General features: G+C 40.2%; 47 protein-coding genes, 1 other RNA gene, 3 pseudogenes and 1 riboswitch (2 of these 52 cut by a window edge). Of the genes and pseudogenes, 44 read left to right on the top strand and 7 right to left on the bottom strand.

What is annotated here, in order from left to right; translation table 11 throughout:
• The 3 genes from EO111_RS01025 to EO111_RS01015 all read left to right on the top strand — a co-directional run.
• A protein-coding gene (locus EO111_RS01025) for an aconitate hydratase (RefSeq protein ID WP_127010233.1) crosses the window boundary here: on the top strand, positions 1-1,630 show its 3' portion. It extends 305 nt beyond the left edge of the window; only the last 1,630 of its 1,935 coding nucleotides appear in the window; the start codon falls outside the window, past its left edge; it ends in the stop codon at positions 1,628-1,630.
• 89 nt (positions 1,631-1,719) lie between these two features.
• Positions 1,720-2,874, top strand: a complete 1,155-nt coding sequence (locus EO111_RS01020; protein ID WP_240642208.1) for a 2-methylaconitate cis-trans isomerase PrpF family protein — start codon at positions 1,720-1,722, stop codon at positions 2,872-2,874.
• Between the two features lie 223 nt (positions 2,875-3,097).
• Positions 3,098-3,814, top strand: a complete 717-nt coding sequence (locus EO111_RS01015) for a gamma-glutamyl-gamma-aminobutyrate hydrolase family protein (RefSeq protein ID WP_127010231.1) — start codon at positions 3,098-3,100, stop codon at positions 3,812-3,814.
• 298 nt (positions 3,815-4,112) lie between these two features.
• Here EO111_RS01015 and EO111_RS01010 read toward each other — a convergent pair whose 3' ends face one another.
• Positions 4,113-5,009: a LysR family transcriptional regulator gene (locus tag EO111_RS01010; RefSeq protein WP_127010230.1), complete on the bottom strand. Its 897-nt coding sequence runs from the start codon at positions 5,007-5,009 to the stop codon at positions 4,113-4,115.
• A gap of 331 nt (positions 5,010-5,340) precedes the next feature.
• Between EO111_RS01010 and EO111_RS01005 the strand changes: the two genes are divergently transcribed.
• Positions 5,341-6,729, top strand: a complete 1,389-nt coding sequence (locus EO111_RS01005) for a cation:dicarboxylate symporter family transporter (protein ID WP_127010229.1) — start codon at positions 5,341-5,343, stop codon at positions 6,727-6,729.
• A gap of 278 nt (positions 6,730-7,007) precedes the next feature.
• On the opposite strand, the gene EO111_RS01000 is transcribed toward EO111_RS01005, so the two are convergent.
• Together EO111_RS01000 and rbr are read right to left on the bottom strand one after the other, a co-directional pair.
• Complete coding sequence (locus tag EO111_RS01000) at positions 7,008-7,499, bottom strand: hypothetical protein (RefSeq protein WP_127010228.1); 492 nt, start codon at positions 7,497-7,499, stop codon at positions 7,008-7,010.
• 476 nt (positions 7,500-7,975) lie between these two features.
• Positions 7,976-8,524, bottom strand: a complete 549-nt coding sequence (gene rbr / locus EO111_RS00995) for a rubrerythrin (protein ID WP_009352954.1) — start codon at positions 8,522-8,524, stop codon at positions 7,976-7,978.
• 519 nt (positions 8,525-9,043) lie between these two features.
• Between rbr and EO111_RS00990 the strand changes: the two genes are divergently transcribed.
• From EO111_RS00990 to EO111_RS00970, 5 genes and pseudogenes are all read left to right on the top strand, one after another.
• Positions 9,044-9,250: a DUF951 domain-containing protein gene (locus EO111_RS00990; protein WP_009352829.1), complete on the top strand. Its 207-nt coding sequence runs from the start codon at positions 9,044-9,046 to the stop codon at positions 9,248-9,250.
• Positions 9,251-9,295: 45 nt separating this feature from the next.
• Positions 9,296-10,324 (top strand): selenide, water dikinase SelD, encoded by a 1,029-nt coding sequence (gene selD, locus EO111_RS00985; RefSeq protein ID WP_126940570.1) that lies wholly within the window; start codon positions 9,296-9,298, stop codon positions 10,322-10,324.
• Positions 10,314-10,517: pseudogene (locus tag EO111_RS08435) on the top strand (sulfurtransferase TusA family protein); the annotation flags it as partial. The gene selD and the pseudogene EO111_RS08435, both read left to right, overlap by 11 nt.
• A 333-nt stretch (positions 10,518-10,850) precedes the next feature.
• A pseudogene (gene yedF, locus EO111_RS08430) lies at positions 10,851-11,186 on the top strand (sulfurtransferase-like selenium metabolism protein YedF); the annotation flags it as partial.
• A 58-nt stretch (positions 11,187-11,244) separates the two neighbouring features.
• Positions 11,245-11,559 carry a DUF3343 domain-containing protein gene (locus EO111_RS00970; protein ID WP_127010227.1) on the top strand — a complete coding sequence of 105 codons (315 nt, stop codon included), beginning with the start codon at positions 11,245-11,247 and terminating at the stop codon, positions 11,557-11,559.
• 70 nt (positions 11,560-11,629) lie between these two features.
• Here EO111_RS00970 and ychF read toward each other — a convergent pair whose 3' ends face one another.
• From ychF to EO111_RS00950, 4 genes are all read right to left on the bottom strand, one after another.
• The gene (gene ychF / locus EO111_RS00965; protein ID WP_062400993.1) at positions 11,630-12,736 is read right to left on the bottom strand and encodes a redox-regulated ATPase YchF; all 1,107 of its coding nucleotides are present in this window, start codon (positions 12,734-12,736) and stop codon (positions 11,630-11,632) included.
• A 324-nt stretch (positions 12,737-13,060) separates the two neighbouring features.
• Positions 13,061-14,035 (bottom strand): diaminopimelate dehydrogenase, encoded by a 975-nt coding sequence (locus tag EO111_RS00960; RefSeq protein WP_009352856.1) that lies wholly within the window; start codon positions 14,033-14,035, stop codon positions 13,061-13,063.
• 164 nt (positions 14,036-14,199) lie between these two features.
• Positions 14,200-15,429, bottom strand: coding sequence for an LL-diaminopimelate aminotransferase (locus EO111_RS00955; RefSeq protein ID WP_062400991.1), 1,230 nt, complete (start codon positions 15,427-15,429; stop codon positions 14,200-14,202).
• 250 nt (positions 15,430-15,679) lie between these two features.
• The gene (locus EO111_RS00950) at positions 15,680-17,020 is read right to left on the bottom strand and encodes an MATE family efflux transporter (protein ID WP_127010226.1); all 1,341 of its coding nucleotides are present in this window, start codon (positions 17,018-17,020) and stop codon (positions 15,680-15,682) included.
• Between the two features lie 257 nt (positions 17,021-17,277).
• On the opposite strand from EO111_RS00950, the gene EO111_RS00945 reads away from it, so the two are divergent.
• From EO111_RS00945 to rpoD, 35 genes and pseudogenes are all read left to right on the top strand, one after another.
• A complete protein-coding gene (locus tag EO111_RS00945) occupies positions 17,278-18,084 on the top strand; it encodes an ADP-ribosylglycohydrolase family protein (RefSeq protein ID WP_164723786.1) in 807 nt (268 codons plus the stop codon).
• Positions 18,085-18,509: 425 nt separating this feature from the next.
• Positions 18,510-18,679, bottom strand: a riboswitch (cobalamin riboswitch).
• A gap of 211 nt (positions 18,680-18,890) precedes the next feature.
• Positions 18,891-20,390, top strand: coding sequence for a threonine synthase (gene thrC, locus EO111_RS00940; RefSeq protein WP_127010224.1), 1,500 nt, complete (start codon positions 18,891-18,893; stop codon positions 20,388-20,390).
• Positions 20,391-20,397: 7 nt separating this feature from the next.
• Complete coding sequence (locus tag EO111_RS00935) at positions 20,398-21,255, top strand: DMT family transporter (protein WP_009352991.1); 858 nt, start codon at positions 20,398-20,400, stop codon at positions 21,253-21,255.
• 23 nt (positions 21,256-21,278) lie between these two features.
• Positions 21,279-22,694: a decarboxylating NADP(+)-dependent phosphogluconate dehydrogenase gene (gene gnd, locus EO111_RS00930; RefSeq protein WP_127010223.1), complete on the top strand. Its 1,416-nt coding sequence runs from the start codon at positions 21,279-21,281 to the stop codon at positions 22,692-22,694.
• Positions 22,695-22,869: 175 nt separating this feature from the next.
• Positions 22,870-23,544: a metal-dependent hydrolase gene (locus EO111_RS00925; protein WP_062400982.1), complete on the top strand. Its 675-nt coding sequence runs from the start codon at positions 22,870-22,872 to the stop codon at positions 23,542-23,544.
• Positions 23,545-23,783: 239 nt separating this feature from the next.
• Positions 23,784-24,254, top strand: coding sequence for a cyclic pyranopterin monophosphate synthase MoaC (gene moaC, locus EO111_RS00920; RefSeq protein ID WP_062400980.1), 471 nt, complete (start codon positions 23,784-23,786; stop codon positions 24,252-24,254).
• Positions 24,255-24,269: 15 nt separating this feature from the next.
• Complete coding sequence (gene trmL, locus EO111_RS00915) at positions 24,270-24,758, top strand: tRNA (uridine(34)/cytosine(34)/5-carboxymethylaminomethyluridine(34)-2'-O)-methyltransferase TrmL (protein ID WP_009352837.1); 489 nt, start codon at positions 24,270-24,272, stop codon at positions 24,756-24,758.
• A 192-nt stretch (positions 24,759-24,950) separates the two neighbouring features.
• On the top strand, positions 24,951-25,301 hold the full coding sequence (locus EO111_RS00910; protein ID WP_009352993.1) for a YlbF family regulator: 351 nt from the start codon (positions 24,951-24,953) through the stop codon (positions 25,299-25,301).
• A 1-nt stretch (position 25,302) separates the two neighbouring features.
• Positions 25,303-26,205 (top strand): annotated as a pseudogene (gene murB, locus EO111_RS08370) (UDP-N-acetylmuramate dehydrogenase); the annotation flags it as partial.
• 12 nt (positions 26,206-26,217) lie between these two features.
• Positions 26,218-26,745, top strand: coding sequence for an N-acetyltransferase (locus EO111_RS08365; protein ID WP_240629340.1), 528 nt, complete (start codon positions 26,218-26,220; stop codon positions 26,743-26,745).
• Between the two features lie 125 nt (positions 26,746-26,870).
• Positions 26,871-27,311 (top strand): 50S ribosomal protein L13, encoded by a 441-nt coding sequence (gene rplM / locus EO111_RS00900; RefSeq protein WP_009352918.1) that lies wholly within the window; start codon positions 26,871-26,873, stop codon positions 27,309-27,311.
• 21 nt (positions 27,312-27,332) lie between these two features.
• On the top strand, positions 27,333-27,725 hold the full coding sequence (gene rpsI / locus EO111_RS00895; protein WP_009352806.1) for a 30S ribosomal protein S9: 393 nt from the start codon (positions 27,333-27,335) through the stop codon (positions 27,723-27,725).
• A 91-nt stretch (positions 27,726-27,816) separates the two neighbouring features.
• Positions 27,817-29,217 (top strand): DASS family sodium-coupled anion symporter, encoded by a 1,401-nt coding sequence (locus EO111_RS00890; protein ID WP_126940562.1) that lies wholly within the window; start codon positions 27,817-27,819, stop codon positions 29,215-29,217.
• A gap of 439 nt (positions 29,218-29,656) precedes the next feature.
• Positions 29,657-31,663 carry a single-stranded-DNA-specific exonuclease RecJ gene (gene recJ / locus EO111_RS00885; RefSeq protein WP_127010221.1) on the top strand — a complete coding sequence of 669 codons (2,007 nt, stop codon included), beginning with the start codon at positions 29,657-29,659 and terminating at the stop codon, positions 31,661-31,663.
• Between the two features lie 65 nt (positions 31,664-31,728).
• On the top strand, positions 31,729-33,888 hold the full coding sequence (locus tag EO111_RS00880) for a bifunctional (p)ppGpp synthetase/guanosine-3',5'-bis(diphosphate) 3'-pyrophosphohydrolase (RefSeq protein WP_369813337.1): 2,160 nt from the start codon (positions 31,729-31,731) through the stop codon (positions 33,886-33,888).
• The gene (gene dtd, locus EO111_RS00875) at positions 33,885-34,334 is read left to right on the top strand and encodes a D-aminoacyl-tRNA deacylase (RefSeq protein WP_127010220.1); all 450 of its coding nucleotides are present in this window, start codon (positions 33,885-33,887) and stop codon (positions 34,332-34,334) included. The genes EO111_RS00880 and dtd overlap by 4 nt, the downstream gene beginning before the upstream one ends.
• Before the next feature lie 12 nt (positions 34,335-34,346).
• Positions 34,347-34,970, top strand: a complete 624-nt coding sequence (locus EO111_RS00870) for an MBL fold metallo-hydrolase (RefSeq protein WP_127010219.1) — start codon at positions 34,347-34,349, stop codon at positions 34,968-34,970.
• An 8-nt stretch (positions 34,971-34,978) separates the two neighbouring features.
• Positions 34,979-36,049 (top strand): AI-2E family transporter, encoded by a 1,071-nt coding sequence (locus tag EO111_RS00865; RefSeq protein WP_126940559.1) that lies wholly within the window; start codon positions 34,979-34,981, stop codon positions 36,047-36,049.
• On the top strand, positions 36,042-36,533 hold the full coding sequence (locus EO111_RS00860) for a Fur family transcriptional regulator (RefSeq protein ID WP_009352981.1): 492 nt from the start codon (positions 36,042-36,044) through the stop codon (positions 36,531-36,533). Before EO111_RS00865 ends, EO111_RS00860 begins: the two co-directional genes overlap by 8 nt.
• Positions 36,534-36,555: 22 nt before the next feature.
• A complete protein-coding gene (gene hemZ / locus EO111_RS00855) occupies positions 36,556-38,148 on the top strand; it encodes a coproporphyrinogen dehydrogenase HemZ (protein WP_127010334.1) in 1,593 nt (530 codons plus the stop codon).
• Complete coding sequence (gene hisS, locus EO111_RS00850) at positions 38,148-39,422, top strand: histidine--tRNA ligase (RefSeq protein ID WP_009352959.1); 1,275 nt, start codon at positions 38,148-38,150, stop codon at positions 39,420-39,422. The genes hemZ and hisS overlap by 1 nt, the downstream gene beginning before the upstream one ends.
• 1 nt (position 39,423) lies before the next feature.
• A complete protein-coding gene (gene aspS, locus EO111_RS00845) occupies positions 39,424-41,220 on the top strand; it encodes an aspartate--tRNA ligase (protein ID WP_127010218.1) in 1,797 nt (598 codons plus the stop codon).
• Between the two features lie 98 nt (positions 41,221-41,318).
• Positions 41,319-41,491: non-coding RNA, 6S RNA (gene ssrS, locus EO111_RS00840), on the top strand.
• A 281-nt stretch (positions 41,492-41,772) separates the two neighbouring features.
• Positions 41,773-43,071, top strand: a complete 1,299-nt coding sequence (locus tag EO111_RS00835; protein WP_127010217.1) for a replication-associated recombination protein A — start codon at positions 41,773-41,775, stop codon at positions 43,069-43,071.
• Positions 43,072-43,186: 115 nt separating this feature from the next.
• A complete protein-coding gene (locus tag EO111_RS00830; RefSeq protein ID WP_127010216.1) occupies positions 43,187-45,913 on the top strand; it encodes a DNA translocase FtsK in 2,727 nt (908 codons plus the stop codon).
• 53 nt (positions 45,914-45,966) lie between these two features.
• Positions 45,967-46,413, top strand: a complete 447-nt coding sequence (locus tag EO111_RS00825) for a helix-turn-helix transcriptional regulator (protein ID WP_062400958.1) — start codon at positions 45,967-45,969, stop codon at positions 46,411-46,413.
• A gap of 18 nt (positions 46,414-46,431) precedes the next feature.
• Positions 46,432-48,393 carry a YgiQ family radical SAM protein gene (locus EO111_RS00820; protein ID WP_127010215.1) on the top strand — a complete coding sequence of 654 codons (1,962 nt, stop codon included), beginning with the start codon at positions 46,432-46,434 and terminating at the stop codon, positions 48,391-48,393.
• A gap of 30 nt (positions 48,394-48,423) precedes the next feature.
• Positions 48,424-49,467 (top strand): ABC transporter substrate-binding protein, encoded by a 1,044-nt coding sequence (locus tag EO111_RS00815; RefSeq protein ID WP_127010214.1) that lies wholly within the window; start codon positions 48,424-48,426, stop codon positions 49,465-49,467.
• Entirely contained in the window at positions 49,464-50,804 is a 1,341-nt protein-coding gene (gene rimO / locus EO111_RS00810) for a 30S ribosomal protein S12 methylthiotransferase RimO (RefSeq protein WP_127010213.1), read from the top strand. Before EO111_RS00815 ends, rimO begins: the two co-directional genes overlap by 4 nt.
• Positions 50,805-50,816: 12 nt before the next feature.
• The gene (locus EO111_RS00805) at positions 50,817-52,052 is read left to right on the top strand and encodes a competence/damage-inducible protein A (RefSeq protein WP_127010212.1); all 1,236 of its coding nucleotides are present in this window, start codon (positions 50,817-50,819) and stop codon (positions 52,050-52,052) included.
• Positions 52,053-52,056: 4 nt separating this feature from the next.
• Complete coding sequence (gene recA, locus EO111_RS00800) at positions 52,057-53,166, top strand: recombinase RecA (protein ID WP_369813334.1); 1,110 nt, start codon at positions 52,057-52,059, stop codon at positions 53,164-53,166.
• The gene (locus EO111_RS00795; protein ID WP_127010211.1) at positions 53,166-53,669 is read left to right on the top strand and encodes a regulatory protein RecX; all 504 of its coding nucleotides are present in this window, start codon (positions 53,166-53,168) and stop codon (positions 53,667-53,669) included. Before recA ends, EO111_RS00795 begins: the two co-directional genes overlap by 1 nt.
• 106 nt (positions 53,670-53,775) lie before the next feature.
• A complete protein-coding gene (gene rny / locus EO111_RS00790) occupies positions 53,776-55,359 on the top strand; it encodes a ribonuclease Y (protein WP_369813333.1) in 1,584 nt (527 codons plus the stop codon).
• A 205-nt stretch (positions 55,360-55,564) separates the two neighbouring features.
• Positions 55,565-57,328, top strand: a complete 1,764-nt coding sequence (gene dnaG, locus EO111_RS00785; RefSeq protein ID WP_127010210.1) for a DNA primase — start codon at positions 55,565-55,567, stop codon at positions 57,326-57,328.
• 21 nt (positions 57,329-57,349) lie between these two features.
• Positions 57,350-57,671: the start of an RNA polymerase sigma factor RpoD gene (rpoD, locus tag EO111_RS00780; RefSeq protein ID WP_127010209.1), read on the top strand. It continues 911 nt past the right edge of the window; the window shows 322 of its 1,233 coding nt (coding positions 1-322); its start codon is at positions 57,350-57,352; its stop codon lies off the right edge, out of view.

The raw sequence follows: 57,671 nt of genomic DNA, 5'->3' as shown, positions 1-57,671 counted from the left end.
AGTACATTTAGAACGATTTGCTAGACCAGGTCAAACCTTAGTAGGTGCAGATAGTCATACTCCAACTGCTGGAGGTTTAGGGATGTTTGCTGTCGGTGTTGGGGGTATGGATGTGGCGGCATCTATGGCAGGAAAGCCATTCCATTTAACTTGTCCTAAAGTTACGAATATTAAATTAAATGGGCGTTTACAACCTTGGTGTGCAGCAAAAGATATCGTGTTAAAAGTATTAAGTATTTTAACCACTAAAGGAAATGTAGGAACAGCCATCGAGTATACAGGTGAAGGTGTGGCATCTTTAACAGTACCAGAGAGAGCAACAATCACGAATATGGGTGCAGAAATGGGAATCACTACATCCATTTTCCCAAGTGATGCAAAAACAAAAGAGTTTTTACGCGCTCAAGGTCGTGAAGATGTATGGGTGGAATTACAGGCAGATAAAGATGCACAGTATGATGAAGTCATTGAAATTGATCTAAATGCATTAGTGCCTATGATTGCATGTCCACACTCTCCAGATAATGTAAAAACAGTAGCAGAATTAAAAGATGTTGCCGTAGATCAAGTGTTAGTGGGAAGCTGTACCAATTCCAGTTATCGAGACTTAATGATCGTAGCAGCAATGTTGAAAGGACGTAAAATTCATCCAGATGTGAGTTTTGGGGTTGCTCCTGGATCCAAGCAAGCATTAGCTATGATTACAAAAAATGGAGCCTTAGCAGATATACTTGCTTCCGGAGCACGTCTGTTTGAAAGTGCTTGTGGATTCTGTGTAGGTTGTGGACAAGCACCACGAACAAAATCTATTTCATTGCGTACGAATAACCGTAACTATGAGGGTCGTAGTGGGACTAAAGATGCCTTAGTACATTTAGTTTCAGTAGAAACAGCGGTAGCCTCTGCTTTAACGGGAACGATTACAGATCCTCGTGAAATAGGAATAGAAGTACCAACAATTGAGCTCCCTGAGGTGTATGAAATTGATGATTCCTTGATTGTTGCTCCAAGCTGTGATGTGAACCAATCTATTTTACGTGGTCCTAATATTGGCGAACCTCCTAGTAATAGTGCCTTACCAGAAACAATTTCTGCTAAAGTAGCTATAAAAGTAGAGGATAAAATTACTACAGATCATATTATGCCAGCTGGACCATATTTGAAATTTAGATCGAATGTACCTAAATATAGTCAATATGTATTTAGCCCTGTAAAACCAGATTTTGCAGAAGAATGTAAAGAAAATGTTGAGCATGGATACTATAATGTGATTGTAGCTCGTGAAAGTTATGGACAAGGATCTTCTCGTGAACATGCCGCGCTTTGCCCAATGTATTTAGGAGTAAAAGCAGTGATTGCAAAATCTATTGAACGGATTCATATGGATAATCTTGTTAACTTTGGTATTTTGCCTTTATTATTTGAAAATGATGCAGATTATGAGAGTATTCAAGAAGGTGATGAATTATTCTATCATTGTGATGATGCTTCCTTTGCAGCTGGTGTATTTACCGTAGAGAATAAAACAAAATCTACTATTTATACATTAAGAACACCATTAAATGAACGACAATTAGAAATTGTTCGAGCAGGAGGTAAATTGAACTTCTTGCGTAATGGTGGACAATAATTAGTAATAATAGTTAATAGATACAGTAAGAGATGGCACAGTGTAGACTGTGTCATCCTCTATATTCGAGGTGAATGATGAAAGAATATATGAAATTACCCGTATTATATATGCGTGGGGGAACTAGTAAAGGAGCTTATTTATATGCTCCAGACTTGCCTAGAGATCAAGTAGAACGGGATGCAATGATTCTATCCCTCTATGGGAGTCCAGATATACGTCAAATTGATGGGATTGGAGGAGCAGACCCTTTAACGAGTAAACTGGCTATTGTGGGACCTGCTTCGGTGGAAGGATGTGATGTAGATTATACATTTGCTTACGTAGGTATCGATACGGCAGTTGTCGATTATGAAGGTAATTGTGGTAATATTTCATCTGGAGTTGGTATTTTTGCTATGTTACGTGGTTTGGTAGAACCAGTAGAGCCAATAACTGTAGTTCGCATACATAATACGAATACCCATAAAATCATAGAAGCTCATATACCTGTACAAGATGGATTACCAGTGGTAACAGGAGACTTTGCCATCGATGGAGTTCCTGGTACAGGGGCACAAATCATGCTTTACTTTCAATCCCCTAGTGGGTCTAAAACTGGGAAATTACTGCCTACAGGCAATGTGCGAGATACCATTACTTTGGAAGTAGGCAATGCGCATACGGCGAAGAACAATCAAAGGATAGACGTAAGTTTTGTGGACTCTGCCACACCAGGTGTATTTGTGAAAGCAGAAGATTTAGGGTATACAGGAACAGAAATGCCAAGTGACATTGAAACAGATAAAGAGGGGCTATTGGCTATATTAGAAGATATTCGTAAGACTGCCGCTGTCAGAATGGGATTAGTTACATCAAAAGATAGTGCTAGTCCAGCCATTCCAAAGGTATGTATGGTGGGAACGTCTTGTACGTATACAGATATACAGGGCCGTGTCATTGAGGGCGCATCGATCGATATAGTGGCGCGCACAAAAGCATTACAAGTGATTCATAAGGCTTATGCAGTGACAGGAGGCATTGCCACAGCCACAGCAGCCCTCATTCCAGGAACGGTTGTCAATGATGTGGTCAGTGAAGAGGCTAAGCGTACGAAAACCGTTACTTTGGGTCATCCAAGTGGGACTTTTACATTTACTATTGATATAGATACAGAGAGTTTATGTGTTACCAAAGCAGGTGTAGCTAGAACGGCTAGACCTATAATGGATGGCATTGCCTATGTTAAGGTGGGTAAATACTAGTAGAATGCAGTAGAAAATTTACTGTAACAGATATACCATGATATACAGAGGAAAACCTATTATATTGTATGTTCTTTTCTTTAAATCTATTTTTATAGTATGTTAGGAATCATAAAATACATCTATTTTTGTGAATAGATATATGTACACCTTGTAATGAAGGATAAATTCCTTTATTATATAGCTATATATTATAGTATATAAGTAAGGAGAGGTAATATACATGAAACAACCATTAATCGGCATTTCAGGTTCTCATATGATTGACCAAGGAGGTCCATTCCCAGGGTATAAACGATCCTATGTAAATGATGATTATGTGCAATCCGTATTAGAAGCAGGTGGTATTCCTGTGATTATTCCATTCCAAGAAGATGAAGCTGTATTGAAAGCTTTGGTGGAGCGCATTGATGGGTTACTTTTATCTGGCGGTCATGATATTGCCCCACAATTCTATGGCGAAGAGCCAGAACGTGGGTTAGGTGAAATTTGGCCAGAACGCGATATTTTTGATATGCGTCTATTAGCCTTTGCGAAAGAACGGAACATTCCTATTATGGGTATTTGCCGTGGTCATCAAATCATCAACGTAGCTCACAAAGGTTCTTTGTATCAAGATTTACCTGCCTTTGCTACGATTAAGCATGCCCAAAGCCAAACAGCAGGATTACCAACTCATTCCATGGTGATTGAAAAGGACTCCCAATTATTTGCTATGGTAGGTGCAGAAGAAGTGATGGTGAATTCCCATCATCACCAAGTCGTGAAAGAAGTTGGCGAAGGCTTGCGTGTGGTAGGACGTGCGAAAGATACTGTAGTAGAAGCAATGGAAGGCACTGACTATCCATATCTACGTACGTATCAATTCCATCCAGAAATGATGCGTCATACAGAGTTAAATAAAGTAATTTTTGAAGATTTTGTAGCCGCTGCTAAGTAATATGTAAAGAGTTAATTTTGCTCTCAAATGGCGTAGCTTGTGTAAGGAAATTGATATACCATGTAATTTACATATTGAAAGGGTCCTTAGGGACCCTTTTTTGTATTGTGTATTAGTCGGATTGTTGTAGATACCCTGTACTATAAAATACTTAGATAAAGGCATCAATAGTGCGGAATATATGAATATAAAATAAATAGAGGAACATTGATACGCAATGATCAATGTTCCTCTATGCACTGTAAAGTGTTGTAGTGTTTTTGTTCACATGGATATAAAATGCATAGCCTCGTAGCTACTATTCTTCTGAATGCGCTTTGTAGAATTCTAAAAACTGTTGTGCCACCATGGACAAAGGTTGTCCTTTGATGGTAATAAACGCTTTATAGAATGTGTTGGTCAGTTCTGTTAACTTAATGCGAGTCATATCTGGATGAGATACGGTTTCCTGTCCATCCATAGGAATAATGGCTATGGTACGTCCAGATTGAGCCCATTCAATGGCAGAACTCTTTGTGGTAGTTACAGAAATAACATTGAGAGAAGAGAAGTCATTGTGATGAGCTTGCATCAACATACGTACAGAACCACCAGACAAGCTAAGAGGACATTTGGCAATATCATTCCAAGAAATACTTTCTAGGTCACGGTCTGTCCAAAATAAATCTTTTCGGAACAGAGCATATAAGTCCTCCGTTTGCGTATAGAGAACATCAAATTTGTTGGTATCTACCATTTGCTCGTTGCATAGACCAATTTCAGCGCTACCATTTAATAAGGATTCTGTAACATCTGTCATTAATCCTTCATAGATTTCATAACGCACCACAGGGTATTGGCGGGAAAAGAAATGCAAATATTGCTGAATTAAGGCGGTAGACCTTGAGGCAGAGGAGGCGATACGAAGAGTGCCTTCTACCTCAGAACTAAGACGCTTTACATCAGCGTAGGTAGACTCCTCAATGGAACACAATTGTTGTGCTTTTTCATAGAAAATGCGACCGGCTTCGGTGAGGTGAAAGCTAGCTCCACGTTGGCCACGCTTGATAACTAATAGGGGGGTACCAAATTCTGCTTCTAAGTACTTGAGTTGCTTACTTAAAGCTGGTTGCGTAATGTGCAGTATCTCTGCTGCTTGCGTCATATTCCCCGTTTGTACTAAGATGATAAAATTATAATAGTAAGATGTATCCATGGTATCCTCCTAAACATACGTAGTCAGATGTCATGTTAGTTCGTTTCTATTCATGGGCGCACATCATCGTACAATAGATCTCTTATTGTTAACCTTTACTATTCTATTGTACTATAAATTTTATAATTCGTCTCCTATATTTGTTAACTAATGCTGTTAATTATGGTCTAGTTTATGATTATAACTCATGGATATAAACCTATATAAAAAGTAGGAATATTGACGTGCTATATTGAGAATGATATAATTGGGTCATATTGTTGCCTGTACAGTGCAGGGAATCAAGAAGTAATTGGACTATAGTTAGGTCTGGAAAGGAAGGGGAATTTGTATGGATATGCCATTTTTTACACAATTTCTCATGATTAGCGATCTCATGACAGTAGGAATACTTGTGTTATTCCTTATTGCGTTGGGATACGTGTATTTTCTTCAAAAAAGAAATATTCAATTCGGCACATTGGTAATGATTGCCACTGTAGTAGGTGCTGTGTTAGGGGTTGCGGTGCAATTGATTGCAGGATTCCCTAAAAACCCAATGGACGTGGTGTTTATTAAGGAAAGCACGAAGTGGTTCTCTCTTATTGGGGGAGGATTTATTGATTTAATCCGTATGCTTGTCATTCCTGTGGTATTTATTTCCATTGTTCATGTTATCTTACATATGGATACGAATGCGAACTTAAAACGCCTTGTATCCTCCACAGGTGTAGTAGCTTTAATCATGGTAGGTATTGCTGCTATTATAGGTTTAGTACTAGGTACTGTAACAGGATTAGGAGAAGGTACCTTAGCAGTGGCTGGTGATTCTAAAATGCGAGAGGTAAAACCTGTTGTAGATACATTGCGTGCCTTGATACCAGCAAATCCTATTAATGCAATGGCGCAAACTAATGTTATTGCTGTTGTTGTATTTGGCGTTATTATTGGTGGTGTTGCTAGACTTGTGAAACAACATGGTGCCAGTGATTTAGAAGTAGTCACAAAATTATTTGATGAAGTGCACACAGTTATCTTCTGGGTAGCAGATTTTGTGATCGGCTTAATGCCATATGGTGTTGTGGCGTTGTTGGCTACAACATTGGCGCAAAAAGGGTTTGGTGCTATTGCTGACATGGGCTTGTTTATTATCTTAATCTATGTAGGCGTTGCAATCATGTTAGTAGTACAAGCTGTATTATTAACTATGTTTGGTGTTAGTCCAATCATGTACTTCCGTAAAGCAAAAGAAGCCTTAATCTTGGCTTTCACATCTCGTTCTAGTATGGGTGTATTACCATTGACGGTAGAAACATTGACTAAAAAGTTAGGCGTTAACCCTGCTACTGCGAATACAGTAGCAAGTTTTGGTACGACAGCAGGCATGCAAGGCTGTGCAGGCATCTTCCCAGCCTTATGTATCGTTTATATCGCTCGCGTATCTGGAGTGCCATTAGACTTTACAATGTATGTGATGAGCGTTATCGTGATTGCATTAGGCTCCTTAGGGATTGCAGGGGTTCCGGGTACAGCAACTATGGCAGCATCCGTATCCTTATCTGGTACTGGTATGGGAGCATTCTTCGGCTCCATTTCTCCAATTTTAGCAGTAGACCCTATTGTAGATATGGGACGTACAATGTTAAATGTAAGTGGTTCTATGACAAATGCTATTGTAGTAGATCGTTTGCAAGGAACTTTTGACCAAGAAGCCTTTAACGACACAAAAACAATTCGATAAGGTATAAGTAATGTATTAGATGCATCATGTATCTATGATGAAAGTACTAAAAGATATACAGCTGCAACCTATTGATATCGCGTAGGTTGCAGCTTTTTTCTATCATAGAGTTGAAGAAAATAGGCTATTCCTTGAGTGTGCCATGACAGATGTAAAATAAGGACCTCTATCGCGCGATAGAGGTCCTTATTTGTGATATAGGGAAGGGAATATAAAAGAATATAGATAAGGGTAGTGTAAGGCTATTTAAGGGTATTTAAGGGTATATATAGGAAACCTTACCATCGATCAATGCCTAGGTGGCGTTCCATACGACGCATCATGCGTGCGAAGGCATCATCTTCCTCTTTTTTCTGCGATTTTGTTTCTTCAACTACAGGAATGGAGTTAGGTGATGTGATAATCACAGTATCACCAAAGGTATGGTATGTATGCCCACCTACACGTTTAGTTTGGGAGTAACTTTCATCATAGGAGTATGGTTCTACACGATCTTTATGAAAAAAATCATCCTTGTTATATTCACGTACACCTGCATTGTAAGCATCGATAGCAGCACGTTTTTTAGTAATCAACATTTGAATCACTGCATCTGTATCTGCTAAGTAAGTTTCCAAATCTTTCGTGTATGCTTTCATATCCTCAGCAGATGCCATTTTAAAAGACATAGGTGTATGGTCGCTTTGAAAATTAGGATAGTTGATGGATGAAGCAAAAGCGGAAGAACCAATAGTCATGGCTAGTGTTGTCAAGAGTAGTGCACGTTTCATAAGTGTCTCCTTTTCATCATTTCATTTGTAAAATATAGTTTAGTACCTAGTAGTGTTTATCACCGCAGGTATATTTTGAAAACGACTGCGTGTAAGAGTTTGTTACATACTAGTATCCATCTTGAGAAGTGAACCTTGTAGTTAAAGTATATCCTAGTAATATGAAGATACGATGATGCATGGTGAAAGATATGTATAGCTACTATATGGAGGATACCTATGAACCTATATACTTATGAGTTAGGGTGCAAAAAAGCGACTGTTTTCACAGTCGCTTTAGTATACCTATACTAGTTCTAACCCACTTGGGATAAGGCATATGTAATTTGACCCACTTGGGTATATATCATTACTACTTAGTATATCATTTGTATGGGGTACTTACCCTTAGAACTACTTAGTTCTCTATGTAGGTTGTTTTGTATCACTTGATACAGTTTTATAGTACTTATCTAAGAAACCACTCGGCTTACTGATTAGATAAGAGTTTCTCCGTGTTGAGAGAAGAATGCTTGTGGATGAGCACATACTGGGCAAAGTTTTGGAGCTTCTTCACCGATGTGGATATAACCACAGTTAGCACAGATCCAAGCAACTGGTTGTTCACGTTTGAACACTTTACCGCCTTCAACAGCAGTTACAAGGTCAAGGTAACGTTCTTCGTGACGAGCTTCGATAACACCAACTTGTTCGAATAAGTAAGCGATTTTAGCGAAACCTTCTTCTTTTGCAACTTTAGCAAATTCTGGGTACATTACAGTGTGTTCGTAGTGTTCGCCAGCAGCAGCATCTTTTAAGTTGATTGCTACGTCAGCGTTTACATCGCCACCGTGTAACAATTTGAACCATACTTTAGCATGAGCGGATTCGTTGATTGCTGTTTCTTCGAAGTAATCAGCGATTTTGTTCATACCAGCTTTACGAGCTGCACTTGCATAGTATGTGTATTTACGGTTAGCTTGAGATTCACCAGCGAATGCTGCTTGAAGATTTTTTTCTGTTTGAGTACCTTTTAATTCTGGCATTTTTGTTCCTCCATGTACTTTACATAGTTGTAATAAAATAAATACTTATTTGTATAATGGGCTTGTTCACTTGAACAAGTCCCTATCGATTTCGTTACTTAACGAATAATCATTGTTGATTACATTATAGACTATGAAAATGAGAAATGCAAGTCTTTTTTTAGAAAAATTTAAATTTTTTTGTAAATGATAAAGTCTCTCAATCGGCTATAGTATCGCATTTATAGTTATTTAATTCCCTATAAAAACAAGGGGATTACACAGAAAAGAAATTGAGAATCGAACTCAAGAGATAAAACTGTAATGATAATACATAGAAATCCCTCTATTTATAGGGTTTCTTAGTTATGAAACAGAAAAGGGGAGTTGTCAGTTGCTAACAAGTGATAGCAGTCATCAGTACTGATGAGAGGGTTGACAGCCTTAGTGCAAACTTTTAGTAATACCCATACGGCCCTATAGAGAAATATAAAGTTAGATGATATACTATAAACATAATCATGGAAATAGGAGGTGCCTATGGGATTTATAAAATACCAAGTAGGTGATGTGGTACAAATGAAGAAACCCCATCCTTGTGGTAGTCAGAATTGGGAGATTAAACGAACTGGCGTTGATTTCGTAACAGTCTGTGAAGGCTGTGGGCATCAAGTGATGATACCACGACCTAAGTTTGAAAAGAATGTAAAAAAGATAGTATCCAGAAAAGAAGCAACAGAAGAATAAAATATGATTCGTAAATCATAATAATTTTCTAGGAAAGGGATACCTATGGTTGATTTAACAAAATATGCAGCTAAGGGCGGTTGTGCTTGCAAGATTGGGCCGCACATTTTAGAGGATGTGTTGCAACATATGAAGATGCCTACACATCCAGCTGTATTGACCGATGCATCTGGTATGGAAGATGCTGGAGTGTATCAAATTAATGAAAGTCAAGCTATTGTACAGACGGTGGATTTTTTTACACCTCCAGTGGCAGATCCGAGACTCTTTGGTAGAGTAGCGGCTTGCAATAGTTTAAGTGATATATATGCCATGGGGGGCACGCCTATATCAGCATTGAATATTGTAGGATTTCCTGTGTCTTTAGTGAAAGAAGGTGTCCTTCGTGAGGTCTTAGAAGGGGCCAATGAGGTTTTACTGGAGACGGGAGTAGCTCTTCTTGGTGGTCACAGTATCGAAAATGAAGTGCCTATTTTTGGAATGGCTGTGACTGGTCTCATTAATCCACGTCATATTTGGACGAATGGAGATGCTCAAGTGGGTGATGTCTTAATTCTATCTAAACCGATTGGAACGGGCATTATGAACACGGCTGCAAAAGGTGGCGTATTCTCTGAAGGTGTGCAGGAAGCTGTGCACAGTATGGGAACGATTAATAAAGGAGCTCGAGATGTGGCGGCGCAGTTTATCATTCACGGTTGTACGGATATTACGGGATTCAGCTTGATTGGTCATGTATCTGAAATGGCAAAAGCTAGTGGAACATCTGTGGAACTCTATGCGGAGCAAATTCCTCTCTTTACGGATGTATTAGAGGCTGCTAGTATGGGCTTAGTTCCAGCGTCTACCTATGGGAATCGTAAAGCATTAGGCGATCAAGCTGAGTTTGCTGACCATTTAGATCCAGTATGGAGCGATATTTGTTTTGATCCGCAAACATCAGGTGGTTTATTATTTGCTTGTTCTGAAAGTGAAGGAAAGCAGTTACTTTCAGAGTTACAGGCAAAGGGTTTACAGGCCGCGCAGATCGGCCGTGTCATTCAGGAAGGAAGGAAACAAGTCTATGTCAAATAAAGAAGTAACGATAGATATGCGAGGCCAAGTATGCCCAGCGCCTGTGATTGAAGCAAAAAAAGCGATGGATTCTGATGCGAATCTGTATGTAAAAGTCATTGTCGACAATGATGTGAGCCGTGACAATGTGGTGAAATTAGGAGAATACCGAGGCTATGAAAACCATGTATTAGAACAAGAGGGAAATTACATCGTTGTATTGATTCCCCCTACAGCTGTGAAAGCGGAAGTGACTGCGGTTAGTGCTGTAAATATTCAAACTTCGAATGATTTAGGGGACCTAGATTTGGAAGATATTTTTGAAAATGAATTTGCTGCACCCCTAGGAAAGGTTGTAACGAATACAACGATTGCCGGTGGAGAGGCCCCATTTTATATGACAAATGGTACAGGTAGCTTGGAACGCAGTATTGCAGCTTATGAAAAAACAAAAGCAGAAAAAGCAGCAATGGGTGCGCCGATTAGTCAAGATACAGTTCCCCCTGAATTGATGGGAACCGCGGTACCATCTGTGCCAACCCCTTCTATGGGTGGTAAAGTCTTATTGCTGACAAAAGACTATTTAGGTGAAGGTAGTGAAGAGTTAGGTCGTAATTTGATGAAAACATTCATCTATGTATTGACAGAAACAGATGTGAAACCCAAAGCCATCTATTGCATTAATAGCGCTGTAAAAATGCTCGTAGAAGGGTCTGAACATATTGAAAACTTCAAAGCCTTAGAAGCAGCAGGGGTGACTGTTAGTGGCTGTGGCATTTGTTTAGACTTTTACGAGGTGAAAGACAAAGTGCAAGTAGGCACTATTACGAATCTGTATGCTATTACTGAAAGTATGATGCAAGAACCATTTGTTACGTTGTAATTAGATGCGTGGTAACATTGGTAGATAGAACTGGAAAGATGGAATGAGGTAGACGCACATGAACGTTTTTGCAGTAGATAGTAAGAAACTTGATACAGCTACAGATAAGGTACCACAAAAAGTACTCGTTCTATTTAGTTCTTACTATTTTGCAGATAAAGCAGATAAAATGTTAGGGCAATATAAAGTGCCTCATCAGTTAATGCCAGTTCCACCAGAGCTATCTAGTGCTTGTGGGCTCTCTATTGGTGTGCAAGAAGAATACATAGAAGAAGTGTTACGTATCTTTGAAGTAGAAAAAATAACCCCTTCTCATATGTATTATTATGAAAAGGGAAAAGAACCAACTGAATATGTACGCAGACCTTGCTAACTAAAAGAGGCATATACAGTGATATTTTAAGTAAAAGTACACTGTATATGCCTGTATTGTTAGTAGGTTATTATACGTTGAAGCGGAAATGTGTTACATCGCCGTCTTTCATGATATAGTCTTTGCCTTCTAGGCGCACAAGACCTTTTTCTTTGGCAGCATTTTGGCTACCGCAAGCTTCTAAATCGTCAAAGGATACGATTTCCGCACGAATGAAGCCTTTTTCGATATCGGAGTGGATTTTACCAGCTGCTTGTGGAGCTTTTGTGCCTTCCACGATAGTCCACGCACGAGCTTCCATTTCGCCAGCTGTGAAGTAGTTAATTAAGCCCAATAAGGAGTAACTAGCTTTGATTAATTTTGTTAAGCCACTTTCTTCTAAACCGAGGTCAGCTAGGAAAGCTGTTGCTTCTTCGTCGGATAATTCAGCAATTTCCGACTCAATGCGAGCAGATACGACAACTACGCCAGAACCTTCTTTAGCAGCATAGTCTTCTACTTGTTTGACAAATTCGTTGCCAGAGTAGTCGGACACTTCATCTTCCCCCACATTGGCTACGTATAAAGATTTTTTAGCTGTTAATAGTGTTAGGTCTTTTAAGATTTCTAGCTCATCGTCTGTTAAGCCTTGGGCACGAACAGGGATGGCATCGCCTAAAGCAGCAGATACTTTTTCTAAAATAGGCGCTTCAATGCGAGCATCTTTGTCACCAGATTTTGCTAATTTAGCAATACGTTGTAAGCGCTTATCTACGCTTTCAAGATCAGCTAAGCAAAGTTCAGTGTTGATGATTTCAATATCGCGAACAGGATCTACAGAACCAGCCACATGTGTGATGTTAGGGTCATCGAAACAACGAATCACTTGTGCAATGGCATCGACTTGGCGAATGTGGCTTAAGAATTTGTTGCCTAAACCTTCCCCTTTGGATGCACCAGCCACAAGGCCTGCGATGTCTACAAAACGCATGGCAGCAGGTAAGATGCGTTTAGAACCGAACATCTCAGCCAACACCGCTAAACGAGCGTCAGGTACGTCTACCACGCCTACATTTGGTTCGATGGTACAGAATGGGTAGTTTGCCGCTTCTGCGCCAGCCTTTGTAATAGCATTAAACAATGTACTTTTTCCGACATTTGGAAGGCCTACAATGCCTACTTCTAAATTTGTGCTCATGTGTGGGTAACTCCTTTGTTGGTTGCGATAAATTATTAAAGTAATATAAATGCCTAACGATATAAGGTTTAGTGGACCTTAACACGTTAGGCATTTCGTGTTCCATCATTCGAGATGAGCCTAACGCCTAGTGCACGTTGAGGGCTCTCTTTTTACAGTCATAGTATACCATAATTGCATATAGACTGCCAATAGATTTATATAAAATATAAAAATAGAGGAATGTTGATACTTCTTGATCAACGTTCCTCTATTTTATTGGGTGCTATTTTGTTACAGCCTCGTGTATCTCATGAACGAAGATACTATTATCAAACGTATATCTTATAGATAATGGGCACGTAATTCTTCAGCGGATTTTGGAGATAACCAAGCTGGTGCGATATCGAATACTGTGAAAGCACCGCGACCACCATGTGCTGCTAAGCGATGCACACCACGAGCGAAGGCTACTAATACAGCGCCAGTGAACTCAGGGTTAGAGTCTAGTTGTAAACCGAATTCGTAGATGTGTTTTGTACCTGTTGTAGTTTCGCCGCTGCGGATCACAAGACCGCCATGTGGGATGCCTTTGTGGTTAGCATCCAATTCTTCTTGGGATATGAATGTTACAGTTGTCTCATAGCCAACGAAGTAGTTAGGCATTGTTTTAATTTCATTTTCAATGCGAGCTGCGTCAGCGCCTTCTTCCAATACTACATAGCATTCACGAAGGTGAGAAGAAGTAGCTGTCACTTCTGGTGTTTCACCATTGCGGATAGCAGAGATGATTTCTTGTTTAGGCACTGTGTATTGGCGAGCATCTGCTACGCCTTCGATACGACGGATCGCGTCGGAATGACCTTGAGATACACCACGGCCCCAGAATGTGTAGGAATCGCCTTGTGGTAAGATACTTTCAGCGTACACACGTTGCAAGGAAAACATGCCAGGGTCCCAACCGCAAGAGATTAATGCTGCTGTGCCAGCTTCTTGGGCTACTTTGCGCACATTTTCGAAATGTTCAGGGATGCGAGCATGTGTGTCAAAGCTGTCGATGACATTGAAATGCGCTGCTAAAGCAGGCGTTTGGTCGATTAGGTCTGTAGCACTACCGCCGCATAATACCATGACATCGATTTTGCCTTTGAAAGATTCCACTTCTTCCATTGTGTAGCTAGGAACGCCACTAACAGTTTGTAAACCAGAACGGCGAGAGAATACGCCTACTAATTCCATATCTGGTTGTAATGCTACAGCCGCTTCTACACCGCGACCAAGATTGCCGTATCCAACGATACCAATACGAATGTTGCTCATTGTTACTTCCTTTCGTGAAAGTTGATACTTTCATTAATATTAATGCTATACGAACTGTAATGTAAGATTACAGTATATGATGAAATAAAATAGGGAGGATTATGTCCGCTATTTTTCGCATGTACCATTATAGCGAAAAATTCTCATAGAGAAAAGGGGGGATATTAAAATTGTAATGTTTTAATGCGATCGACTGCACGAATGGTGTTTTCTCGGCTTCCGAATGCAGTGAGACGTAAATAGCCTTCGCCTTCTGGACCAAAGCCAGAACCAGGAGTGCTTACAATGTGTACCTTTTCTAATAGGGTATCGAATAAGTCCCAGCTAGTCATGCCTTTTGGTGCTTGAATCCAAATGTATGGAGCATCAACACCACCAAATACAGTTAGACCAATGGCTTCTAAGCCTTCACGGATAATGCGAGCATTTTCCATGTAGTAAGCGATGTGTTCTTTAATTTGTGCACGACCTTCTGGTGTGTAAACAGCAGCAGCACCACGTTGAATGATGTAAGGAACACCATTGAATTTTGTGGTCTGGCGACGATTCCACATTGGGTTCAGAGGAACACGTTTGCCTTCTGTGTTCTTTGCAGTTACTTCGTGAGGAACTACAGTGTAGGCACAACGAGTACCAGTGAAACCTGCTGTTTTAGAGAAAGAACGGAATTCGATGGCCACTTCACGAGCGCCTTCGATTTCATAAATAGAACGAACTGTATCTGTAGATGTGATGAAAGCTTCATAAGCGGAGTCGAACATTAAGATCGCTTCGTTATCTTTACACCACTGTACCCATTCCGCCAAACGAGCACGGCTTAATACAGTGCCAGTTGGGTTGTTAGGGCAGCAAAGATAGACGATATCTACTCGTTCTTTTGGGAATGCCGGAGAGAAATGATTCTCTGCATTGGTTGGTAAATATACCACTTTTTCGTAGATGCCGTCGATAGCTTTACCAGTGCGACCACTCATCACATTAGAATCTAAATATACAGGGTATACAGGGTCAGTAATAGCGATGATGTTATTTTCAGAGAAAATTTCCTGAATATTGCCCACATCAGATTTAGCACCGTCAGATACGAAGATTTCATCAGCTTGAATAGTAATGCCTAGGGGAGCATAATCGCCTTCAACGATGGCATTGCGCAAGAAATCGTAGCCTTGCTCAGGACCATAACCTCGGAATGTATCGGCAGAACCCATTTCTTCTACTGCGGCGTGCATAGCTTCAATGACAGCTGGCACAAGAGGGCGTGTCACATCGCCAATGCCAAGGCGAATGATGTCTGCCTCCAGATGGCTTTCTTTGAAAGCTTCTACTTTGCGTGCAATATTTGCGAATAAATAGGAACCTTGTAGGTTTTCGTAATTTGGATTGATAGTAGCCATAGGAGCTCCTTCTGTTATACATCAATAATGATACATTTATATATAGTTTAAATTGCATTTCTATATTCTATAGTATTTGGAGCGATATGTCAAAATAAAATGGCTTTATCTGAAAAAGTCTGATATATGCATTGTCTATAGCCTAGTTTTGTATTGGAGATTATAAATACTTGTAAGAGGGATACTAAGGAATATAAAAAGGACTGCTCTAGGTGAACAGTCCTGTAGAATTAGAGTGTGTTATTTTCTTTCACGTCAAATATAGTAATTTACGTTGCACTCTCCGCAAGCGATACATATAACATAACGCTGCCGTAGAGGTACTTGACAATAACCCGATCCATACGGAATAGGGGCCAAAATCTGTGAATAGATAACATAGATACGCAACGGGAACGGTTACCCCCCAATAAGTACCTATAGTAATAATAGACACGCTAGTTACATCACGATAAGCCCGAAGTACACCCTGCAATGGAGTGCCTAGAGCATCGATGATGGTGAAAAATACAGCGTAAGAAATGAAGCTATCGATGAGAGGAATCATGTGTTCCTCTTTAGTGTATAAGTTAGCTAAGAAATCGATGTGTGTGAAGGAATAGGTCCCAATACCAAGAGCGATACATATGGCTACGCCACGAGTAATCCATGTGTAGGTAATGGCATTTTGATATCGTTTAGCCCCCAATTCATAGGCAATAACGATGGTAGCTGCCATACTTAGACTAAGTGGAAAGGAAAACGTTAGACCAAGGAAACTAGAGGCAGCTTGATGGGCGGCTATAATTTCTGTACCAAATTTTGTCATAGCAATACCGGCAGCACTGAAAATGCTAATTTCAGCAAAGATAGATAAACCGATAGGGATACCTAAGGCTAATTGGTCTCTGATTAATATCCAGCTAGGTCCAGTGAAAGATGACCAAAACCGATAGTGCTTAAAGTTCTTGTGAAATGTAATTAATCCAAGGAAACACAGCATCATATACCAATAGGCGATGGCCGTTGAAATACCGGCACCAAAGCCCCCAAGAGCGGGGATGGGGCCATAACCTTGTATGAATAGTACATTGAAAATGGACTGAAAAAGTACGCTGCTGCCAATGATGTATAAAGAGTAGCGAGTATTTCCGTGAGCATCGACGATATATCGGAATCCAGACATAATCATCATAGCTGGAAAGGCGACGCACATGGCGTTCATATATTGGATGCAAACAGATTTTGCCGCTGGTTCTAATCCCAATAGATCTAACAAAGGAGATAAACCAAGTAGAGTGGCAAGTATAAGAACTGTTGCAAATGCAAGCCCTAAATAGATATTTTGCCACATAGTAGCAGCTACCGATTCAGTTTTTTTAGCCCCTAAGGCGTGAGAAATAATAGGGGTCACACCAAGGAGAATTCCTGACAGACCAAAAAAAGCGGCGACCCATAAGTTATACCCCACACCGATAGCTGCTAAATCTATAGTACTGTATTGCCCCGTTAATGTGACCGCTACAAAACTACCAGCAATGATAGAAAATTGTGTAGCAATGACGGGGGCAGCTACAAGTAGAAAATGTTTAATCATAGAAACTAAAGACATAGTGCCTCCCAAAAACAAACTCACTTATGATATTAATAATGTTAATAACATTTAATTTTATCACTTGTTACACTATATGTCTATAGCTGTTGAGAGGTATTGTCTCTTAAAAAGACATGGTGTATAATGGTAACAATTCAGTTATATCAATAGATGTAACGAGGTATATTGTGGAAAAATCATAGATGTATATAATTTTTGCATATATCTATGTAATTATCGCAATGAGTTTGGTGGAAACACCGGAAAGGAGTTCTATGTTAGGAGCAATCATTGGAGATATGGCGGGCTCAATCTATGAGTTCAATAATATCAAAAGCAGAGACTTCGAGTTTTTGTCAGAGGCTTGTAAGCCTACAGATGATTCGATTTTAACATGTGCTATTGCACGAGCTTTAATTGATGTAAAAGGAAGGGGGACACATTTACAACGAGCTACTATCTATCGTATGAAAGAATATTTTCTTTCCAATCCATTACCGATGGGCGGATTTGGTGCAAAATTTTTCCGATGGGGGTTATCTGATGTGACTGAGCCCTATGGTAGTTGGGGTAATGGAGCAGCGATGCGTATTAGCCCTGTGGCTTACGTAGGGAATAGTGAAATGGAAGTCAAGTTGTTGAGCCAAATTGTAACAGGTACCACCCATAATGATCCGGAAGGATTAAAAGGTGGAGAAGTGACGGCTTTAGCCGTGTTCAAAGCACTTCATGGAGCGACGAAAGAAGAAATTCAAGAAATGGTACGATCCTATTATCCTGGTGAGTACAGTGTGGAAGAGTTGCATAAGACTTATAGGTTTGAGCCAAGCTGTCAAAAAACAGTGCCAGAAGGAATGCAATGTTTCTTTGAAAGTGAAGACTATGAATCGGCTATTCGCAATGTAATGTACATCGGTGGTGACTGTGATACATTGGGTGCCATTGTCGGTGCTGTAGCGGGGGCCTATTATGGAATCCCAGAATGGATCCAAGAAAAAGCCTTATCCATAATGCCGGACTATATGGCGGAAGATTATGAAGACTTCAAAGCAATGTATATGGACAAAGAAAAAACCCTCTAAAGCTAGCGCTGGACACGCATATTGCCTTTGAGGGTATGATACAAGGGGCCGGAATCCCCTATGCAATTGTATTGTACCATGTGAAAGGCAATGACGATAGAGAGAAAATAGAATTATGATAAAAATATGGGAGGCTACTCGTATGTGAGTGGTCTCCCTATTTACTATTGACGCAAAAAAAAGAACCTGCCCACCGGCAGGTTCTTTTTAGGATGATGATGTACGCCCATACAAAATCATGACAACTATATCAACACTTTGAGTGCTAATACCATAATGGTGAATTCACTTGGCCATGATAAGGCGATCATCAATATGTGACGTATCCCATACAACGCATATTGTAGTAATAAAAAATCCTTTTTCTTGTATTTTGGAGTATCAGAAAAAGGCCTTTGATTCTCCTCCCTATCTCTCGTAGGTCAAGTGGTGAATGATGAATAGGCAGTTCTCCTGACTCAGCTTCAACGCGCCTCCAGCCTTCCCAGTTTCCCAGTGACATAATTGGATTTGCTCTGCTTTACAGTGGCGGGACCGTGCCAGACTTTAACTGGCTTCTCTATTATGCTTTCGCACCTATTCCCGAATGTTTGATTGTATGTGTGTATTGTACTCCTTTGGTTTTTCGATGTCAAGAACAAGATGAATAAGTATGACTATTTTGTAATTAGAACGGTATAATTGTGACTTTTATTACTAATTATCATGATTGAGATCGGTGTACTCCTTTTCTTGCTAAATAGATAGCATTAATTTATAATGAATGAAGATAATACAATATATTGTGTAATATAAAGGATGATGAGATGAAGTATACAAGTACGCGCAGTCATGAAACGGTGAGTGAAACCTTTGCGTTGCTCCATGGATTGGCAAGTGATGGCGGTTTATATGTGCCGGTGGAGTTTCCGGAACAATGTTTGTCCTACCGCGATGTGGCAGACAAGAGTTATGAAGAAATTGCACTGGTTGTGTTGAGTAAGTTATTTACGACTTTCACAGAAGCGGAATTAGAAACGATGATTCGTAGTGCCTATAATACGGTGAACTTCGATACACCAGATATGGCGCCTATGCATTCCTTGTTAGAGCGAGTATCCGTGTTGGAGTTGTTCCACGGTCGCACCCAAGCTTTTAAAGATATGGCCTTATCTTTGTTCCCATACTTATTGGTGGCAGCAAAGGAAGCGGAAAAAGAAATAAAAGAAGTGTTGATATTGACAGCTACCTCTGGTGATACAGGAAAAGCAGCCTTAGAAGGATTCAAAGATGTACCAGGCACACACATTCAAGTGTTCTTCCCAACGGATGGCGTTAGCCCTATGCAACAAGAGCAAATGCAAAAGCAAGAAGGTGCAAATGTCAATGTAACAGCCATCGAAGGTAACTTTGATGATGCTCAACAATTTTTGAAGCGTCTCTTTGTGGATGCTGATGTGGCGAAGGAAGTGGCAGACAAAGGAGTGAAGTTCTCTTCTGCTAACTCTATTAATATCGGCCGTCTAGCGCCACAAGTGGTGTACTATGTGGCAGCCTATGCTGAATTGGTAAATACGGGGGCTATCCACGAAGATGAAGCGTTTAATGTGGTGGTGCCAACAGGCAACTTCGGCAATATTTTGGCCGCTTACTATGCAAAACGCATGGGTATTCCGGTTGGTAAATTAATTTGTGCATCCAATCAAAACAATGTGCTCGCAGATTTCTTCAGCACTGGTACCTATGATATGAACCGTCCGTTCTATACAACCATCTCTCCGTCTATGGATATTTTGGAAAGTTCTAACTTTGAACGGTTTATTTATTATGTGAGCGGTGAAAATGCAGAATTGACAGCTGAGCGTATGAAAGCACTGAAAGGAGAGGGCAAATTCTCTGTCACTCCAGAAGAACTACAAGCGGTGCAAAAAGAGTTTGCTGGCGCCTATGTAGACGATGACATGACAAAGGCTGTCATCGAGCAAGTGTACAATTCCTATGGCTATGTAATGGATCCGCACACAGCGGTGGCGATGGGAGCTTATATGAAAGAGCTAGAGGCTCATCCTGAAGATGGTCACCGTCATACGGTGATTGCTTCCACGGCGCATCCTTTCAAATTCCCAACACCGATTTGTGAAGCCTTGGATATCAAAGTAGGATCAACTCCTTATGAAAGCTTAGACAATATTTCGGCAGTCACAGGCGTAGGTTGTCCGAAACAATTGGCAGAGTTGCAACATAAGCCATTGCGTTTCACCAAGGTGATTCCAAAAGAAGCTATGAAAGAAGAAATTCTATCCTTTGTGGATACTTTCAAACAATAGGTGACCTATGGTACAAGCATTTTTCTTTTCCCTCATGTCATCCTTCGCCTTCAGTATTATGAATTTATTTGTGAAACTTCTAGGCGATGGTATGCCGGCGGCAGAGGTGACATTTTTCAGAGGGCTCATAGGAACAATTGCCGTACTCATAGTGATGCGACAAAAAGGAATTTCCTTTTCCACGGAACATCGAGGGCTATTAACCTTGCGTGGTATCTTCGGTGGATTAGGAAATTTAAGTAATTTCATTGCATTAGTCTATATGACGATGGCAGATGCATCCATACTATTTCAACTATCAGGTATATTCGTCCTGATTTTTAGCAACTTTGTGTTGAAAGAAAAATTGCCTGATGGATCTGCTAAATGGTTAGGATTGATCTTCTTAGCCGTTGTGTATATGATTCAACCTTGGAATTTATCGGGATTGCATTGGTATTCTTTTATTGCCATTGCAGGAGCAGCCTTATCGGCGGCGGCCTATACAACGATTCGCACCATTAGCTTAAAGGGTGGTCACAGTTCCTATGAAATCATGTTTTATTTTTTAGTCACCACCATGCTAGTAGGCGGTATCGTGATGATACCAGATTTTGTATGGCCTAATGCAACACAAGCACTGTATTTAGGGATTATCGGAGCCATTTCCGTAGTGGCGCAATTCTTCCTAACTGGTGCGTTTGTGGCAACCAATGCAGTAGTGGCACAATTTATGCAATATGTAGGGGTATTCTTTAACTCCTTCTGGGGATTTATCGTCTTCGGAGAAAACCTAGCCTTGGCTACCGTCATTGCAGGTATTATTATGTTTAGTTCATCAGTGATGTTGGCTCGTTTGAAAGAAGAACAAGCTCACACACGATAGTCAATCAAGAAAGAGGTATGACGATGAGTGAAAAATTATATCAATTTGGTCTAGTTGGTTTGGCTGTTATGGGACAAAACTTGGCCCGCAACATTGCCCGTCATGGATTCAGCATTGCAGTGTACAACCGTACACCACAAAAAACAGACGATTTTGTAACCAACTATAGCCACGAAGGAACAATCGGCGGAGCACATACTCCAGAAGAGTTTGTAGCAATGTTAGAAAAACCTCGTAAAATCATGTTCTTAGTGAAAGCAGGTCAACCTGTAGACGATATGATTGAAGCCTTTTTACCATATTTAGACCAAGGCGATACATTAATCGATGGCGGTAACTCCCATTACCCAGATACGATTCGTCGTACAAAATACTTAGAATCCAAAGGTTTCCGTTTCTTAGGAGTTGGCGTATCTGGTGGTGAAGAAGGGGCTTTAAATGGTCCAAGCTTGATGCCAGGTGGTAACGAAGCTTCCTACAATGAATTGGCTCCTATCTTTACATCCATTGCAGCCCAAGTGGCAGACGGTCCTTGCTGCACATATGTAGGTGATGACGGTGCAGGTCACTATGTAAAAATGGTGCACAATGGTATCGAATACGGCGATATGCAATTAATTTCCGAAGCCTACTTCATGATGAAAGAATTACTTCGCATGAGCGATGATGAAATTGGCGATGTATTTGCAAAATGGAACACAGGATTATTAGATTCCTACCTTATTGAAATCACTGCTAAAATTATGAAAGTAAAAGATACTGATGGAACTCCATTAGTAGAAAAAATCTTGGACAAAGCTGGTCAAAAAGGTACTGGTAAATGGACTAGCCAAGAAGGTTTAGACCTTGGTGTGCCAATTCCAACCATCGCAGAAGCCGTGTTTGCTCGTGCTATGTCTGCGTACAAATCTGAGCGTGTGTTGGCAGAACCAGTATTAGCAGGCCCAACAGAAGTTTTTGAAGGCGATAAAGAAGCATTAGTAGCTGCTATCCATTCTGCCTTATATGCGTCTAAAATTTGCTCCTATGCACAAGGTTTTGCATTGATTAAAGCAGCGGCAAAAGAATATAATTGGAATATTAACTTCGGTGACATGGCATTGTTGTGGCGTGGCGGTTGCATTATCCGTGCAGCATTCTTAGAAGATATTAAAAAAGCATTCACAAATAACCCAGATTTGAATAACTTGATGTTGGATCCATTCTTTGCAGAAGCATTGCAAACACACCAAGCAAAATGGCGTGAAGCGATCATTGCTGCGAAACGTTACGGTATCCCAACACCTGCTTTCAGTGCATCCTTAGATTACTTCGATTCCTATCGTCGTGGTGTATTGCCAGCAAATCTAATCCAAGGACAACGTGACTTCTTCGGTGCTCATACATACGAACGTACAGACAAAGAAGGCACATTCCATACAGAGTGGGCGGAAGCGTAACTACTATATAGCTAGATTTTGTAACATGAATATATAGCAAACATCCCTAGGTGGCGGCCTAGGGATGTTGACTTTTATGTATACATGCTCTTTATCTTGCGACCAGCTTTCTATGAATGATATAATTTACTTAACAAATATTGTTGGACTAAGATAATCTGAGGGAGGTATTCTTATGAGCAATGTAACGTTAACGTATTATGGTCATGCTACGTTTGCTTTGAGCAATGGTGATGTAACGTTGGTATGTGATCCGTTTTTTACGGGTAATACATGGGATGTGGCAAAGGCAGAGGATATAGAGTGCCAATATATTTTTGTGTCCCATGGTCATGATGATCATTATGGTGATACCGATATGATTGCCAAGAAGAATGATGCCCTTGTAATCTCTACTGCAGAGGTAGCTCGAAAAGCCGCTGAAGCAGGGGCTCGTAGCCATGCGATGCATTTAGGTGGAAAGTTTAATTTCCCATTTGGTTCTATCCGTTTAACACCAGCTTTTCATGGGTCTGGTGTTCCAGGTGGTCATGCGGCAGGTGTAATCATTGAGTTTTTTGGTAAACGTGTGTACTTTGCTGGGGATACGGCATTGTTCAGCGATATGAAATTAATCAGTCGCCATGGTGAAATCGACTATGCTTTGTTGCCAATTGGTGATAATTTTACGATGGGTGTGGAAGATGCGGTGACAGCAGCATCTTGGATTCAAGCGAATACAACCATCCCAATTCATTACAAAACATGGCCTGTGATTGATAAAGAGCCAGCAACCTTTGTGGCGTTGTTAGAAGCAAAGCATAAACAAGCTGGACTTGTGGTGGATCCAGGTCAAACTATCGAGCTGTAATATAAGGAATATGAAAAATAAACAGTTCCTTGAACAAATAAAAATTACAAGAAATAATGGGAATGTTTCATTGGCGTACGAATCTTGATAGCAGAGAATATGAAATATTTCTATCTGAAAGGATTGTCACTAGCATATGCTAATGTGGCAATCCTTTTTGTGTAGACTCTTTTCTCTAACATAGATTACTGACGTCAATCCCTTCTCTATGGTATAATGAAATTCACATGGAGGTATCTATGAAATTAACACATTTTGATGAAGGCGGTAATGCGCATATGGTGGATGTGTCCCAAAAGGATCATACAGAGCGCGTAGCTGTAGCAGAAGGGTTTATTACGCTCAGTGAGGAAGCTTTTAGTATTGTGGCTAGCGGGAATGTCAAAAAAGGTGATGTGTTAGCAGTGGCACAATTGGCAGCCATCATGGGAGCGAAACAAACGTCTAACCTTATTCCGTTATGCCATCCATTGGCGTTGACGAAGGTGAGTGTAGACTGTTCCTTGGTAGAAGAGAAGCAAGCTGTGTGCATTCGTAGCACAGTGAAAACTACGGGTCCTACAGGAGTGGAAATGGAAGCGTTAACAGCGGTCCAAGTGGGTCTATTAACTGTCTATGATATGGTAAAGGCCGTCGATAAAAGTATGACCATTGGTCCTGTGTATCTTGTGGAAAAACAAGGTGGTAAAAGCGGACATTTTAAGCGATAAGATAGTAGGTGAATCATGGAAATTGTATTAGTAGAACCGGAAATTCCTGGTAATACAGGCAATATTGCACGTCTTTGTGCAGCAAATCATATGACACTACATTTGGTGGAACCTTTGGGGTTTTCCATTGAAGATAAATATTTAAAACGAGCAGGTCTTGATTATTGGCATCTAGTAGATGTAAAAATACATAAGTCCTTGGATGAAGTGTATGAACAATATAAAGATCGGCGTTTTTGGTATGCTACGACAAAGGCCGCCCATACCCACGCAGAAGTGCAATATGAAATTGGAGATATGCTCGTGTTTGGTAAAGAAACAAAAGGTTTGCCAGAAGAAATTGTGGCAGCCAATCCAGACACATGCATTCGTATTCCGATGATTGATGAAGCGCGGTCTTTGAATTTATCGAATGCGGTGGCAATTATTGCCTATGAAGCTATGCGCCAACTGGATTTCCCAGATTTGCAGGCCGTTGGACCAGGTGTATCTATCGAGGTGTAACCTCTTGATAGTAGGTATTGGTCTATAGAAAATACTAAATATAGTAAGTCTAATCATATGGTATAGCCTATATATAGTGAAATATCATAAACTTTCATAGAATGACCAAAGATTAGATAATATAGACTGTATAGCATACACAATATATGAAAGAATATAAGAATGAAATCCTAATAGGATGGAGGAGAAATTATGAATTACGATTTAGCATATGAATTACAAAAAGCAATGCGTGACAGCGAAGAACATAAAGAGATGATGGCAGCCCAAGAGGCAATTAAAGACGACCAAGCAGCAAAAGGCATGGTAGAAGAATTTATGTCTTTACAAATGCAACTGGAATATGCAAAAATTGCAGATGCTCCTGAAGCGGAAGAGTTATTGAAAAAATTAGAAGGCTTATTGCCGATGGTACAAGCTAATTCTGGTGCGAATGCGTACTTAACAGCGCATGCACGTTGGACACAAGTGGCGAATGATATTTATCGAATCATTAGCGAACCAATCACTGAAGGTATGAAAATTTTAGAAAAGGCAAACTAATATGAGTGCTGTATGGGAAGCATTGCAACAGGTGGTTCCAACGGATCGTATTCAAAGGGATGCGCTGTTAGCACCTTTCACGACCTTTCAAATTGGAGGACCTGCGGATCTACTTGTACTACCTCGTTCTATACAAGAATTGCAGGATTGCATGCGTGTATTACATGCTCATAACATAGAACCTTTTGTGCTAGGCCTAGGATCTAATGTGTTGATTCAAGATGGTGGTATGCGTGGCGTCGTTCTTTGCTTGAAAGAATTGCAAGAGGAGCAACACCGCAACGGTACAACCATTACTATGAGCGCTGGGTATACTTTGAAAGAAGTATCTGAATATGCTCAACGTGAAAGTTTGAGCGGCTTAGAATTTGCCATCGGCATTCCTGGTAGTTTAGGTGGTGCTGTATTCATGAATGCAGGTGCCTATGATGGAGAGATGGATCAAGTAGTAACCAGTGTAGATGCTGTAGATATGCAGGGACACTTGCACCACTATAACCGAGAAGAATTGCAGTTTGCCTATCGTCATAGCCGCTTTCATGAGAACCATGAAATCATCGTTCGTGTGACTATGGAATTACAGGAAGGAAATCCTGAGGATATCCAAGGACGGATGGATGATCTTACTGAAAAACGAGAGTCTAAACAACCATTGGAACATGCCAGCGCAGGATCTACCTTCAAGCGCCCACCGGGATATTATGCAGGAACTTTGATTGACCAAACAGGTTTGAAAGGGTTATCCGTAGGGCCTGCAGAGGTATCTATGAAGCATGCTGGATTTGTGGTCAATCGTGGAGGCGCTACAGCCAATGATGTGCTAGGTGTAATTCATGAGGTACAAAAACGGATTCATGCAGCTCATGGGGTGCAGTTGGAACCAGAGGTGCGCATTCTAGGGGAATCTCGTGAACCAATGGGTTCTGTTGTCGCCGTTGTGAGAGCTCAAGAGACAGATATTCCAGCGTTGTCTAACTTGTGTGCAGACACATTTAGAGAAACTTTCAGTCATGACAATACGGAAGAGGAATTACAGGCTTTCTTTGATGAGGCTTATAACCATGATGTATTGAAACGTGAGTTGGACCATGACGAGAGTGAAACATATCTAGCTTACGTAGATGATGTGTTGGCGGGGTATTTGAAAATAAACTGGGGCGACGCACAAACAGAGCGTAAATTAGAGAATGCCTTTGAAGTACAGCGCCTATATGTGCTCAAAGAGTACCATGGACAAGGCGTGGGTAAAGCCTTGTTTGAAAAAGCTTTGCGCATCGCTGAATCTGGTAATTTTTCTTGGGCATGGTTAGGCGTTTGGGAGAAAAATTATAAAGCCCAACATTTTTATAAACGCTATGGATTTGAAAAATTTGGAGAACACCAATTTGTTGTGACTCCAGAGAAGACAGATATCGATTGGTTGTTGAAGAAATCTTTGCGATAATCCTTGACATATCCATTGTATTTTGAGTATAATATTTCGGTAAGCAATTTGTACGGACTTCCACTAGCCCCGGAAGGTGGCAATTGCTTCTGTTAATACATTCTTGTTATTAGGAGGAAAGCAGCATGAAAACTACATTTATGGCCAATGCGAACAATATTGAACGCAAATGGTATGTTGTTGACGCTGAAGGTAAAACTTTAGGACGTCTTGCTGCCGAAGTTGCTAAAGTTCTTCGGGGCAAACATAAACCAACTTTTACACCACATGCAGACACTGGTGACCACGTTATCGTTGTGAACGCAGAAAAAGTTCGTGTAACAGGTAAAAAATTATTACAAAAAGAATATTTCCGTCATTCTGGTTATCCAGGCGGATCCCGTTTCACTACACTTGCTATGATGTTGGAAAAACATCCTGAACGTGTAATCGAAATGGCAGTTAAAGGTATGCTTCCAAAAAATAAATTGGGTGCACAACAATACCGTAAATTGAATGTATACGCTGGTGCAGAGCATCCACATGCTGCTCAAAAACCAGAAGTTTTGGAATTAGATATCCGTTAATACCGGGAGGAGGAACATATAATGGCAGTAGCACAATACTACGGCACTGGTCGTAGAAAATCTTCCGTTGCTAGAGTTCGTCTGGTACCGGGTACAGGTAAAATCACTGTAAACAAACGCGAATTAAATGAATATTTCGGTCGTCAAACTCTTGAGTTGATTGTTAAACAACCATTGGTATTAACAAACACTTTAGAACAATACGACGTTGTGGCAACTGTAGCTGGTGGTGGCCCATCCGGTCAAGCTGGTGCAATTCGTCACGGTGTGTCTCGTGCATTACTAGAAGTTGATGGCGAACTTCGTCAAGGTCTTAAAAAGGCTGGCTTCTTGACTCGTGACCCACGTATGAAAGAACGTAAAAAATACGGTCTTAAAAAAGCTCGTAAAGCATCTCAATTCTCCAAACGTTAATTTGGCGATTACAGAACCCAGTACCCTTATGGTGCTGGGTTTTTTGTTACCTCTGGAGGATCTGTGTTAATAGAGAAAGGAAGGATACTACATGGATAAACTACTAAGACTATTGGGAGTGGTAGCTGTGGCACTGATCATATGGTATTTGCCACATACGCCAGAAATTTCAGATCAAGGATGGCATTTATTAGCTATCTTTACAGCTACTATTGTGGGCTTTATACTACGACCATATCCCACTGGGGTAATGGCATTTATGGGATCTGCGGCGGCAGTCGCTACTAGTTCGATTAAGATGAATGAAGCGTTATTAGGCTATGCAGAGCCTAATGTATGGCTTATCGTGTCGGCTATCTTCTTTTCTAGAGGAATTATTAACTCTGGATTAGGGCGACGCATTGCGTATACCTTAATTCATTGGTTCGGTACGAGTACCTTGCGTTTAGCCTATGCCTTGGCGATGACAGATTTAATTATTTCTCCGGCTACTCCATCTAATACTGCTCGTGGAGGTGGTATTATCTATCCTATCGTGCAAAATATTTCTATGGCCTTTGATTCGAGACCAGGAGAAACGGCACGTCGCATGGGAGCCTACCTAATGACTACGGCTCACACAGTAAATGCCTGTACAGTGACTGTATTCTTGACCGCTTGTAGTGGTAACTTGTTGATTACATCTTTAGGAGCAAAATTATTTGGCTACACTGTGACATGGTGGGAGTGGTTTTTAGCAGGAGCTTTGCCTGGTTTGCTCAGTATGGTTATCATGCCTTGGTTTATTTATAAGATTTACCCACCTGAAATCAAAGAAACACCAGAAGCTCCAGCTATGGCTCGTGAAGAGTTAGATAAACTAGGTCCGATCACGACGATGGAAAAAAAGGTAGCAGCTATCTTTGTGGGGGCAATTCTACTCTGGTCTACTACGACAATTACGGGTTTACATGCGACGGTCATTGCGATTATGGCCGTACTAGCCTGTGTCATTAGCGAATGTCTTACATGGGATGATATTTTGAAAGAAACCACAGGTTGGGATATTTTAATCTGGATGGGTACTCTAGTAGGTATGGCTGGATTGCTTGGTAAATTAGGCGTTGTAGCTGTCTTTGCAAAATTCGTCAGCACTATGTTAGGTGGTATGTCTTGGGAGTGGGCGGCATTGATTATTTCGTTAGTCTTTGTATACTCGCAGTATTTCTTCGCCAGTGGTACCGCTCGTATTACAGCCTTATTTTCTGCCTTTGCGTCTATCTTAATTGCCTTGGGAGCACCAATTCCTTATGCGATTTTAATGTTTGGCTTGATGAATAGCCCCGGCTGTACGTTGACACATTATAGCTCTGGGGTAACGCCAATCTTCTTTGGCAGTCACTACGTGCCACAAGTGACCTGGTGGAAAGTAGGATTTTATATTTCCGTATTGAATTATATCTTCCATTTCTTCTTTGGTAACTTAAGCATGAAGTTATTTGGAATCATCTAAGATGATGTAGATAGGGAAATACTTCCAGTGTAGTCATCGTAGTGCATGAGTAGATGATTTCTTTGTAATGATGGTAGTATATGGCTTCATAGAAGTGATGGATGTCATATTCTGCATAATTAGAATTAGGACAGGTTTTACATTAGGTTGTACTGAAATGCTGTATGTGCATTTGGGTACAACCTTTTTTGGTTTTATGCTAAATGTGTGGGATGCTCATATACGAAGAGCCCTCACATTTGTTATGGTGGGGTTTTAGAGTTTGAAATTGATAATTGAAGAGTGAAGAAATTTAATTATAAACACTACTTTTGTCATAAGATGTAATAATAAAAGTAAATTATTATATTTTTAATAATGATACTTATTGAAAATGCTTGGACTTTCATGTATAATAATGATAATGATAATGAAAGAAATATCCCTCCAAGAGGTACGTATGAAAATAGATAAACGAAAAGGCAAACGTTGGAAAATTGCCGAACATCAAAAAGAAATAGAATCTCAATTGACCTCTGGATTAGCAGTGCATCCTATTGTTTCTCATTTATTGGCAAACCGTGGGATTACCACTGTAGAAGAAGGTCGAACATTCTTATATAGCACAATGGATGATTTATTAGATCCTTTTATGTTAAAAGGAATGGCACAGGCTGTGGAAGAAATCGAAAGAGTCTTAGCCATGAATGGGTCCATTGTCATTTACGGAGATTATGATGTAGATGGTATTACGGCTACATCACTAATGTACCGATTTTTTTCGCGATTAGGAGCGAATGTAACTTATTATATTCCAGAGCGACAAAGTGAAGGATATGGTCTCAACTTAGAAGCTTTGGAATATTTGATTGCTCAAAAAACAGATTTAATTATTTCGGTAGATTGCGGTATTAGTTCCTATGATATTGTAGAAGCTGTGAGAGATCGCGTGTCTATGATTATTACAGACCATCATACATCACCGCCGCAAATACCAAGGGCTACAGCGGTGGTTAACCATAAACAGCCAGAGTGTCCCTATACAGATAAAAACTTATCTGGCGTAGGTGTGGCATTCAAAGTCTGCCAAGCTTTATGGAAGCGTCGTACTGGTGAAGAATATCGAGAAGACTTAGATATTGTAGCCTTGGGAACGGTAGCTGATGTAGTTCCCTTAGTGGGAGAAAATCGGATTATCGTTCGTGAAGGTTTGCGTAAGATGACAGAGTCTCCCAATGTAGGGATTCAAGCCTTAGTGCAAGTGGCTGGTTTAGAAGGAAAAGTACTATCTGCAGGCCATATTGGGTTTACCTTAGCGCCAAGATTAAATGCAGCAGGACGGGTGACGCATGCGACACGAGCTGTAGAATTACTGATTACCACAGACCTAGTTGAGGCCATGGAAATTGCAGAAGAGTTGCAAGAAACAAATACGGAGCGACAACAGATTGAACGAGCTATTTTTGAAGAAGCGTATCAATCGGTATTAGCACAAGGAAGTTTGGCGGATCAATGTATTGTAGTGGCAGGCGAAGGCTGGCATCCTGGAGTTATCGGTATCGTTGCGTCCCGTTTGGTAGAAGCCTTTTATAAACCGACTATGGTGATTAGTATTCATGATGGAATTGGTAAAGGCTCCTGTCGTAGTATTGATCATTGTAATATGTATGATATGTTAACCTATGCAGGAGATACATTAATACAGTTTGGTGGACATGCACAGGCAGCAGGATTTAGTGTACAAGCAGAGCATATTGATGCCTTACGTGAAAAAGCTAGTGAGTTTTGCCGTAAACAATTAACAGAAGAAGATTATATTCCCATTGTCACCGTTGATGGTGCTATGCATAGCGATGATATTAGCATTGAGTTAATTGATCAAATAGCTACTTTAGAGCCTTATGGTATGGGGAATAGTACGCCTGTGTTTGCACTTCCTAAGATTCGTGTGCAGAATCTGTACCCTATGGGATTTCAAAAAAATCATTGTAAAATTATCTTGCAAGGTCAACAGGGCCCCATTGATGCGGTGGCTTGGCAAGGGGCACATTATATGCAGGAAATCTTTGCAGATGACCCTGTAAAAGTAGCATTTTCTTTGCAAAAAAATGAATGGCAAGGCCTGGTGACGCCACAACTCATTGTGCAAGACTTGGAACCACTTTCACAACAAAGAGAACGACTAGAAGTAGATAGCTTACGCAAGATGTATACTGTGGTAAAACATATTTTCCGGTCTCCCACAGCACCAAAGTATATAGTGGAGCGAGAAGCGTTAGAGTGTAAGCCACAAGAAATGACTTCGCGAGAAGCAATCCTTGCTTTAGATGTATTTAAAGATTTAGGCATTCTAAAAGAGGAAGCATTGGATGATGGACGTCATGTATATCGCTGGGTGAATGTGCAACAAAAGTTGGAACTTCACACATCGTTGACGTTTATGACTTATAGTCAGGAGGGATCATAATGGTAAGTACTATAAGTACCCCTCAGGAGCATACATTTAATAAAGAACGAGAATATGGACAATTTATGGACCGTGTTCGGTCCTATTTACCAGAAGAAGACTGGCCAGTCATAGAGCGTGCGTTTGCACTGGCAGATAAAGCGCATGCATCGCAAAAACGGGCTTCTGGAGAACCGTATATCTTGCACCCTTTAGGGGTTGCCACCATATTGAGCGAACTACAAATTGATCGATCTACCTTGGTATCTGCTTTATTACATGATGTAGTGGAAGATACAGAGATAAGCTTAGAGGAAATAGAAGAACAATTTGGACCAGAAGTGGCATTCTTGGTAGATGGGGTTACAAAACTAAATCAATTTCAGTATCAAACAAAAGAAGAACAGCAAATTGAAAATTATCGAAAGATGATTTTGGCCATGGCAAAAGATGTGCGTGTAGTGGTCATCAAGCTAGGGGACCGATTACACAATATGCGTACCTTAAAGCATATGCGTCCCGATAAACAACAACGTATAGCCCAAGAAACGTTAGAAATTTTTGCGCCATTGGCACATCGCTTAGGTATTTTTAATATTAAATGGGAACTAGAGGACTTATCGTTCCGTTATTTAGAACCAGAAAAATATTATGACCTAGTACAACAGATGAGTGAAAAACGACAAGCTCGTGAGGATATTGTAAATGATACTATGAATACTTTGAAAGATGCTTTGGAACATGCTCATATTAAAGCAGATGTAAAAGGTCGTCCCAAACACTTTTATAGTATTTATAAGAAAATGAAAAAGGACAATCGAGATTTATCTCAAATTTATGATTTGTATGCCGTTCGAGTCATCGTAGATACAATTCCAGATTGTTATGCTGTGCTAGGTACAGTACATAGTTTGTGGAAACCTTTGCCGTATCGCTTTAAAGATTATATTGCGATGCCGAAGTCGAATATGTATCAATCCTTGCATACCACAGTTATCGGTACAAAAGGTCAGCCTGTAGAAATTCAAATTCGTACTTGGGATATGCATCGTGTATCTGAATATGGTGTAGCCGCCCATTGGCGATATAAGGAAGGTAATAAAGGGAAAGCAGAAGCTGATTTTGATGCAAAGGTAGGCTGGATTCGTCATGTTCTTGAGTGGCAAGATGCAAGCGATCCGAAAGAATTGCTTAACGCTTTGAAACTGGATGTCTTTACAGGGGAAGTATTCGTCTTTACCCCAAAAGGCGACGTTATGAAGTTACCGAAAGGCACAGTGCCACTGGATTTTGCGTATCGTGTTCATACCGATGTGGGGAATAAATGTGTAGGAGCCAAAATTAATGGCAAGATTGTTCCTTTGGATTATGAATTGCAAAATGGTGACATCGTTGAAATCGTCACTTCTAAAAATGGGAAACCACGGTTAGACTGGTTAAATATTGTCGGCTCTACAGAAAGTAAGACAAAGATTCGAAACTGGTTTAAGCGTGAAAATAAAGAAGAAAATATCGTCAAAGGTCGCGAACTATTAGAAAAAGAAGCGAAACGCTTAGGCTATGATTGGAAGGACTTAACAAAAAATGGTCGCCTAGAAAAGATTGGAAAATCTTTGAATGCTGGCGGCGAAGCTGAGCTGTACTCTGCCGTTGGATTTGGTGGACTTTCAGTGAATACAGTATTGCTCAGATTAGTGGACATTCATAAGCAGGAAGTCGCTAAGGAAGAGCAGCGAAAAGATACGATGGCTGTCATCGACCGTCTTAAAGTACATCAAGGAAAATCTAAGAAAAGTAGCAGTGGTGTTCTTGTAAAAGGTGAAGCTGGTGTGATGGTTCGTATGGCTCGTTGCTGTAATCCTGTACCAGGAGACGACATTATTGGCTATATTACGAGAGGCCGAGGCGTTTCTGTACATCGTGCAGATTGTACCAATATTGGTCATACCCCAGATGATTTGAATCGTATGATAGAAGTCGATTGGGAAGGAGCTACACAGGATCAATTCCAAGTAAGTGTGTCCGTGCATGCCTATGATCGCAGTGGTTTGTTAATGGAAGTGATGGCAGTCTTGTCAGAAATGAAAATTAACATTTCCAATATTAATGCGAAAACTGACGATGCAAAAGATGTAACCATTCATTTAATGTTAGATATTAAAGATTTGTCACAACTCGATTATGTGATGACGAAATTGCGCCGAGTGAAAGATGTATATTCAGTCCATCGAGGAGGGAAAGCATGAGAGCCGTTGTACAACGTGTGAGTTCTTCTTCGGTTACCGTAGATGGGTCTGTTATTGGTAGTACGAAGCAAGGTCTTTTAGTACTAGTAGGTGTAACAGATACGGATACAATAGAGGATGTACACTATATTTGTGAAAAGGTAAGCCATCTACGCATCTTTGAAGATGAAGAAGATAAAATGAATCTATCTGTGCTAGATGTAGGTGGTGAAGTGTGCGTAGTTTCGCAATTCACCCTCTACGGAGATGCGCGTAAGGGTCGTCGACCGAACTTTATGAAAGCAGCACCACCAGAGATGGCAGAGCGCTTATATTTGGATCTAGTAGAGGCTTTCAAAGGAAAAGGCTTAATCGTGAGTACAGGTCAATTTCAAGCTCATATGCAAGTAGCATTGGTCAATGATGGACCTGTGACGATTCTATTAGAAAGTAGTAAAGAGTTTTAATGGAGTTAAGAAATGAAGTTATATTATATGCCCTTAGGGGCGTATGGAACGAATTGTTACATTGTGCATAATGAAGCAGATAATACGTGCCTTGTAACTGATCCAGGTGACGAAGGAGAAAAGTTAAAAGAAATTCTAGATAGTCACGAATTTAAGGTGCAAGGTATTCTATTAACTCATGGGCACAGTGATCATATTGGGGCTGTAAAAACGTTGGTGGATGCGTACCATGTGCCAGTATATATTCACGAAGGCGATGCGGAATGTTTGACGAATCCAACGGTGAATTTGAGTGCTCATTCTGGTCGCTATATTACAGCAGAAGTAGATGATGTACGCTATGTAAAAGAGGGCGATACGATTTCCTTAGGTGACACTACCTTTACTGTGATTGAAACACCAGGTCATACACCAGGTGGAGTATGTTATTACACAGAGGGAACTTTACTGGCAGGGGATACCTTGTTCCAAGGGTCAATAGGCAGGACGGATTTTCCTAATGGAGATTTTGACGTATTAAGTAAGGGGATTAAAGAAAAGCTATATACATTGCCAGAAGATACAAAGGTCTATCCTGGACATGGACCAGAAACAACAATTGGCGATGAAAAGCAATTTAATCCATTTGTACGGTAGGTGATAGGATGGGAGATAAATCTATACAATATTGGCTACGCTGTATTTTACTGATTTTAGCGAGTATAGGTCTAACGATTGCATTACCGGTAGTGATTCCCTTAGTGATTGCTATTATTTTAACCTTGCTCTTATGGCCTTGGGTAAATATGACGCAACAATATATTCGAAAGTATTGGAAACAATGCCCACGATGGTTAGCTATTATTCCATCTTTCGTGGTAGTGGCGCTCGTATCTACCGTGTTGGTTCGATATGTGATGGTACCAGTAATTAGTGAATTAACAAAATTATTAATTAACTTACCATATGTATTAGACCAATTTGTAGAAGTGGTAAAAGGATTACAAGGTATCGATGGTGAAAGTATCATACCACATCAATTTGAAGGTGTGATTAACTCAACTTTAGTTACGATTGGTAATTATGGAGTGGATTTAGCACAACGTGGTGTGCTTGCTATCGTGTCCTTTGCTAGTACCTTATTACAATTATTGTTAGTACCGATTTTAACATTTTATTTACTGAAAGATGGACGTAGTATTAAACGGGCTATATTAAATATTTTTTCTAGCCCTACTTCAGCTCATTTGGAAGACGTAGTAAATGATATTATTCGTACTTTAGGAGGATATTTACGGGGACAATTACTATTAGCAAGTAATATGTTTTGCCTTACATTTATCGTATGCTATTGCTACGATTTGCCGTATCCTCTTGTATTAGCAGTATTAGCGGGTATCGCGGAGTGGATTCCTATTATTGGACCATTTATTAGTGCAGCGCCAGCCATTATTTTAGCCGCTGTTATTAGTGGTCCTCTAGCCGTAAAAGTTGCCATTACATATGGGATCTTGCAAGTGCTAGATGGACAAATAATTATGCCTAAGATTATGGGGCATGTTATTAATCTTCCCCCATTAGTTATTATTACAGCCATTTTTGTGGGAGGCTATTTCTTTGGGATGATCGGTATGATGACTGCCGTACCATTGACAGCTGTAGCACAAATTATAGCAAAACGGTTGTGGTATTTTAATAAATATTATAGTTTACAGAAAGAGGAACATCATGGATAAAGCAATGGAAGTACAAGCAACAATGGAAAAATTAAAAGAGCGTATTAAAGATAAAAAATATAAATTAACAACACAACGTCAAATTATCTTACAAACGTTCATTGAAGCAGAAGAAAAGCACTTAAGTGCAGAAGATGTGTATATTTTAGTGAAAAAGAACAATCCAGATATTGGTTTAGCTACGATTTACCGTACATTGGACTTATTCACTGAGTTAGACTTAGTAAAACGTTTGGATTTTGGTGATGGTCGTAATCGCTATGAATTAAATAGCGATGAATTATCTCATTTCCATCATCATTTGATTTGTGTTAAGTGTGGCTGCGTCAAAGAATTTGAAGATGATATGTTGGAAACATTAGAATCCATTATCGCTAAAAAATTGAACTTCCATACCACAGACCATCAATTAAAAGTATACGGTTTCTGTGGCGAATGTCATGAAAAGGCAAAACAAGCAGAATCTGAAAAAGAACATGCATAATACATATAGCTATGAAGGACCTATGGAGTTAGGTTCTGTCATAGCTCATCAATGTGGTGCAGTGGGATTGTTTTCATCGAAAGACAACCCTGACTTTATTATATATGTATCGGATATTAGAAAATCTAGCGTTGGTTCTTATATACAAGATCCATTTCTTAACGAGTATAGGCAAAATGAGTCTGCTCCGAGTGTGTTAGTACAATCTGGTGATATTACCAGTGAACTAGAGGCAGAAACTGATGGTACACAGTTGGTAGTACAGTTGTTTTGCCATACTAGAGTACAAGAAGAGCTATTGGAGACTGGTATACAGAGACCATCAGAGTTATATGCAGACTATCTTCATATATGGTCTATTTCTGGAAAAGATACTGTGGAAGGTCGGAAACTGATAGGCAGAGAAGTCTTATCAGAGCTTAGACGTATAATGGGTGTGAGGACTAGTTTATGGGGCACTTTAGTAGGCGTACGGCCTACAAAGTTGACCCATAAACTATGGGACTCCTTAGGTGATTTAGAGAAGGTTCGGCAAGAACTGGAAAGTACCCATAGTATTAGCCATGTGAAGTGGAAATTATTAGAGCAGGTGGCAGTACTGGAACGCCCGTATGTAGCACATGTACAACAATCTCCTAAGGAGATTAGTTTGTATAGTGGTATTCCTTTCTGTGAAACTCATTGTACCTATTGTTCCTTTCCGTATGGACTGATTCAAAACTATGGAAAGGTACAAGACTTTGTGGATGTCTATCATCGTGATATAGAACATATGAAAAGACTTGTTAAAACACATAGTTTAGAGGTACAATCGTTATACATGGGTGGAGGAACTCCAACAAGTTTAGGAGATGGAGACTTTCACCATATTGTGCATGCATTGGGAGATGTGATTCCAAAGGGCCGTGAATTTACTGTAGAAGCGGGGCGTCCTGACTCATTGAATGCTAATAAGGTTCAATCTATTGTAGATGCGGGTGTTACTAGGATTAGCTTGAACCCCCAAACGATGCAGGATGATTTGTTGCGTATCATTGGCCGTGGTCATAGCGTTGCAGAATTTTTATCTATCTATGAGTATGTGGAGAGTCACACAAATTGTTCTATCAATATGGATTTTATTGCAGGATTACCACGTCAAACAGTAAAAAATATGGAAGAGAATGTGCAATACATTGAGCAGTTACGTCCTCATAATGTAACTGTCCATACATTAGCGTTGAAAAAAGGTAGTCCTTTATATGGGAGTAGCTTTGCCAAAGAGATTCCTTCTGAGGATATGGTCCAAACTATGTTAGATGAAACCCATGAAGCATTATTGCAATTAGGATATATACCATACTATATGTATCGTCAACAATACATGGTGGGGCAAATGGAGAACATTGGCTACACCTTGCCAAACTATGAAAGCATTTATAATATACAAATGATAGAAGAACGTCAGTCCATACTTTCCATAGGACCAGGTAGTGTCTCTAAATGGATAGATGGTGCTGATTTTAGGCAACAAAAACAATACATGCCGAAAGATGTAGATACGTATATTCAAGATATACAACGACTATTAGAGAAACGCGATTTACTAAGTAATGAACATTGGAGGGACAGCTAGTGGCTATTCAAAAACCAAGAGGGACACAAGATTTATTGCCGAGTGTTCTTGGAAATTGGTACTATATTGAAAATACCATTCGTCGATTATGTAAGACCTATGGATTTGAAGAAGTTCGTACGCCTATGTTTGAAGAAACAGGCTTATTTTTACGCGGTATTGGGGAAACTACAGATATCGTACAAAAAGAAATGTATTCCTTTCCTACAGGAGATAAAAAAGATCAATCCTATACATTGCGTCCAGAAGGAACGGCATCTGCAGTACGGGCTTATTTAGAAAATAAAATTTATGGACAAGAATCGATTACAAAGTGGTTCTATATTGGCCCTATGTTCCGTCACGATAAGCCGCAAGCTGGTCGCTATCGTCAATTCCATCAATTTGGGGTAGAATTATTGGGTACACAAGCTCCAAGTGCTGATGCGGAATGTATCTCTTTGGTGTTGCAATTATTGCGTGACCTAGGTTTAAAAGATTTGAATGTAGAAGTAAACTCTGTAGGTTGTCCAACGTGTCGTCCTGCGTATAGAGAGAAACTAATTGCTTTCTTTGAACCAAAAAAAGAAGAACTATGTGAACTGTGTCAAAGCCGCTTATACAAGAATCCATTGCGTATCCTTGATTGTAAAGAAGAAAAGTGCCAACAATTGGCAGTAGGTGTTCCGGAGTTAAGTGATAATTTATGTGAAGAGTGTCAAGATCATTTCCATCATGTGAAAGAATACTTAACAGCAGCTGGCGAGAAATTCAGTTTAAATCCACGCTTGGTTCGTGGGTTAGACTATTACACGAAAACTGCTTTTGAAGTACAGTACACTCCATTGGGGTCTCAAAGTGCTGTTGCTGGTGGTGGTCGTTATGATGGTCTAGTAGAAGAACTAGATGGACCACATACACCTGCGGTAGGCTTTGCGATGGGTATGGAACGGTTATTGTTGGCTCTAGAAAAACAAGGCTTATTACCAGAACCAACACAAGAAGATTCCGTCTTCGTAGTGGCATTAGGAGAAATGGCACAAAAAGAGGCTTTCAGAATTACAAATACCTTGCGTAATGCCTATGTAAAAGCAGAAATGGAAGGTTCTGGTAAATCTATGAAGAGCCAAATGAAGTATGCTAACAAAATTAATGCAAAATATGTTATTATAATTGGTGATAATGAATTAGCTGAAGGTAAGGTCATCTTAAAATATATGGATACATCTGAACAAGAAACAGTATCCTTAGCTGAGATTACAAACCGTATAACTGAGTTAGTGAAAGGAAATTAGAATGGAAACTATGAAAGGTTTACACCGTACACATCATTGTGGAACTATCGGTGCAGAACAAGTAGGAACAGAAGTGGTTCTTTGCGGTTGGGTAGAGCGCCGTCGTGATCATGGTGGATTGATTTTTATTGATTTACGTGACCGCTCTGGGGTTGTGCAAATCGTGGCATCTCCTGATCATAATATGGAGTCCTTCCATAAAGCAGAAGATGTGCGTAATGAATATGTATTGTGCGTGCGCGGTACAATTACAGAACGTGATGCAGCGGCTGTGAATCCTAATTTACCAACTGGTAAATATGAAATGTACTGTGAAGAGTTACGTGTATTGAATGCAGCGAAAACACCTCCATTCTATATTCAAGACAATATCGATGTAGATGAAAATATTCGTTTAAAATATCGCTATTTAGATCTTCGCCGTCCAGAAATGCAAGCAAACTTGATCTTGCGTCATAAAGTGACAAAAGCGATGCGCGATTTCTTTGACAACAATGGTTTCTTGGAAATTGAAACACCAATGTTGACAAAAAGTACACCAGAAGGAGCTCGTGACTACTTAGTTCCATCTCGTGTAAATCCTGGTACATTTTATGCATTGCCACAATCTCCACAAATTTTCAAACAAATTTTGATGGTTGCTGGCTATGAAAGATATTTCCAAATTGCTCGTTGTTTCCGTGATGAAGATTTACGTGCAGACCGTCAACCTGAATTTACACAATTGGACATCGAAATGAGCTTCATGAACCAAGAGCAAATCTTGAACATGCAAGAGCAAATGATTGCCCATGTATTTAAAGCGGCACAAGATGTGGAAATTCCATTACCAATGCCTCGCATGACTTGGGATGATGCGATGAATCAATATGGTTCTGATAAACCGGATATCCGTTTTGATATGAAGTTTACAGATGTAACTGACTGTGTGCAAGATACAGAGTTCAAAGTATTCCGCTCCGTTATCGACAATGGCGGTCAAGTAAAAGGTATCGTTGTAAAAGGTTATGCAGGTATTCCACGTCGTGAATTAGATGATTTGACAAACTTCGTAGGTATCTATGGTGCCAAAGGTTTAGCTTGGGCTTGTTTCAATGAAGATGGCACGATCAAATCTCAAATTATGAAATTCTTAGGTGAAGATACTGTTCGTAACATTGGTGCAAAAATGAACGCAGAGCCAGGTGACTTGGTATTGATGATTGCGGATAAACCAGCTGTAGTTGCGAAAGCTCTTGGCGAATTACGTCTTGAAATGGGTAAACGCCGTGGCTTAATTGATGAAAACAAATTGGCCTTCTTATGGGTAACTGATTTCCCTATGTTTGAATACGACGAGGAAGATAAACGCTTTGTGGCAATGCATCATCCGTTCACATCTCCACGTGAAGAGGATATGGACTTGTTAGCCACAGATCCAGGTGCTGTAAAAGCCATCGCTTACGACATGGTATTGAATGGTGTGGAAATCGGTGGTGGTTCCATCCGTATTTATCAATCTGATGTACAAGAAAAAGTATTCAATGCGATCGGCTTAAGCACAGAAGAAAGTCGTTCTAAATTTGGCTTTATGTTAGATGCCTTTGAATACGGTGCTCCTCCACATGGTGGTTGTGCTTTCGGTTTAGACCGTTTGGTGATGTTGATGGCGAAACGTCAATCCATCCGAGACGTGATTGCATTCCCTAAAACACAAAGTGCATCTGATTTGATGAGCCAAGCTCCATCTGAGGTAGCACCAAAACAATTGCGTGAATTACATATCAAAACAGATGTGGCAAAAGAAAAATTAGTATAATCGAATTTGTCCAATAGAAAATTGATATACTTTTAAGGAAAGGGACGGTGTATTTCTTCTTGAAATGACCGTTCCTTTCTGCTATACTATGAGTAAAGAAATTCCTGCTATGTGCGTGTTATATCGCAGTTTTGAGCCAACATTTTAACTTAGGGATTCTCACTCTTGTAAGGGCGCTCTGCCTCTACGAGGACTGTAATCTTACAAGGAGGAAACCCACCTGCCCTTGCAGGATCAAAACACGGTATGGATACGGCATAGTGGGGCCTTTATAACCGCCTTATGGTGGTTTATTTTTTTTGCATTAATAAGAACATATAGACTATATAACTGGATGCATGTATAATAATGTACAGATAATATTTGTTGTAACATCAGGTTTCTACAAGTTTGTTGCTCAACGTGATTTTGTAAACTATACAGGAATTGTTCAATAAGGCTACTAAGAAGGAAGCTCGGGCATCAACTATGTATAAATATATATATGTATGTACTACTGCATGCACGGTAGTAGTTATCAATATATGATGGTAAATATAGGGAGGTGTAAGGATGAATTTGTTTGAGAATATGGAACCAGTAGATCCATTTGAACCCTTGGCGGTCCGCATGCGACCACGTTCATTGGACCATTTCTTTGGACAAGAACAAGTAGTAGGGCCTGGAACATTTCTTCGCTCTATGATTGAAGAAGATAAGGTACCCTCCTTATTGCTATATGGGCCATCTGGGACAGGTAAGACTACGTTAGCCAAAATTATTTCGGAGCTAACTAGTAGTCGTTTTGTTATGCTTAATGCGACCAATGTGGGGATTGGTGAACTTCGAAGTACTATTGAAGAAGCGATGCGTATTCGTACATCTTTGCATCAGAGGACAATTTTATTCTTAGATGAAATTCATCGCTTCAATAAAAGTCAGCAAGATGTATTGTTGCCTTCAGTGGAAAGTGGTCAAATCATTTTAATTGGTGCTACCACAGAGAATCCTTTCTTTGAAGTGAATCGACCTCTTTTATCTCGATTGCGCTTGCTTACTCTAGAGCGATTAGATGCTACGGCATTAGTGGCTATCTTACGTCGTGCTTTAACAGATGAAGAGTATGGTCTAGGTAAGAAAGCGCTGATTGTGACAGACGATCTATTAGAGGATATAGGCCGCTTTGTAGATGGAGATGCCCGTATGGCTTTAAATATTCTGGAGCAAGTGGGGGCTATGGTTCGATCTGGTGGAGAAATTACCGTAGAAATTATAGAAAAAGTACTAGGTCGACGAGTGTATCGGTATGATAAGAAGGGGAATAATCACTATGATGTAATTTCTGCTTTCATTAAAAGTATGCGTGGCTCTGATCCAGATGCGGTGCTATATTATTTAGCTCGTATGATTGAGGCAGGAGAGGATCCTGTATTTATTGCTAGACGCATCGTTATTTGTGCGGCAGAAGATGTAGGACTGGCAGATCCACAAGCCTTGGTAGTGGCAAATGCAGCGGCCCAAGCATCCCATATGGTGGGCCTACCAGAGGCGCGCATTATATTATCAGAGGCTGCTGTATATGTAGCTTTAGCACCTAAGAGTAATAGTGCCTACCTAGGAATTGATGCAGCTATCCATGCGGTGCGCCATAAAGAGCAAGGTGAGGTGCCGAAGCATTTACGAGATGCTCATTATGGAGGTGCTAAACAATTAGGACATGGAGTTGGCTATCGCTATGCACAGGATTATCCTAATGGTTATGTGGAGCAACAGTATTTACCAGACACCTTAGTAGGTGAGACATTCTATACCCCTTTAGAACGTGGTTGTGAAGAGGAACTTGTGAAAGCTTGGAAAGCACGTAAAGGATAAGGTTATTTTCTTGTGAGAAGGCTCAGCTTTGAGAATATTCGATATACTTTCATAGGTGAAAATGGTATAATAAAGTGCTAAGGTATATGATAGAAACAGAGTTTTGGAGTGGAAGATGGTAGAGGAAAAGAAAGGTAAGGCCCCAAGAAGGGGACAAAAGATACAATCGAAACGTTCTACGCCTCTTAAAGAAGATAAACGAGGTAGCACTAGGGGAACTAAATCGCAGCCTAAGGGGATTCGCACTGAGGTAAAAGGCTTACTTCTCATGTGTTTTGCTATATTAGCACTTGTAGGTATGGCCGGTATTGAACTGGGGGCCTTAGGAAGTATTATCAGTGGTATTTTCTCTTATGGTTTTGGCCTAGGTGGTTGGGTTGTAGCTATATGGGTTCTATACAATGGTTGGTGCTGGCTTTATAAAGGGTCATTGGCATCAATTACAAGAAAAGGATTGCTATATACAGCGTTATTACTTGTTGTATTAGCGCAACTGGTACTGTGGAATGTCGATAATGGAGATGAATTAGGAACCACAACATTAGCAAATAATGGCGGTGTACTAGGTGGTTTGTTAGGAGTTTTTTTAAGAAATTTATTAGGGAATATTGGTGGCATTTTAGTGACATCCATTCTTGGCCTTGCTTGTGTATTGGGGATTACAAAATTATCTCTCCGTGAAGGCTTGCATAAAGCGAAGGATAAGGCTAGTGTGGGGCTCGAAATAGCGCAAGAAAAAGCAACAGAAACAGCTAGTGCCATTCGTGAACAAGTACATGAATGGCGTGAAGAACGTCGTAAGGCCTATGATCGTGAAAAAGACACTAGGTATCCTAAAATAGAAGAGGATATGTTTGATATAGAATTGGAATCTGATGTTGATGTAATTACCGAAAAAACTGGTGCTGAATCTACTGAAAAAGCGATTGAGGAAGTTCAGAGAACACAGGTATCAAACCTAGAAGAAACGGTAAACCCCACACCAGAGGAAGAAGTAATCGCTTCCAATACACAGATGGAAGCAGATTTTACTGAAATGGAAGAAGATGATACTACACATAACCATATTCCAGAGCCAGAACTACTTGAAGATGAGATAGTGACTAGTACTTCTATGGTGCAGGCACTAGAGGATTCTCCAGTGGTAGATCGAGCAGAGGAACCTATCACAGACGATGCTTCTTTACAGGATATATGGGAAGATAGGGAGACCACAGATGTGGACGAAGACTCTTATGTACCAGAAGAGTCTATAAATTTAGAACCTATAAAACCTCCATCATTTTTGCAAACTACTAATTATGTAGGATCCTTGGTAGAAGTACCAACCATTGAAACTACGAAAGAAGATACTGCAGCAGTAGCTGTGAACACGGATGGTGTGGCGCGTCCTAGGACGATAGAAAAGCCTTATCAATATCCTCCGTTGACGATGCTTTCACAGGGAAAATCCAATCCTGTGACCAGTGAAGAAGTGGCTCATAATGCAGTCTTACTAGAAGAAACATTAGATAATTTTGGTATTACAGCAAAAGTGGTGAATGCCACCCAAGGTCCAACGGTAACACGTTATGAATTAGAACCTGCGAAAGGGACAAAAGTAAGCCGAATTATGGGTTTACAAGATGATTTAAAAATGAGCTTGGCAGCCGTTGATATTCGTATGGAAGCACCTATACCAGGAAAGTCTGCAGTAGGCATTGAAATTCCTAATAAAAATGTGTCTGCTGTTCATTTACGAGATGTATTGGACTGTGAAGAGTTCCAACAAGCGAGTGGTGGTATTCCGGTAGGACTTGGTAAAGATATTGCAGACATGCCGGTTATTACGGACTTGGCTAAAATGCCACATCTATTGGTGGCTGGATCCACGGGGTCTGGTAAATCTGTTTGTGTCAATACATTGATCTCTAGCATCTTATTTAGTCGTAAGCCAGATGAAGTGAAACTGATTTTGGTGGACCCTAAAATGGTAGAGTTATCCGTGTATAACGGTATTCCACACTTGATGTTGCCAGTGGTAACAGATATGAATAAAGCAGCTGCTGTATTACGATGGGCAGTTCGTGAAATGGATGCCCGCTATATGACATTAGCCACAGCAGGCGTGCGTAATGTGGCTAGCTATAATAAGCAAAATCCAACCAAATCGATGCCTCTCATTTTAATTATTATCGATGAGTTAGCTGATTTGATGATGACTAATCCAGATGTGGAAGAATCCATTGACCGATTAGCCGCAAAAGCACGTGCCGCAGGGATTCATATGGTATTGGCAACGCAACGTCCATCGGTGGATGTGATTACAGGTAAAATTAAAGCCAATGTACCGAGTCGTATTGCTTTCACAGTGGCTACTCAAATTGATTCTCGCACCATTCTGGACCAAGCAGGAGCAGAACGCCTATTAGGTCGTGGCGATATGTTATTTAATCCTATAGGAGCGAATAAACCAATTCGTATTCAAGGGGCCTTCATTTCTGATGAAGAAGTGGAAGAATTGATTGCTTTTGTCAAAGGACAAGGTCAGCCAGAATATGATGAAGTGATGATGGCAGAAACAGATAAAGGTGCTGAAAGTTCTGATGCCGTTGGCAGTGATGAGGAACAAGATGAATTGTTGGAACGAGCTGTACAAATTGTACTAGAACAACGTAGTGCGTCAGCCTCTATTTTGCAACGTAGATTGCGAGTTGGTTTTTCTAGAGCCGGTCGTTTAATTGATACCATGCAAGATATGAAAATTATTGGTCCTCCTACGAATAGTAGTAAAGGTCGCGATATTTTAATGGGAGAAGATCAAATTAGAGAACTATATTTCCCAAATTTTACAGTAGATTAGAGTAGTGTGCCATTTGCGTTATGTAGATGGCACCTATATGTATAGGAGGTTCTATGGCATCGATTGGCGAAGAACTTAGACGTGAGCGTCAACGACGCGGTTTAACATTAGAACAAATTGAAGATGTATTACATATAAAAGTAGCTTACCTACATGCCTTGGAGCATGATGAGTTTAGTCGTATTCCAGGTAGTGTGTACACCAAAGGGTTCATTAAAAATTATAGTGAACTACTGGGCTTAGATAGCCGTCGATTGGTGGATACTTTTAAAAATAGAATGGGTGAATCCTTGACGATTCCCAAACGCAGAATGGTATCAAAAGAACAAGAGAAGGCTGATGCCTTTCGAGAACAGGAATTGATTGAGGCGCCGAAACAACGGTTAACCTATGAAAGTCGCAAGGCAAAGCGACAAAAAACGATGATGATAGAACGATTTGTAGTAGGTGGTATTTTGCTGCTGATTATTCTATTTTTAGGTTGGCTATTTTTCGTGTAATACAGTATAAGGAATACAATGAAAGAACAATATTTAATTACTACAAAAGCAGAAATGGACGAACGAGGGTGGGCTGAACTTGATTTTGTCATTATCAGCGGAGATGCCTATGTGGATCATCCTTCCTTCGCGCCTACTGTAATTGGTAGATTATTAGAGTCCTATGGATATCGAGTCGGTATCATAGCTCAGCCAGACTGGAACGATGTGAATGCCTTTAAGGTTTTGGGAAAGCCTCGATTGGCATCCTTAGTGACAGCAGGTAATTTAGACAGTATGCTCAATAAATTTACAGCAGCCAAGAAACATCGCCGTGATGATGGGTATTCTCCAGGTGGTGAATCTGGGCGACGCCCAGACCGAGCTACGGTGGTGTATGCGAATCGTATGCGAGAGGCTTTTAAAGGGGTTCCTGTTGTTATTGGCGGCATTGAAGCCAGTTTGCGACGATTTGCCCATTATGATTATTGGTCCGATACAGTGCGCCGCTCTATTTTGATGGATAGTAAGGCAGATGTCCTTATCTATGGTATGGGAGAAAAGCAAATTCGTGAAATCGCCGAAGCCTTAGATAAAGACCAATTACAAAAACGATTACCTGCCATCAAAGGGATTTGTTATGTTGCCAACACCGTGCCAGAGAATGCTATTGAATGCCCATCTTACGAAGCTATATCAGCAGACAAAGAAATCTTTGCTAAAGCCTTTAAAATGCAATTTGATGAGCAAGATCCATACTATGGGAAAACAGTGGCGCAAGGGCATGGTAATCGGTATATAGTACAGAATAGTCCAGCCTTACCATTAACACAGGAAGAAATGGATCATGTCTATAGTTTACCCTATATGAGAAAATGGCATCCTATGTATGATGCGGCTGGTGGAGTACCTGCCTTAGCAGAAGTACAGTTCAGTATTACTAGCCATCGTGGTTGTTTTGGTAGTTGTTCTTTCTGTGCTATTACAAGCCATCAAGGGCGAATTATTCAAAATCGTAGTCATCAGTCGATCTTAGATGAGGCTCACCGTATGACAACTATGGATGGATTTAAAGGATACATTCATGATGTAGGAGGTCCTACGGCAAATTTCCGTCATGTTGCTTGCGATAAACAGTTGAAAGTAGGCGCTTGTAAGGGGAAAACATGTGCTGCGCCCAAAGCATGTCCTCAGTTAAATACGAATCATGATGACTATGTGAGCATTTTGCGAAAAGTACGTAATGTAAAAGGCGTAAAAAAAGTGTTTGTTCGATCGGGGCTCCGATATGACTATGTATTGGACGATAATAACAAAGACTTCGTTCGAGAATTGTGCGAACATCACGTGAGTGGTCAATTAAAAGTTGCCCCTGAACATGTATCCGAGCATGTAACGACCATCATGGGGAAAGCCAATAAAAGTTACTTCTTAAAATTTAAATCTTGGTTTGATGAGGCGAATCGTAAATTAGGTAAACAACAATTTTTGGTGCCTTATTTTATGAGTTCTCATCCAGGCTGTACATTAGAAGATGCTATTGAATTGGCAGAATTTTTGCGAGATCAAAATATGACTCCAGAACAGGTGCAAGATTTTATTCCTACTCCAGGTAGCTTATCGACCGCCATGTATTACACAGGAATCAATCCCCTTACAGGTGAGCCTGTATATGTGGCTAAAAAAGGCAGAGATAAAGCTATGCAACGAGCCTTGATGCAATATAAACGAGAAGATAATTATGAATTAGTAAAAGAAGCCTTAATCAAAGCAAATCGCAGAGATTTAATCGGTTTTGGACCATTATGCTTAATTCCTCCGCGATGTATAAAACGGAATGCACCAAAATCTGATAGGACTAGAATTTCAGTTAAGGGTGGAGTGAAACCAACAGGTAGAGGAAAAGGATCTGTGCAAGGGGAACGACATACAAATAGTGGTTCTAAAACTGGTATAGGAAATCGAAAAAATAAAGGTATGAAAAAAAGGAATTTTGGTTAGGTATCTCTAATAGGTAAAGGAGGTGAATCTATGAAACGGTTACGATTGCTTATGGTGTATGTACTAGTAGTAGTAGGTATGTTTAGTGTAGGCTTGTGGCTTAATGATATGAAACAAGATCAAGTGGATCAACGTGTGATTTCTACAAGAGCAGAAATTACTATCTATACAGATGGGGACCCTGAAGTCATGACGGCTATAGGACAGGCCTATGAAAGAGAGGCACAAGTAAGAGTACATGTTATTCCCATACCGCAGAATCAAATGGGTACACGGTTAGCTTTGCCAGAAGCAGAGCAACAAGGGGATCTTGTGATTTCTACAAAATCCAATCTCAGTGAAGGGGTTGAGCATGGAGCCTTTCGTAGATTGCCAATTACTTTAACGTATTCGGTAGATACAGTATTCCACGGTCCGGATGAGCAATGGGTAGGGATATGGTATGATCCTTATGTCTTAGCCTTACACGATACCTTCTATAGTAGTCAGGGAAAATATGTAAACACTTGGTTTTCCTTAGCTTATACGGGCCCATGGCGTATAGCGGTCACTGATTTTGTAGCCGATGCATCGGCCACTACTTTATTGAATAGTTTTGGTGCTATCTATGGACTAGATGGTGCCATCTCCTATTTTGATAGTTTGCGACCGCGTATTGTGCAGTATGCAAAAGCCTTGCCATCTTCAGTGCGCATGGCTGCTATTGGAGATGTACAGGTCAGCGTAGGACATTATTCGGATGCCAAATTATATGAGATTCATAAATATCCTTTGACGATTTTATATCCTAGGGAAGGTACTCCTTATGATTTGATGGGCGTAGGGATTCTAAAAGGATCCAGTAATGTTGGTGAAAGTGAAGCGTTTGTGAGTTGGTTACTTTCAGAACGGGTACAAGCTGTATTGAAAGAGGGGGATAGGTATTATTTGCCAACCAGAGAAACGGTGGAATCTCATAAAGACCGACAGGGCAATCATCTTGTGTTATGGAATGCAGGGATTGTGAAAGAAGAGCAAGATAAGATATTACAAGAATGGATACGACAAGTGCGTTTTAGAAAGGATACACCATGAGTAAGTTGTTAGGTTATATTAGTTTAGGTTGCGCCAAGAATTTGGTGGATACAGAGGTGATGCTAGGAGCTTTACAAGATAATGGCTATGAAATCACAGAAGAGTTAGAAAAAGCAGAAATTATTATTATTAACACATGCACATTTATCGAGAAAGCAAAAGAAGAATCTATCAATACTATATTAGAGGCTGGTCAATATAAACAATATGGAGACTGTAAAGGTCTTATCGTGGCGGGCTGTTTAAGTCAGCAATACCAAGAGGAATTGTTTACTGAAATTCCAGAAATTGATGCCCTCATTGGAACAGGGTCTTGGAATCGTATCATGGAAGCTGTGGAGGCCATTCAACAAGGTCAACGTATTTGTATCATGGATAGTATGACAAATATGTATGATGAAGGCATGCCACGTATGATGACAACACCGGACTACAGTGCATATGTAAAAATTTCTGAAGGATGTAATAATGGATGTACGTTCTGTATCATTCCAAAAGTACGTGGGGCCTATCGCAGTCGATCTATGGAGTCTATTGAACGAGAAGTACAGCAGCTTGCAGAAGCAGGTGTGAAAGAAGTTGTGTTAATCGCTCAAGATACGACCTACTATGGCGCAGATTTAAATAATGGTACACCGCTGCTTTCAGAGTTATTGAAACGATTGGCGAAGATTGAAGGTATCGAATGGATTCGCATGTTGTACTTGTATCCAAAACACTTCTCTGATGAATTGCTAGAAACAATCATGACAGAACCAAAGGTGTGCAAGTATATAGATATGCCGCTACAACATATTAATAATACTGTGTTACAACGTATGAACCGTAAGGATACGCGAGAAAATATTGTAGCCTTGTTGCATAAAATCCGCAATCGCAGCGAGCATATTACATTGCGCACATCCCTTATTGTAGGCTTCCCTGGAGAAACAGAAGAACAATTCCAAGAATTGGCAGATTTTGTCAAAGATATTCGATTTGATCACATGGGTGTATTTACGTACTCTCAAGAGGATGGTACACCAGCAGGTCTGATGGATGACCAAATTCCTGAAGAAGTGAAAGAAGAACGATACCATACATTAATGGCTATTCAAGCACAAGTTTCAGAGGAACATAATCGTGATCTAGAGGGAACGATTCATCAAGGCCTAATTGAAGCTATCGATGAAGTAGAGCCGGGAAAATTTTTGGCTCGTGGACGTTTGCAAATGCAGGCTCCAGATGTAGATGGTAACATGTATGTAGAAGATGTAACAGGACTTTCTGAAGGCGATATTGTGACTGTAAAAGTATCACAAGGTTTCGCTTATGACGTGGTAGTAGAAACTGTATAGGATGGTGATAGCATGATCGTAGAATTAATCTCTACAGGATCAGAATTATTACTAGGACATATTGTCAATACAAATGTAAAATGGCTCAGCGAAGAACTGAACAATCGTGGCTATTCTGTGGCATATCAAACGACGGTGGGGGATAATCCTGAGCGTATGAAAGAGGTATTTCAACGAGCAGGGGAGCGAGCAGATATTGTGATCAGTTCTGGAGGCTTAGGTGCTACCCAAGGAGACATAACTCGAAAATCCTTGGCAGATGCGCTAGGATTACCTTTGGTATTTCACGAAGAAGCAGGTCGTGAGGTAGATTCTTTTTATGAGAAACAAGGTAGGGTGAAACCTTACGAATCTGACCGAGATCGGTATTTGCCAGAAGGGGCAAAGGTACTACATAATCCAGTAGGTGTGGCACCAGCAGTGGTAGTGGAACAGGATGATACGGTATATGTATTGTTACCAGGTCCTCCATCAGAATTACAAGGAACTTTTATAGAAAGTGTGAGTCCCTTTTTAGAGCGACGTTTTGGACAGCAAGGGATGATCTATTCTGAGCGGTATGCTGTGTATGGATATCGTGAAATGCAACTAGAGACTCTATTGCAAGACTTGATTCAGAATCAGCAGAACCCAACTATAGCACTATTGATCAAACCAGGATACATTGAAATTCGCTTAACTGCCAAAGGCGAGTCAAAAGCAGACTGTCAGGAGAAATTAGGTCCATGGAGGTCTATCCTATTAGAACGCTTGGAAGATATCCGTAGTTTAGATACATCGATGTTGGAAGACTTTCACAAGGTAGCGCTAGAAGCAGGTATTACCATAGGAACTGCTGAATCCTGTACAGGCGGCCTAGTAGGAAAAATCTTGACTGACTTAGGTGGTAGCAGTGGATATTATCAGGGTGGTATTATTTCCTATGCAAATGCGGTGAAAGAACAAGTATTAGGTGTATCATCAGAGACATTGGCAACATACGGTGCTGTCAGTGAAGAAACGGCTAAGGAAATGGTTGAAGGTGTATTTCGTGTATTACGTACAGACTATGCCATTGCGACCACAGGGATAGCAGGTCCAGGTGGTGGCAGTCAAGAAAAGCCAGTAGGTCTTGTGTATATCGGTATTGGTACACCACGAGGTATTACTGTACATAAAGAGATATTTATAGGGGATCGTACTAGTATCCGTAAGAGTGTAGCGGAACGAGCGATTCAATATGTATATAAAGAATTAATAGAAAGGTAGAACAATGGCAAAGGATAAAGCAAAAGAAGCAGCAATTGATATGAAAAGCGGATCTCAAGAAGATCGTATGAGAGCCTTAGAAGGGGCTTTAAAACAAATTGAAAAAGACTTTGGTCAAGGCGCGATCATGCGCATGGGCGAAGCGGCGGATAAAATGAACATTGAAGTCATTTCTACAGGTGTATTGGCCTTGGATTTGGCAGTTGGTGTAGGTGGATTCCCACGGGGCCGTATTATTGAAATTTATGGACCAGAATCTTCTGGTAAAACTACGGTGGCTTTACATGCAGCAGCAGAAGCACAACGTAATGGTGGCGTTGTTGCCTTCATCGATGCGGAACATGCCTTAGACCCTGTATATGCGAAAAAATTAGGCGTAGACATCAATAGCTTGTTGATTTCCCAACCGGATAATGGTGAACAAGGCTTAGAAATTACAGAGGCTTTGGTTCGCTCTGGTGCAGTAGACTTAATCGTTGTGGACTCCGTAGCAGCCTTAACACCTAAAGTAGAGATTGATGGTGAAATGACAGATGCTCACGTTGGGGTACATGCGCGTTTGATGAGTAAAGCATTACGTAAATTAACAAGCTCCATCAGTAAAACTAGAACGGTTATTATCTTTATTAACCAATTGCGTGAAAAAGTAGGCGTTATGTTTGGTAACCCAGAAACAACTACGGGTGGCCGTGCTTTAAAATTCTACTCTACGATTCGTTTAGATGTACGCAAAGGGGAAGCATTGACTTCAGCTAAAGAACATGTCGGTAATCGTACAAAAGTAAAAGTTGTGAAAAATAAAGTAGCTCCTCCATTCAAAGTAGCAGAATTTGATTTGATGTTTGGGGAAGGCGTTTCCTACGAAGGTACATTGATTGACATCGGTGCGAATATTGAAGTGATCAAAAAATCTGGTGCTTGGTATTCCTATAATGGAGAGCGTATGGGTCAAGGTAAAGAGGCTGCCAAAGTATTCTTGAAAGAAAACCCTCAAATTGCTCAAGAAATTGATGCTATTATTCGTGATACATTAGCAGCAGAACCATTGAATGTGCTTGGTCATGATGAAGAAGTGGATGAAGTAGCAACTACTGAAACTGTGGATATGGAATAATGGCATTTCGTACATCGAAAGAAGAGGAGTGGACATTTGCATCAGCTATGGAGCAAGCTTTGCGCTTATTAGGGCCACGGTCCTTAAGCACCTTAGAGCTACGGCGTAAATTGTCTCAACGGTCTGTACCCGGTGAGCTAATACAGGATGTAGAAGAAAAACTTCTATCCTTGTCGTACTTAGACGATGAAGAATTGTCGGAAGATGCATTGCGTGCCTATATGGAGTCAGAAAAGTATAGTACCTATTACATTCGTGAAAAAATGCGCGAACGAGGTCTTGCTGTATCTTATGTATTAGATGACTATGATGAATGGTCGGTAGCGGTAAAACTATTAGAGCAACGATTTCACATATCCGATGAGGAGCGGTTAGCAGCCATCGAAGAGGGTGAAGAAGATAAGTTTAGCAAGAAAAAAATAATTTATTTTTTGAAGAATCGTGGATTCGCTGTGAGTACAATTCAATCTATCTGTTATGAATGGGGCCCCTACTTAGAGTAGGGGCTTTGTCTTGACATTCCACGGTGTATGAACTAAAATTAAAATAGCCTTAATAATAAGCAAAATAAAATTTAAAAGCAAAATGGGCGAGAAACCGGGGAAGCGGATGTATCGACTTCTCCTTTTTTTATGCAAGTGGGAGGTGAACACGATTTTAGAATACAGCATTATTGCCGTAGTCATGGTATTAATTGGTCTTGGAGTAGGCTATTTATTGCGCCGCAATATTGCAGAAGGTAAGCTAAACAAAGCGGAAACAGAAGCTGCACGTATTGTTGCTGATGGCGAGCGCTTAGCGGAGTCTAAGAAAAAAGAAGCGTTACTGGAAGCAAAAGAAGAAATTCATAAATTGCGTGCTGATGTTGATAAAGAAAATCGGGATAGACGTAATGAATTACAACGTCTTGAACGACGGATTTTACAAAAAGAAGAGCAATTAGACAAAAAACTAGACAGTATTGAACGCAAAGAGGAGTCCTTGCACCACAAGGAACGCAATCTAGAAAAAGCGGAAGAAAAAATTGAGGTATTGCATCAACAACAAATGGAAGAGTTAGAACGAATTTCTAGCTTAACCTTTGATGAAGCAAAACAAATTTTATTGACAAAAGTAGAACAAGAGATTCGTCACGACACTGCTGTGATGCTTAAAGATCTTGAGCAACAAGCAAAAGAAGAGGCGGAAAAGAATGCCAGAGAAATTATTTCTATGGCCATTCAACGATGTGCAGCTGACCATGTAGCAGAATCTACAGTGTCTGTGGTGACATTGCCAAATGATGAGATGAAAGGCCGAATTATCGGTCGTGAAGGCCGTAATATTCGCGCTTTAGAAACGTTGACGGGTATCGACTTAATTATTGATGATACACCAGAAGCAGTTATTTTATCCGGATTTGATCCAATTCGTCGCGAAGTAGCACGAATTGCCTTAGAAAAACTCATTGTAGATGGACGCATCCATCCAGCTCGTATCGAGGAAATGGTTGAAAAAGCACGCCGTGAGGTGGAAACAACTATAAAAGAAGCGGGCGAGCAAGCTACTTTTGAAGCAGATGTACATGGCTTACATCCAGAAGTGATTCGTATTTTAGGTAGACTAAAATATCGTACTAGTTATGGACAGAATGTACTAAAACATTCTGTAGAAGTATCTCATTTAGCAGGTATGATGGCAGCGGAATTAGGCTGCGATGTAGTACTGGCTAAACGAGGCGGTTTATTACATGATTTAGGCAAAGCCTTAACACATGAAATTGAAGGATCTCACGTGGAAATTGGCGTAGATCTTGCTAAAAAATATCATGAAAGCGCATTGGTGCAAAATTGTATTGGCGCTCATCATGGTGATGAAGAGTTTAAATCTGTAGAGGCTGTATTGGTAGCGGCAGCAGATGCTATTTCTGCAGCACGACCAGGAGCTAGACGCGAAACATTAGAAAATTATTTAAAACGATTATCTAAGTTGGAAGAAATCGCTGAATCTTTTGAAGGCGTTGAAAAATGCTTTGCTATCCAAGCAGGTCGAGAGATTCGCGTTATGGTAAAACCAGATAAAGTGGATGATGTGGAAGCGAACTTGTTGGTACGTGACATCATTAAACGAATCGAAAATGAATTAGAATATCCAGGACAAATTAAAGTTGTGGTTATTCGTGAAACACGAGTCGTAGATTACGCAAAAAAATAGTCTACATAAGTGGTTGGAGCAGCCTTTGGCTGCTCTAACTTCTTTTTTTTCACACTATATATGAATTGCATATATAGTGTGAAAAAAAAGAAAGTATCTGTAAGTAGGAGTTTTTTTATTTGTGTAGAATAGTATAGATAGAGAACGTATATATAATTTATACTTTTTAGTAAATACACTGTAGTGCATAGCTTAGGAGAATGACATGAGCAAGTTTTTCGATGATGATATAATTGAACAAGTCAAAGATGCCAATGACATTGTATCTGTCATTTCTGAGCATATTCCATTAAAGAAGAAAGGGAAAAACTATTGGGGTTGTTGTCCATTTCATAATGAAAAGACACCTTCTTTTAGTGTGACCCCTGAAAAGGGCTTTTTTTATTGTTTTGGTTGTCGAGAATCGGGGAATGTTATCAGTTTTTTAATGAAATATGATAATTTAACTTTTCCAGAAGCGATAGAAAGATTAGCTAATCGTGCTAACATTGCTTTGCCAGAACGGACCGTATCATCAGCAGAACGAAAACGTATGGCCCGTATGGAATCTATGTATGAAGTGAATGAACTAGCTACAAATTTCTTTCATAATTGTTTAGTAAAAACAGAGTTAGGAAAACAGGGTTTAGACTATTTGCTAAAACGAGGTCTATCCATGGAGACTATAACAAAGTTTCGCTTAGGTTTTGCTCCAGATGGATGGGATAAGTTATACAGTGCCTTTATTGGACGTGGAGTGGACCCTAATTTGTTATTAGAGTTAGGGCTATGCCGTAAAAATGAGCAAGGTAAAATATACGATTATTTTAGAAAACGTGTGATGTTTCCTATCATGGATGGAAAGGGGCGTGTGTTAGGCTTCGGTGGTCGTGTTCTTGACGACAGTAATCCGAAATATTTGAACTCCCCGGAAACGGAAATATTTAATAAAGGACATTTATTATTTGCCTTTTATCAATCCTACCGTAGCATTCGTGAAAAGAAACAAGCAGTCCTTGTAGAGGGATATATGGATGTACTGAGTTGTCATAATGCAGGCATTACGAATGTAGTGGCATCGTTGGGTACGGCCTATACGAAAGACCATGGTAGGTTATTAATGCGTCAAGCAGAGGAAGTTGTTCTTGCCTATGATATGGACGGAGCTGGTCGTACAGCGGCTAAGCGTGCTATCGAATTATTGCAAAATACAGAATTTTCTGTTAAGGTAGTATCTATGCCTGATGGAAAGGATCCAGATGATTTTATCAAAAATCACGGTCCTGAAGCATGGCAAGAATTGGTGGATACATCGCCAAGAGATTTTGAGTTTTTACTAAATGAAAGCTTACGTCGTCACGATACTAATTCGGTAGAAGGAAAGCGATCTGTTTTGGGAGATATGTTCCCCTTTATTGCGGGCCATGAAAGTCAAGTGCGACGTGATGAATATTTAAAAGCTATGGCATTACCTTTATGGTTAGATGTGAGTACCATCATTACTTACTTTAGGCAGTTTCTTCGACAAGGAAATATAGAATTAAAACAGCAGGATCTTAATGTGCCTAAGGAACATTTCACAGATGAAGAAGAATTGCTGTACTGGGTAGGTAAGGATAATACTATTTATACCTTAGTGAGCCAATATATAGGAGTAGAAGATATATCGCATCCTATGTATCGCGCCTATTATGAAAAGATTGGTGACTTGGTAACTAGAGGTGAAACATTGTCGGACATCCTTTTAGAAGGAGCTTTAGATGCAGAATCTTGGCATATGTTTGGCAAATGGTCGGTCTTAATTGACCGTGAAATGAATGAGGAATTATTGCACAATTTAATTCGAAGTGTGCGATTAAAATCCCTTCGCAATCAATATAAGGAACATAGTCGATTGGCAGACCAATTAAGTAGAGCTAATGATCCTAGATTTATAGAAGAGTTACGAATGTGTCAGGATTTACAAGAATTGATTAAACAGTGGTCTTGATGTAGTGAAAGGAAGAGCACAGTGGCAAAGAAGAAAAAAGAATCGCAAGTGCAAGAAATTATCGCGGTTTTATTAGAAGATGCGAAACGAGAAGGCGTCATTACAGCTAAGAAAATTTCTGATGCACTTTCAGAACAAATGGGAGTAACAGCAGAGCAGCTTGATAGTATGTATGCAACATTTAATAATTTAAATATTGAAGTTATTCCTGATGATGAACATGCTTCTGAAAGTGACTTGCATCTACATGATGAATTAGTAGATAAGGATATAGAAGTCGATGTCGATGTAGATGTAGATGTGGAACATTTAACTAGTGACATCGATATTGCTACGGAAGAAG

Source organism: Veillonella sp. CHU594 (genome assembly GCF_003992265.1).
GTDB lineage: Bacteria > Bacillota > Negativicutes > Veillonellales > Veillonellaceae > F0422.
The sequence above is the reverse complement of the archived record's forward strand: the minus strand, read 5'-3'. Positions and strand labels throughout refer to the sequence as shown.

What these genes read in the sequence shown, in the direction of transcription:
- EO111_RS01020 (WP_240642208.1), top strand. Translation starts at nt 1,720, where the DNA reads ATGAAATTACCCGTATTATATATGCGTGGGGGAACTAGTAAAGGAGCT.
- EO111_RS01015 (WP_127010231.1), top strand. Translation starts at nt 3,098, where the DNA reads ATGAAACAACCATTAATCGGCATTTCAGGTTCTCATATGATTGACCAA.
- EO111_RS01010 (WP_127010230.1), bottom strand. Translation starts at nt 5,009, where the DNA reads ATGGATACATCTTACTATTATAATTTTATCATCTTAGTACAAACGGGG.
- EO111_RS01005 (WP_127010229.1), top strand. Translation starts at nt 5,341, where the DNA reads ATGGATATGCCATTTTTTACACAATTTCTCATGATTAGCGATCTCATG.
- EO111_RS01000 (WP_127010228.1), bottom strand. Translation starts at nt 7,499, where the DNA reads ATGAAACGTGCACTACTCTTGACAACACTAGCCATGACTATTGGTTCT.
- rbr (WP_009352954.1), bottom strand. Translation starts at nt 8,524, where the DNA reads ATGCCAGAATTAAAAGGTACTCAAACAGAAAAAAATCTTCAAGCAGCA.
- EO111_RS00990 (WP_009352829.1), top strand. Translation starts at nt 9,044, where the DNA reads ATGGGATTTATAAAATACCAAGTAGGTGATGTGGTACAAATGAAGAAA.
- selD (WP_126940570.1), top strand. Translation starts at nt 9,296, where the DNA reads ATGGTTGATTTAACAAAATATGCAGCTAAGGGCGGTTGTGCTTGCAAG.
- EO111_RS00970 (WP_127010227.1), top strand. Translation starts at nt 11,245, where the DNA reads ATGAACGTTTTTGCAGTAGATAGTAAGAAACTTGATACAGCTACAGAT.
- ychF (WP_062400993.1), bottom strand. Translation starts at nt 12,736, where the DNA reads ATGAGCACAAATTTAGAAGTAGGCATTGTAGGCCTTCCAAATGTCGGA.
- EO111_RS00960 (WP_009352856.1), bottom strand. Translation starts at nt 14,035, where the DNA reads ATGAGCAACATTCGTATTGGTATCGTTGGATACGGCAATCTTGGTCGC.
- EO111_RS00955 (WP_062400991.1), bottom strand. Translation starts at nt 15,429, where the DNA reads ATGGCTACTATCAATCCAAATTACGAAAACCTACAAGGTTCCTATTTA.
- EO111_RS00950 (WP_127010226.1), bottom strand. Translation starts at nt 17,020, where the DNA reads ATGTCTTTAGTTTCTATGATTAAACATTTTCTACTTGTAGCTGCCCCC.
- EO111_RS00945 (WP_164723786.1), top strand. Translation starts at nt 17,278, where the DNA reads ATGTTAGGAGCAATCATTGGAGATATGGCGGGCTCAATCTATGAGTTC.
- thrC (WP_127010224.1), top strand. Translation starts at nt 18,891, where the DNA reads ATGAAGTATACAAGTACGCGCAGTCATGAAACGGTGAGTGAAACCTTT.
- EO111_RS00935 (WP_009352991.1), top strand. Translation starts at nt 20,398, where the DNA reads ATGGTACAAGCATTTTTCTTTTCCCTCATGTCATCCTTCGCCTTCAGT.
- gnd (WP_127010223.1), top strand. Translation starts at nt 21,279, where the DNA reads ATGAGTGAAAAATTATATCAATTTGGTCTAGTTGGTTTGGCTGTTATG.
- EO111_RS00925 (WP_062400982.1), top strand. Translation starts at nt 22,870, where the DNA reads ATGAGCAATGTAACGTTAACGTATTATGGTCATGCTACGTTTGCTTTG.
- moaC (WP_062400980.1), top strand. Translation starts at nt 23,784, where the DNA reads ATGAAATTAACACATTTTGATGAAGGCGGTAATGCGCATATGGTGGAT.
- trmL (WP_009352837.1), top strand. Translation starts at nt 24,270, where the DNA reads ATGGAAATTGTATTAGTAGAACCGGAAATTCCTGGTAATACAGGCAAT.
- EO111_RS00910 (WP_009352993.1), top strand. Translation starts at nt 24,951, where the DNA reads ATGAATTACGATTTAGCATATGAATTACAAAAAGCAATGCGTGACAGC.
- EO111_RS08365 (WP_240629340.1), top strand. Translation starts at nt 26,218, where the DNA reads ATGGGTTCTGTTGTCGCCGTTGTGAGAGCTCAAGAGACAGATATTCCA.
- rplM (WP_009352918.1), top strand. Translation starts at nt 26,871, where the DNA reads ATGAAAACTACATTTATGGCCAATGCGAACAATATTGAACGCAAATGG.
- rpsI (WP_009352806.1), top strand. Translation starts at nt 27,333, where the DNA reads ATGGCAGTAGCACAATACTACGGCACTGGTCGTAGAAAATCTTCCGTT.
- EO111_RS00890 (WP_126940562.1), top strand. Translation starts at nt 27,817, where the DNA reads ATGGATAAACTACTAAGACTATTGGGAGTGGTAGCTGTGGCACTGATC.
- recJ (WP_127010221.1), top strand. Translation starts at nt 29,657, where the DNA reads ATGAAAATAGATAAACGAAAAGGCAAACGTTGGAAAATTGCCGAACAT.
- EO111_RS00880 (WP_369813337.1), top strand. Translation starts at nt 31,729, where the DNA reads ATGGACCGTGTTCGGTCCTATTTACCAGAAGAAGACTGGCCAGTCATA.
- dtd (WP_127010220.1), top strand. Translation starts at nt 33,885, where the DNA reads ATGAGAGCCGTTGTACAACGTGTGAGTTCTTCTTCGGTTACCGTAGAT.
- EO111_RS00870 (WP_127010219.1), top strand. Translation starts at nt 34,347, where the DNA reads ATGAAGTTATATTATATGCCCTTAGGGGCGTATGGAACGAATTGTTAC.
- EO111_RS00865 (WP_126940559.1), top strand. Translation starts at nt 34,979, where the DNA reads ATGGGAGATAAATCTATACAATATTGGCTACGCTGTATTTTACTGATT.
- EO111_RS00860 (WP_009352981.1), top strand. Translation starts at nt 36,042, where the DNA reads ATGGATAAAGCAATGGAAGTACAAGCAACAATGGAAAAATTAAAAGAG.
- hemZ (WP_127010334.1), top strand. Translation starts at nt 36,556, where the DNA reads ATGGAGTTAGGTTCTGTCATAGCTCATCAATGTGGTGCAGTGGGATTG.
- aspS (WP_127010218.1), top strand. Translation starts at nt 39,424, where the DNA reads ATGGAAACTATGAAAGGTTTACACCGTACACATCATTGTGGAACTATC.
- EO111_RS00835 (WP_127010217.1), top strand. Translation starts at nt 41,773, where the DNA reads ATGAATTTGTTTGAGAATATGGAACCAGTAGATCCATTTGAACCCTTG.
- EO111_RS00830 (WP_127010216.1), top strand. Translation starts at nt 43,187, where the DNA reads ATGGTAGAGGAAAAGAAAGGTAAGGCCCCAAGAAGGGGACAAAAGATA.
- EO111_RS00825 (WP_062400958.1), top strand. Translation starts at nt 45,967, where the DNA reads ATGGCATCGATTGGCGAAGAACTTAGACGTGAGCGTCAACGACGCGGT.
- EO111_RS00820 (WP_127010215.1), top strand. Translation starts at nt 46,432, where the DNA reads ATGAAAGAACAATATTTAATTACTACAAAAGCAGAAATGGACGAACGA.
- EO111_RS00815 (WP_127010214.1), top strand. Translation starts at nt 48,424, where the DNA reads ATGAAACGGTTACGATTGCTTATGGTGTATGTACTAGTAGTAGTAGGT.
- rimO (WP_127010213.1), top strand. Translation starts at nt 49,464, where the DNA reads ATGAGTAAGTTGTTAGGTTATATTAGTTTAGGTTGCGCCAAGAATTTG.
- EO111_RS00805 (WP_127010212.1), top strand. Translation starts at nt 50,817, where the DNA reads ATGATCGTAGAATTAATCTCTACAGGATCAGAATTATTACTAGGACAT.
- recA (WP_369813334.1), top strand. Translation starts at nt 52,057, where the DNA reads ATGGCAAAGGATAAAGCAAAAGAAGCAGCAATTGATATGAAAAGCGGA.
- EO111_RS00795 (WP_127010211.1), top strand. Translation starts at nt 53,166, where the DNA reads ATGGCATTTCGTACATCGAAAGAAGAGGAGTGGACATTTGCATCAGCT.
- rny (WP_369813333.1), top strand. Translation starts at nt 53,776, where the DNA reads ATGTATCGACTTCTCCTTTTTTTATGCAAGTGGGAGGTGAACACGATT.
- dnaG (WP_127010210.1), top strand. Translation starts at nt 55,565, where the DNA reads ATGAGCAAGTTTTTCGATGATGATATAATTGAACAAGTCAAAGATGCC.